Source organism: Roseovarius sp. SCSIO 43702 (assembly GCF_019599045.1).
GTDB lineage: Bacteria > Pseudomonadota > Alphaproteobacteria > Rhodobacterales > Rhodobacteraceae > Roseovarius.
On sequence record NZ_CP080623.1, the window covers coordinates 2089416 to 2145492 of the forward strand.

At 63.0% G+C, this 56077-nt stretch carries 57 protein-coding genes, 2 tRNA genes and 1 pseudogene (2 of these 60 only partly in view); 22 read left to right on the forward strand and 38 right to left on the reverse strand.

The window, feature by feature from the left end; all coding sequences use genetic code 11:
- From K1T73_RS10290 to dusB, 4 genes are all read right to left on the reverse strand, one after another.
- Nucleotides 1–1195 carry the 5' portion of a PAS domain-containing sensor histidine kinase gene (locus K1T73_RS10290; RefSeq protein ID WP_259400215.1) on the reverse strand. 1067 nt of this gene lie to the left of the window's left edge, so 1195 of the gene's 2262 nt are visible here — the first part of the coding sequence; the start codon lies at nt 1193–1195; the stop codon falls past the left edge of the window.
- Nucleotides 1196–1288: 93 nt separating this feature from the next.
- Nucleotides 1289–2611, reverse strand: coding sequence for a response regulator (locus tag K1T73_RS10295; RefSeq protein ID WP_220600627.1), 1323 nt, complete (start codon nt 2609–2611; stop codon nt 1289–1291).
- On the reverse strand, nt 2611–3693 hold the full coding sequence (locus tag K1T73_RS10300; RefSeq protein WP_259400216.1) for a nitrogen regulation protein NR(II): 1083 nt from the start codon (nt 3691–3693) through the stop codon (nt 2611–2613). The genes K1T73_RS10295 and K1T73_RS10300 overlap by 1 nt, the downstream gene beginning before the upstream one ends.
- Complete coding sequence (dusB, locus tag K1T73_RS10305; protein WP_220600628.1) at nt 3690–4685, reverse strand: tRNA dihydrouridine synthase DusB; 996 nt, start codon at nt 4683–4685, stop codon at nt 3690–3692. The genes K1T73_RS10300 and dusB overlap by 4 nt, the downstream gene beginning before the upstream one ends.
- A 158-nt stretch (nt 4686–4843) precedes the next feature.
- Between dusB and K1T73_RS10310 the strand changes: the two genes are divergently transcribed.
- From K1T73_RS10310 to K1T73_RS10320, 3 genes are read left to right on the forward strand one after another with little or no spacing between them, the layout of a single operon-like run.
- On the forward strand, nt 4844–5974 hold the full coding sequence (locus tag K1T73_RS10310) for a bifunctional 2-C-methyl-D-erythritol 4-phosphate cytidylyltransferase/2-C-methyl-D-erythritol 2,4-cyclodiphosphate synthase (protein ID WP_220603699.1): 1131 nt from the start codon (nt 4844–4846) through the stop codon (nt 5972–5974).
- On the forward strand, nt 5971–6462 hold the full coding sequence (locus K1T73_RS10315; RefSeq protein WP_220600629.1) for a phosphatidylglycerophosphatase A: 492 nt from the start codon (nt 5971–5973) through the stop codon (nt 6460–6462). Before K1T73_RS10310 ends, K1T73_RS10315 begins: the two co-directional genes overlap by 4 nt.
- On the forward strand, nt 6459–6944 hold the full coding sequence (locus K1T73_RS10320; protein WP_220600630.1) for a CinA family protein: 486 nt from the start codon (nt 6459–6461) through the stop codon (nt 6942–6944). The genes K1T73_RS10315 and K1T73_RS10320 overlap by 4 nt, the downstream gene beginning before the upstream one ends.
- On the opposite strand, the gene K1T73_RS10325 is transcribed toward K1T73_RS10320, so the two are convergent.
- Together K1T73_RS10325 and K1T73_RS10330 are read right to left on the reverse strand one after the other, a co-directional pair.
- Entirely contained in the window at nt 6922–8196 is a 1275-nt protein-coding gene (locus K1T73_RS10325) for an MmgE/PrpD family protein (protein WP_220600631.1), read from the reverse strand. The genes K1T73_RS10320 and K1T73_RS10325 overlap by 23 nt on opposite strands.
- On the reverse strand, nt 8177–8635 hold the full coding sequence (locus tag K1T73_RS10330) for a type II toxin-antitoxin system RatA family toxin (RefSeq protein ID WP_220600632.1): 459 nt from the start codon (nt 8633–8635) through the stop codon (nt 8177–8179). The genes K1T73_RS10325 and K1T73_RS10330 overlap by 20 nt, the downstream gene beginning before the upstream one ends.
- A 97-nt stretch (nt 8636–8732) precedes the next feature.
- On the opposite strand from K1T73_RS10330, the gene K1T73_RS10335 reads away from it, so the two are divergent.
- Entirely contained in the window at nt 8733–8891 is a 159-nt protein-coding gene (locus K1T73_RS10335; RefSeq protein ID WP_310794386.1) for a hypothetical protein, read from the forward strand.
- 22 nt (nt 8892–8913) lie between these two features.
- On the opposite strand, the gene K1T73_RS10340 is transcribed toward K1T73_RS10335, so the two are convergent.
- Nucleotides 8914–8990, reverse strand: a tRNA-Asp gene (locus K1T73_RS10340).
- Nucleotides 8991–9259: 269 nt separating this feature from the next.
- Nucleotides 9260–10552, reverse strand: a complete 1293-nt coding sequence (locus tag K1T73_RS10345) for an ATP-binding protein (protein WP_220600634.1) — start codon at nt 10550–10552, stop codon at nt 9260–9262.
- A 77-nt stretch (nt 10553–10629) separates the two neighbouring features.
- On the opposite strand from K1T73_RS10345, the gene K1T73_RS10350 reads away from it, so the two are divergent.
- The 3 genes from K1T73_RS10350 to K1T73_RS10360 all read left to right on the forward strand — a co-directional run bounded on the left by K1T73_RS10350 (nt 10630) and on the right by K1T73_RS10360 (nt 12146).
- Nucleotides 10630–11505, forward strand: a complete 876-nt coding sequence (locus K1T73_RS10350) for an MBL fold metallo-hydrolase (RefSeq protein ID WP_259400531.1) — start codon at nt 10630–10632, stop codon at nt 11503–11505.
- An 82-nt stretch (nt 11506–11587) separates the two neighbouring features.
- Nucleotides 11588–11662 (forward strand) — tRNA-Asn (locus tag K1T73_RS10355).
- A gap of 298 nt (nt 11663–11960) precedes the next feature.
- Entirely contained in the window at nt 11961–12146 is a 186-nt protein-coding gene (locus K1T73_RS10360; RefSeq protein ID WP_220600636.1) for a hypothetical protein, read from the forward strand.
- Here K1T73_RS10360 and K1T73_RS10365 read toward each other — a convergent pair.
- The 11 genes from K1T73_RS10365 to K1T73_RS10415 form a co-directional block, all read right to left on the reverse strand.
- Nucleotides 12134–12598: a P27 family phage terminase small subunit gene (locus K1T73_RS10365; RefSeq protein WP_220600637.1), complete on the reverse strand. Its 465-nt coding sequence runs from the start codon at nt 12596–12598 to the stop codon at nt 12134–12136. The two genes, K1T73_RS10360 and K1T73_RS10365, sit on opposite strands and share 13 nt — an antisense overlap.
- A gap of 285 nt (nt 12599–12883) precedes the next feature.
- The gene (locus K1T73_RS10370) at nt 12884–14230 is read right to left on the reverse strand and encodes a phage major capsid protein (protein WP_220600638.1); all 1347 of its coding nucleotides are present in this window, start codon (nt 14228–14230) and stop codon (nt 12884–12886) included.
- A gap of 14 nt (nt 14231–14244) precedes the next feature.
- Nucleotides 14245–14481 (reverse strand): hypothetical protein, encoded by a 237-nt coding sequence (locus K1T73_RS10375; RefSeq protein ID WP_220600639.1) that lies wholly within the window; start codon nt 14479–14481, stop codon nt 14245–14247.
- A gap of 151 nt (nt 14482–14632) precedes the next feature.
- Nucleotides 14633–16933 (reverse strand): phage/plasmid primase, P4 family, encoded by a 2301-nt coding sequence (locus K1T73_RS10380; protein ID WP_220600640.1) that lies wholly within the window; start codon nt 16931–16933, stop codon nt 14633–14635.
- Nucleotides 16934–17024: 91 nt separating this feature from the next.
- On the reverse strand, nt 17025–17267 hold the full coding sequence (locus K1T73_RS10385) for a hypothetical protein (protein ID WP_220600641.1): 243 nt from the start codon (nt 17265–17267) through the stop codon (nt 17025–17027).
- Nucleotides 17268–17378: 111 nt separating this feature from the next.
- A complete protein-coding gene (locus tag K1T73_RS10390; protein ID WP_220600642.1) occupies nt 17379–17768 on the reverse strand; it encodes a hypothetical protein in 390 nt (129 codons plus the stop codon).
- Nucleotides 17765–18013, reverse strand: a complete 249-nt coding sequence (locus tag K1T73_RS10395; protein WP_220600643.1) for a hypothetical protein — start codon at nt 18011–18013, stop codon at nt 17765–17767. The genes K1T73_RS10390 and K1T73_RS10395 overlap by 4 nt, the downstream gene beginning before the upstream one ends.
- The gene (locus K1T73_RS10400; protein WP_220600644.1) at nt 18010–18219 is read right to left on the reverse strand and encodes a hypothetical protein; all 210 of its coding nucleotides are present in this window, start codon (nt 18217–18219) and stop codon (nt 18010–18012) included. The genes K1T73_RS10395 and K1T73_RS10400 overlap by 4 nt, the downstream gene beginning before the upstream one ends.
- The gene (locus K1T73_RS10405; protein ID WP_220600645.1) at nt 18216–18470 is read right to left on the reverse strand and encodes an AlpA family transcriptional regulator; all 255 of its coding nucleotides are present in this window, start codon (nt 18468–18470) and stop codon (nt 18216–18218) included. Before K1T73_RS10405 ends, K1T73_RS10400 begins: the two co-directional genes overlap by 4 nt.
- 95 nt (nt 18471–18565) lie before the next feature.
- Nucleotides 18566–18985, reverse strand: coding sequence for a hypothetical protein (locus tag K1T73_RS10410; RefSeq protein WP_220600646.1), 420 nt, complete (start codon nt 18983–18985; stop codon nt 18566–18568).
- Nucleotides 18982–20232, reverse strand: coding sequence for a site-specific integrase (locus K1T73_RS10415; protein WP_220600647.1), 1251 nt, complete (start codon nt 20230–20232; stop codon nt 18982–18984). Before K1T73_RS10415 ends, K1T73_RS10410 begins: the two co-directional genes overlap by 4 nt.
- Before the next feature lie 410 nt (nt 20233–20642).
- On the opposite strand from K1T73_RS10415, the gene K1T73_RS10420 reads away from it, so the two are divergent.
- Nucleotides 20643–22883, forward strand: coding sequence for a DUF6538 domain-containing protein (locus K1T73_RS10420; RefSeq protein WP_220600648.1), 2241 nt, complete (start codon nt 20643–20645; stop codon nt 22881–22883).
- Between the two features lie 204 nt (nt 22884–23087).
- A complete protein-coding gene (locus K1T73_RS10425; protein ID WP_220600649.1) occupies nt 23088–24311 on the forward strand; it encodes a tyrosine-type recombinase/integrase in 1224 nt (407 codons plus the stop codon).
- Between the two features lie 452 nt (nt 24312–24763).
- Here the strand turns inward: K1T73_RS10425 and K1T73_RS10430 are convergent, their stop codons facing one another.
- The 5 genes from K1T73_RS10430 to K1T73_RS10450 form a co-directional block, all read right to left on the reverse strand.
- Nucleotides 24764–26092 (reverse strand): hypothetical protein, encoded by a 1329-nt coding sequence (locus K1T73_RS10430; RefSeq protein ID WP_220600650.1) that lies wholly within the window; start codon nt 26090–26092, stop codon nt 24764–24766.
- Nucleotides 26093–26130: 38 nt separating this feature from the next.
- Nucleotides 26131–28236: a tyrosine-type recombinase/integrase gene (locus K1T73_RS10435; RefSeq protein ID WP_220600651.1), complete on the reverse strand. Its 2106-nt coding sequence runs from the start codon at nt 28234–28236 to the stop codon at nt 26131–26133.
- Between the two features lie 390 nt (nt 28237–28626).
- Nucleotides 28627–30174 carry a DUF3987 domain-containing protein gene (locus K1T73_RS10440; protein ID WP_220600652.1) on the reverse strand — a complete coding sequence of 516 codons (1548 nt, stop codon included), beginning with the start codon at nt 30172–30174 and terminating at the stop codon, nt 28627–28629.
- Between the two features lie 344 nt (nt 30175–30518).
- Nucleotides 30519–30974, reverse strand: a complete 456-nt coding sequence (locus tag K1T73_RS10445; protein WP_220600653.1) for a hypothetical protein — start codon at nt 30972–30974, stop codon at nt 30519–30521.
- 160 nt (nt 30975–31134) lie between these two features.
- On the reverse strand, nt 31135–31485 hold the full coding sequence (locus K1T73_RS10450; RefSeq protein ID WP_220600654.1) for a hypothetical protein: 351 nt from the start codon (nt 31483–31485) through the stop codon (nt 31135–31137).
- A gap of 161 nt (nt 31486–31646) precedes the next feature.
- Here K1T73_RS10450 and K1T73_RS10455 point away from each other — a divergent pair, with 161 nt between their 5' ends.
- The gene (locus K1T73_RS10455) at nt 31647–32123 is read left to right on the forward strand and encodes a hypothetical protein (protein WP_220600655.1); all 477 of its coding nucleotides are present in this window, start codon (nt 31647–31649) and stop codon (nt 32121–32123) included.
- 1238 nt (nt 32124–33361) lie between these two features.
- Here the strand turns inward: K1T73_RS10455 and tnpC are convergent.
- The 3 genes and pseudogenes from tnpC to tnpA all read right to left on the reverse strand — a co-directional run bounded on the left by tnpC (nt 33362) and on the right by tnpA (nt 35731).
- Nucleotides 33362–34913 (reverse strand): annotated as a pseudogene (tnpC, locus tag K1T73_RS10460) (IS66 family transposase).
- A 54-nt stretch (nt 34914–34967) separates the two neighbouring features.
- Nucleotides 34968–35318 carry an IS66 family insertion sequence element accessory protein TnpB gene (gene tnpB / locus K1T73_RS10465; RefSeq protein ID WP_220600656.1) on the reverse strand — a complete coding sequence of 117 codons (351 nt, stop codon included), beginning with the start codon at nt 35316–35318 and terminating at the stop codon, nt 34968–34970.
- Nucleotides 35318–35731, reverse strand: a complete 414-nt coding sequence (tnpA, locus tag K1T73_RS18060) for an IS66-like element accessory protein TnpA (protein WP_409077701.1) — start codon at nt 35729–35731, stop codon at nt 35318–35320. The genes tnpB and tnpA overlap by 1 nt, the downstream gene beginning before the upstream one ends.
- 488 nt (nt 35732–36219) lie before the next feature.
- Here tnpA and K1T73_RS10475 point away from each other — a divergent pair, with 488 nt between their 5' ends.
- Genes K1T73_RS10475 through K1T73_RS10485 form a run of 3 tightly spaced genes read left to right on the forward strand, consistent with a single transcriptional unit; the run spans nt 36220 to nt 39209 of the window.
- Complete coding sequence (locus K1T73_RS10475) at nt 36220–37077, forward strand: phytanoyl-CoA dioxygenase family protein (RefSeq protein WP_220600657.1); 858 nt, start codon at nt 36220–36222, stop codon at nt 37075–37077.
- Between the two features lie 17 nt (nt 37078–37094).
- On the forward strand, nt 37095–38231 hold the full coding sequence (locus K1T73_RS10480; protein ID WP_220600658.1) for an FkbM family methyltransferase: 1137 nt from the start codon (nt 37095–37097) through the stop codon (nt 38229–38231).
- A 30-nt stretch (nt 38232–38261) separates the two neighbouring features.
- Complete coding sequence (locus K1T73_RS10485; protein ID WP_220600659.1) at nt 38262–39209, forward strand: glycosyltransferase; 948 nt, start codon at nt 38262–38264, stop codon at nt 39207–39209.
- A gap of 16 nt (nt 39210–39225) precedes the next feature.
- Here the strand turns inward: K1T73_RS10485 and K1T73_RS10490 are convergent, their stop codons facing one another.
- From K1T73_RS10490 to K1T73_RS10500, 3 genes are read right to left on the reverse strand one after another with little or no spacing between them, the layout of a single operon-like run.
- On the reverse strand, nt 39226–40173 hold the full coding sequence (locus tag K1T73_RS10490; protein WP_220600660.1) for a GNAT family N-acetyltransferase: 948 nt from the start codon (nt 40171–40173) through the stop codon (nt 39226–39228).
- Nucleotides 40170–41099 carry a hypothetical protein gene (locus tag K1T73_RS10495; RefSeq protein ID WP_220600661.1) on the reverse strand — a complete coding sequence of 310 codons (930 nt, stop codon included), beginning with the start codon at nt 41097–41099 and terminating at the stop codon, nt 40170–40172. The genes K1T73_RS10490 and K1T73_RS10495 overlap by 4 nt, the downstream gene beginning before the upstream one ends.
- A 1-nt stretch (nt 41100) precedes the next feature.
- Entirely contained in the window at nt 41101–41775 is a 675-nt protein-coding gene (locus tag K1T73_RS10500; protein WP_220600662.1) for an acetyltransferase, read from the reverse strand.
- Nucleotides 41776–41890: 115 nt separating this feature from the next.
- Here K1T73_RS10500 and K1T73_RS10505 point away from each other — a divergent pair, with 115 nt between their 5' ends.
- Both K1T73_RS10505 and K1T73_RS10510 read left to right on the forward strand, forming a co-directional pair.
- Nucleotides 41891–42301, forward strand: a complete 411-nt coding sequence (locus tag K1T73_RS10505) for an FdtA/QdtA family cupin domain-containing protein (protein WP_220600663.1) — start codon at nt 41891–41893, stop codon at nt 42299–42301.
- Nucleotides 42298–43392: a DegT/DnrJ/EryC1/StrS aminotransferase family protein gene (locus K1T73_RS10510; RefSeq protein ID WP_220600664.1), complete on the forward strand. Its 1095-nt coding sequence runs from the start codon at nt 42298–42300 to the stop codon at nt 43390–43392. The genes K1T73_RS10505 and K1T73_RS10510 overlap by 4 nt, the downstream gene beginning before the upstream one ends.
- A 14-nt stretch (nt 43393–43406) precedes the next feature.
- Here K1T73_RS10510 and K1T73_RS10515 read toward each other — a convergent pair whose 3' ends face one another.
- Together K1T73_RS10515 and K1T73_RS10520 are read right to left on the reverse strand one after the other, a co-directional pair.
- Entirely contained in the window at nt 43407–44246 is an 840-nt protein-coding gene (locus K1T73_RS10515; protein ID WP_220600665.1) for a glycosyltransferase family 2 protein, read from the reverse strand.
- A gap of 13 nt (nt 44247–44259) precedes the next feature.
- Complete coding sequence (locus tag K1T73_RS10520) at nt 44260–45147, reverse strand: glycosyltransferase family 25 protein (RefSeq protein WP_220600666.1); 888 nt, start codon at nt 45145–45147, stop codon at nt 44260–44262.
- 238 nt (nt 45148–45385) lie between these two features.
- Between K1T73_RS10520 and K1T73_RS10525 the strand changes: the two genes are divergently transcribed.
- Together K1T73_RS10525 and K1T73_RS18065 are read left to right on the forward strand one after the other, a co-directional pair.
- A complete protein-coding gene (locus K1T73_RS10525; protein ID WP_220600667.1) occupies nt 45386–45589 on the forward strand; it encodes a hypothetical protein in 204 nt (67 codons plus the stop codon).
- 21 nt (nt 45590–45610) lie between these two features.
- Complete coding sequence (locus K1T73_RS18065) at nt 45611–45700, forward strand: SHOCT domain-containing protein (RefSeq protein WP_220603701.1); 90 nt, start codon at nt 45611–45613, stop codon at nt 45698–45700.
- Between the two features lie 5 nt (nt 45701–45705).
- On the opposite strand, the gene K1T73_RS10535 is transcribed toward K1T73_RS18065, so the two are convergent.
- Nucleotides 45706–46134: a hypothetical protein gene (locus tag K1T73_RS10535; protein WP_220600668.1), complete on the reverse strand. Its 429-nt coding sequence runs from the start codon at nt 46132–46134 to the stop codon at nt 45706–45708.
- A 310-nt stretch (nt 46135–46444) separates the two neighbouring features.
- On the opposite strand from K1T73_RS10535, the gene K1T73_RS10540 reads away from it, so the two are divergent.
- Nucleotides 46445–46786: a hypothetical protein gene (locus tag K1T73_RS10540; protein WP_220600669.1), complete on the forward strand. Its 342-nt coding sequence runs from the start codon at nt 46445–46447 to the stop codon at nt 46784–46786.
- A gap of 443 nt (nt 46787–47229) precedes the next feature.
- On the opposite strand, the gene K1T73_RS17920 is transcribed toward K1T73_RS10540, so the two are convergent.
- From K1T73_RS17920 to K1T73_RS10560, 4 genes are all read right to left on the reverse strand, one after another.
- Nucleotides 47230–47952: a hypothetical protein gene (locus K1T73_RS17920; protein ID WP_259400217.1), complete on the reverse strand. Its 723-nt coding sequence runs from the start codon at nt 47950–47952 to the stop codon at nt 47230–47232.
- Nucleotides 47936–48439, reverse strand: coding sequence for a hypothetical protein (locus K1T73_RS10550; RefSeq protein ID WP_220600670.1), 504 nt, complete (start codon nt 48437–48439; stop codon nt 47936–47938). Before K1T73_RS10550 ends, K1T73_RS17920 begins: the two co-directional genes overlap by 17 nt.
- Before the next feature lie 328 nt (nt 48440–48767).
- Nucleotides 48768–49895, reverse strand: a complete 1128-nt coding sequence (locus K1T73_RS10555; protein WP_220600671.1) for a class II histone deacetylase — start codon at nt 49893–49895, stop codon at nt 48768–48770.
- A 39-nt stretch (nt 49896–49934) separates the two neighbouring features.
- A complete protein-coding gene (locus tag K1T73_RS10560) occupies nt 49935–51299 on the reverse strand; it encodes an aminotransferase class III-fold pyridoxal phosphate-dependent enzyme (protein ID WP_220600672.1) in 1365 nt (454 codons plus the stop codon).
- Nucleotides 51300–51446: 147 nt separating this feature from the next.
- Here K1T73_RS10560 and K1T73_RS10565 point away from each other — a divergent pair, with 147 nt between their 5' ends.
- Nucleotides 51447–52238 carry a helix-turn-helix transcriptional regulator gene (locus K1T73_RS10565; protein WP_220600673.1) on the forward strand — a complete coding sequence of 264 codons (792 nt, stop codon included), beginning with the start codon at nt 51447–51449 and terminating at the stop codon, nt 52236–52238.
- On the opposite strand, the gene K1T73_RS10570 is transcribed toward K1T73_RS10565, so the two are convergent.
- Entirely contained in the window at nt 52226–52936 is a 711-nt protein-coding gene (locus K1T73_RS10570) for a TetR/AcrR family transcriptional regulator (RefSeq protein WP_220600674.1), read from the reverse strand. The genes K1T73_RS10565 and K1T73_RS10570 overlap by 13 nt on opposite strands.
- Nucleotides 52937–52950: 14 nt before the next feature.
- On the opposite strand from K1T73_RS10570, the gene K1T73_RS10575 reads away from it, so the two are divergent.
- The 3 genes from K1T73_RS10575 to K1T73_RS10585 form a co-directional block, all read left to right on the forward strand.
- Nucleotides 52951–54297 carry an NAD(P)/FAD-dependent oxidoreductase gene (locus K1T73_RS10575; RefSeq protein WP_220600675.1) on the forward strand — a complete coding sequence of 449 codons (1347 nt, stop codon included), beginning with the start codon at nt 52951–52953 and terminating at the stop codon, nt 54295–54297.
- 106 nt (nt 54298–54403) lie between these two features.
- A complete protein-coding gene (gene secG, locus K1T73_RS10580) occupies nt 54404–54763 on the forward strand; it encodes a preprotein translocase subunit SecG (protein WP_220600676.1) in 360 nt (119 codons plus the stop codon).
- Nucleotides 54764–54922: 159 nt separating this feature from the next.
- A protein-coding gene (locus tag K1T73_RS10585) for a CTP synthase (RefSeq protein WP_220600677.1) crosses the window boundary here: on the forward strand, nt 54923–56077 show its 5' portion. The gene runs 489 nt beyond the window's last position; only the first 1155 of its 1644 coding nucleotides appear in the window; its start codon is at nt 54923–54925; the stop codon falls past the right edge of the window.

The window sequence follows — 56077 nt, forward strand, 5'->3', positions numbered from 1 at the left end:
GAACCGAATCGAAAAGCCGCCGACGCCGCTCGATCTGCTCCGAGCGGTTGAGCAGATCGTTGCGCTGACGCTTCAACTGGCGGGTCATCTGGTTGAAATACCGCCCCATCATGGCGATCTCGTCATCACCATCCTCTTCGCGTACCTGCACATCCAGATCGCCGTTGCCCACCCGCTGCGCCGCACTGGCAAGCCGCCCGACCGGGCGCGACAGTCTCTCGGCGAACCACATGCCAAGCCATATCGCCGCAAGGATGAGGATCACCGCGAAGCCCACGTAGACGAGGCCGAACTCGAAAAGCACGCGCCCCCGCTCGCTCTCGCGCTGGCGATAGAAACTGGCGGTCTCCTGCGTTTCGTCGAGCAGGTTGAGGATCTCGCCGTCCACGTTCCGACTGACGTACAGATAACGGTCAGGGATCGTGACAAGAGGCATCAGGGCCCGGAATTCATTGTTGTCCCAATCCTGGATGACGATGACGCCCTCCTCCTGCGCCGCCTCGATCTGTTCCTGGGTCGGTCGCTCGAAATCGAAGAGATAGGAATTCTCGCCCCGCGCCCGGATCGCACCGGTGCCATCGACGACGAACGCCTCGCGCAGGCCACGCTGTATTCCACGCTGACCATCGGACAGGACCTTGCGGATATCTCCGTCGTCGAGAAACACGGTCGCCCGTTTCGTCGCGTTCAGGATCGAGGCCAGCGCGCGCGCATCGGTGATGAGGTCGCGGCGGTGCTCCTCCTCGTAGGCCTGGGCCGCGGCCACCGAACTGCTCACCACCCGGCCCACGCGGTCCGAAAACCATGCCTCGAGGCCCATGTTGACGCTGAGCGTGGCGAAGACCGCCACCGTGACCGTGGGAATGAGCGCCATGATCGCGAAGACGCCCGTCAGCCGCAGGTGCAGCCGCGATCCGGCGGAATGGCGTCGCCGCGCGGCCACCATACGCGCAACCCGTTGCAGGACGAGCGCCGCCACGATGATCACGTAGATGAGGTCGGTGAGCAGCACGATCCGAAGCACGCTCGACGACGCCCCCTGGTCGAGCGGGCCCATCACCAGGTAGGTCATGAGTGCCAGCACCGGCCCGAGCGTGAAAAGCCCCACGGTTGCCAAGGTCTGCACACGCTGAATGCGGCGCAGGCGGACGATCCTGTCCCAACTGGGCTTGCGTGTCTTGACGGCCACCTGCACTCCCCCTCACCTCGCGGCTATCGCACCTGCACACACCAGATATGGTGGCGCGGCGCGCGACTGCTCCCTTTTCGCCACAGGCCTGTTGCCCTTTTACATCAATTTCCGGCGGCGTGTCACGCGAATATCAAGGTCGGTGATCTTCTTGCGCAGGGTATTGCGGTTGATGCCAAGCAACTCGGCGCATTTGGCCTGATTTCCGCCCGTTGCCTCCAGCGCGATCTCGATCAGGGGAAGCTCCACCTCCCGCAAAATTCGCGGGTAAAGTCCGGCCGGCGGGAGCAGCGCGCCATGCATCTCGAAATACCGGCCAAGATGCCGGGCAACCGAATCGGAAAGGGTCTCGCCCTCCGCCGTGGTCCCTGCCGGGGCGTCGGGTTGCACACTCAGGAACGGCTCGATATCCGCCCGCCGCAGCATTTCGCCACGCCCATCGAGCGCGGCATGACGCAACAGGTTCTCCAATTGCCGCACGTTACCGGGCCAGCCATACCGCCGCAGAAGCTCGGTCGCATCCGGCTCGAGCCGCCGCGCCGCGCAACCGGCCGTTCTGAGCACGTGTTCCGCAAGCGCGTCGATATCTTCGCTTCGGTCCCGCAGAGGCGGCATGTCGATGATCGCCCCGGCCAGCCGGAAATAGAGATCGTCACCGAGATCGGCGTGATCGCTTGCCTGCAGCGTGGCGAGGATACGCGTGCCTTCCACCGCCTCGATGAGCCGCAGCGCGCGATGCTGCGCCTCCGCATCGAACCGTTCCACTCCATCGAGAAGGATCGTGCCTCCCCTCGCCTTCGACGAAAGCACGGCGACATCGTTCAGATCGGCGGCACCCAGCATGACGAACGCCTCGCCGCGTCTTTCGGAAAGATCGTGGATCGCCCGCGCGAGAAGCGTTTTGCCCGTTCCCGTCTCGCCCCGTATCAGCACGGGAAGCTCCGTGTTCAGCACGCGGGCGACGGAATGATAAAGTTTCTGCATGACCGGCGTGCGCCCGACAAGCGGAAGGTCGTCGGGCCGTTCGGGCAGCGTGTCCTTCGACGTGCCCCGCCCCCGCGACGTGCCGAGGGCCGCTGCCGTCCGTTTCATCAGATCGGGAAGATCGAAGGGCTTGGGGAGATAGTCGAACGCCTCCGCCTCGTTCGCGCGGATCGCCGTCATGATGGTGTTCTGCGCCGAGATCACGATCACCGGAAGGCCGGGTCGCACCTGAGCGATACGCGGAATCATTTCCAGGCCGTTGCCATCCGGCATGACCACGTCCGATATGACCGCGTCGCCCCGGCCCTCCTCGACCCACCGCAGAAGCGTGGTCAGCGACGAGGTGGCATGAACCTTGCACCCTGCGCGCGTCAATGCCTGCGTGAGGACGGTGCGGATGGTCCGGTCGTCATCGGCCACGAGAACGGTTCCGTCCATCAGGCGGCCTCCACGCGATCGCGCGCGGCCGCGCGGAGTGACATGCGAAAGACGGTACGGCCCGGACGGGTTTCGACTCCAATCATCCCGCCATGCGCCGCGACGATCTTGGCCACGAGCGCAAGGCCAAGCCCGGTGCCGTTCTCGCGCCCGGAAACGAAGGGATCGAACGCATCTTCCACGATGTCGTCGGGCAGGCCCGGCCCGTCATCCTCGACCTCGATCTGGAGGGGCGCGGCGACGGGCGTGCCGTCGGCGCCCCGCACGCGCATCCCGCCGTCATAGTAACTCCGAAGCGTGATCGTGCCTCCCCCGGGACCGGCCGCTTCGGCGGCATTCTTCACGAGGTTGAGAATCACCTGGATGAGCTGGTCCGCGCTCCCGGCCGCGGCGGGAAGCGACGGATCGTAGTCGTTCACGAACCGCATCGCACCCGCAACCCCGAGCCGCGCGGATTGCTTCGCGCGTTCGAGCACGTCGTGCAGGTTGACGGCTTCGGGTATCACCATGCGCACATCGCCGAACTGCTCGACCTGCTCCAACAGCGCGGCCACGCGGCGGCTTTCCTCGACGATGAGATCGGTCAGTTCGCGATCCTCCGGCCCCAGCGACATGGCGAGCAATTGCGCCGCGCCGGTGATCCCCGCCAGGGGGTTCTTGATCTCATGCGCCAGCATCTCGGCCATTCCGATTGCCGATCTCGCATGGGACCGGATCGTGCGGACCGATCCACTCCGCCCCGCGCCCTCGTGGGGCACCACGAAGACAAGCATATGGCCCGCTCCCTCCTGGTCGTGCGGCGCGATCTGAATGGTGGCGGGAACCGTCTCCCGCTGACCCGCAGCGATCTCGGCATCGTTGAGAACGAGCGTCGCTTTCTGGACCCGAGCCCGTGCCACGGCGGCACGGGGCGGATGGTCCAGACGCAGGACATCCCAAAGCGGCCTGCCGGACAGGCTGCGCGCGGAGATGTTGAAGAACATTTCCGCGGCCGGATTCGCCGCGCACACCCGGTCATCGGCGTCAATCACCAGGACCGGCGAGGGGATCGCGGCCCAGAGCGATGCGTCCCCGGGGTTCACGCGGCGATCTCCGCGCGCAGCCCGAGCGCATCAGGCAGACGTGCCAAGACCTCGTTCGGCGAAGGGGCCGTCAGGACAAGGCGGCGCAGCCCCGCGTCGGTGTCCGCGACATCCATGTACCAACCCAGGTGCTTGCGCGCGACGCGTGTTCCGAGGGCTTTCCCGTAGAACCCGAGCATCGCTTCGTAATGGCCCGCGACCATGTCCACGAAGCGCGCGCCCACCGGCCTCATCGGCGCGGGCGCGCCGGCCAGCGCCGAGGCGATCTCGGCCAGCAGCCAGGGCCGGCCCTGCGCACCGCGCCCGATCATCACGCCGGATGCGCCGGACCGTCTCAAGGCCTCTCCCGCCGTCGCGATATCCACCACGTCACCATTCGCGACCACCGGGATGCGCACGGCCTCGCGAACCGCCCGGATCGCCGACCAGTCGGCCCGACCCTTGTAGAATTGACAACGCGTGCGCCCGTGGATCGTGATCATGCGCACCCCCGCCGCCTCGGCCCGCCGGGCCAGTTCCGGAGCATTGAGGCGGTCATGATCCCATCCAAGCCGCGTCTTGAGCGTCACCGGCACGTCAACCGCGCCCACAACCGCCTCGATCAGGCTGGCCGCGTGATCGAGGTCCTTCATCAGCGCCGAACCGCTCGCCCCCGTGCCACCTCCACTCGTCACCTTCTTTGCCGGACAGCCCATGTTGATGTCGATGATGCGTGCCCCGTTGGCCTCGACCATGCGCGCGGCCTCGGCCATCCACCGCGCCTCGCGCCCTGCAAGCTGCACGGCGGTGTTCTCGATGCCGAATCCCAACTCAGCCCGTTCGCGCACGCCGGGCTTGGCCTGGACCATTTCTTGGCTGGCGACCATCTCGCTCACCACGAGCCCCGCTCCGAAGGACGAGACCAGGTTTCGGAACGGCAAATCCGTGATTCCCGCCAGCGGCGCGAGGAAGACCGGCGGATCGAGACCGAGATCGCTGAGGGAGTTGACCAAGCGCCTATTCCTTGTGCATCGGATGCAACACTCGAGACCACCCGTCTCTTCTCAAGAAACTTCACGTTTCTCGGCGGGTCATACCGGCTTTCTGCCCAAAGTTTAAGCAGAAACGACACCAGTTGCGCAGCAAAGCGACAGCGCGCTATCACATCGGCATGACGAACGCCGCGTTGATCGTGGCCGCAGGCCGGGGAACCCGCGCCGGAGGCCCCGTGCCGAAGCAATGGCAAGCCCTTGGCGCGCGCCGCGTGGCCGACCACACGGTGGCGCGCTTCGTCGATCATCCCGACATCACCCACGTGGTCCTCGTGCTCCACCCCGACGATCTGACGCTTGCACCCGATCTACCCGATCTCATCGTCTCGACGGGCGGATCGACACGGGCCGCGTCGGTCCGGGCCGGTCTCGAGGCGCTCGAGCGAAGCGGCACTACCCGCGTGCTCATCCACGATGTCGCCCGGCCCTGCGCGAGCCCTGCGCTCATCTCGCGCGTGCTGGCCGCGCTCGACCACGCCCCCGGCGCCGCACCTGCGCAACCCGTCACCGATGCGCTCTGGCGCGCGGCAGCCGGGCGCGTGACCGGCACAGAAGATCGCAGCGGTCTCTGGCGGGCCCAGACGCCGCAGGGGTTTCACTACGACGCGATCCTCGCCGCTCATCGCGCCAACAGCGATGACGCCGCCGATGACGTGACCGTGGCACGCGCCGCCGGGCTTGACGTCGCTGTCGTCGAGGGCGAAGAGGACAATATCAAGATCACCCATCCCGGCGACATCGCGCGCGCCGCCCGCATCCTTGGAGGATCCATGCAGATCCGTGTCGGTAACGGCTTTGACGTCCATCGCTTCGGGCCGGGCGATCACGTGGTGCTCTGCGGCGTCAGCGTTCCCCACGCGCGCGCGCTCCAGGGGCATTCCGACGCCGATGTCGGGATGCACGCCCTGACCGACGCGATCTACGGCGCGTTGGCGGAGGGTGACATCGGACGGCATTTTCCACCCAGCGACCCGCAGTGGAAGGGCGCCGACAGCCGGATCTTCCTCGATCATGCGGTTGCCCTCGTCCACGAGCGAGGGTTCGAGATCGGCAATCTCGACGTCACCCTCGTCTGCGAAGAGCCCAAGATCGGACCACACGCCTCGGCCATGCGCGCCAAGCTTGCCGGGATCTGTGGCCTCTCGCTCGACCGCGTTTCGGTCAAGGCGACGACGTCCGAGCGATTGGGGTTCACCGGACGAGGCGAAGGCATTGCCGCACTCGCCACCGTGAGCCTGGTCGCGCCATGAGGGCAAGCCATCTCATCGCGACATTCGGCGGCGTGGGGCTTTTGCGCCCGGCACCGGGCACCTGGGGCTCGCTGGCGGCTCTGCCGGTGGCTTGGCTCCTGCTGGTCCTGGGCGGCCTCCCCCTCCTCTTGATCGGCATCTTTCTTGCCATCGCGTCAGGAATATGGGCCACGCAGGTAGAGACGAAGGGCAAATCCGACAAGGACCCCGGCGAGATCGTCATCGACGAGGTCGCCGGCCAGTGGATCGCGCTTCTTCCCGTGGCTGTCGGCGCGGCTCATGCGGGTGCCGCGTGGCTTGCGCTCTGGCCCGGATGGATCGCCGCGTTCGTCCTTTTTCGCCTCTTCGACATCTGGAAACCCGGCCCCGTGGGCTGGGCCGATCGGCGGGGCGGCGCGACGGGCGTCATGCTCGACGATGTGATCGCGGGGCTTTTCGCCGCCCTTTGCACCGGGGTGCTGGGTGCGCTCTGGCACGCGATCGCATGACATCGTCCGCCGCGCATATCGTCAAGATGGCCACTGCGTCGGGCGTCACGATCACGACCGCCGAAAGCTGCACCGGCGGCATGGTCGCGGCCGCGCTCACCGATGTTCCGGGTGCATCGAACATTTTCGAACGCGGCTTCATAACCTATTCGAACGCCGCGAAATCGGACCTCCTGGGTGTTTCGCCACGCACCCTCGAGGCCTTCGGCGCCGTCTCCGAGGACGTCGCGCGCGAAATGGCCGAGGGCGCGCGCCGGGTGGCGGGGGCCGATTTCGCCATCGCTGTAACCGGCATCGCGGGCCCGGGCGGTTCCGAGCACAAACCCGAGGGCCGTGTCTGCTTCGGTTTGTCGAGCGTTCACGGAATTCATACCGAGACACGTGATTTCGGCGCGCAAGGCCGGCGCGACGTGCGAAGACTGGCCCGCGATCACGCGCTCGCGCTTGTCGAGACGGCGCTCAGCAGGTCAGAAGCGCGCTGAACGCTTCGATCGGACCGTCATGCGAAATCACGTCCCACGCGGTGCCGGCCGCCGCGTCGCCGACAAGCAGCGCGGCTTTCTCGCGAACCCGCTTCTCGCGCGTGGCCGGAACGATGGGCACGCTCAGGTCGTGCTCCGCCTCTTGCATCTCGCCCTCGACGGACACCCGCACGCGCGATTGCGTCTCGCTCATCCCCTCGTCAAAGACGACCTCCACCCGCTGCATGAGTTCACGGACCGGCGCCTCGTTCACGGGGCCATCCTCGAAGGTCGCGAGCGCCGCCGTCTCGTATCCCAGAAGCCGCAACGCCATCACGGCGCGATAGCTGAACTTCGCCCCGAGGCCGGTTTCGGGCGCCTTCTGGTTGCAGACGTTCATCCACCGCGGATGCGTCGTCACCTGCACCCGCTCGACCTTGTGGGCATCGAGGGGCAAAAGTGTTGCCAAGGCCTCGAGCGCGGCGTGCAGACCGTGACAGCAAGCGTGGAACTTGTGGCTGACATCGCGCATCAGGAAGCCAGTCGTCGTGGCCGGCCGGCCATCTGCATGATGTGTCGCCAGAAACCCCGATTGACCGGTGATGGCGTCCGGGTTCGATACGAAGCCGCGCGCGGCGAGATCCGCACATTCGAGACCCGTCGTCGCCGCCAGACCGGCATTGTAGGGTTTGCCCATCGTGCCGAATTGCGCCTTGAGACCCGCCGCGCGTGTCGCCGCAAGCCCGAGCGCATGCCCCGTCTCAACCTCGTCGAGCCCCAGGACGAGGGCGGCCGCCACCGTCGCGCCGAAGGCCCCGGCTGTGGCGGTCTGATGGAACCCGGCCTGATAATGGCCGCGCCCGAACAGAATGCCGAACCGGATCGACGCCTCACAGCCGGCCAGGGCTGCCCCCAGCATCTCCTGTCTCGTCCGCCCTTCCCGTTCGGCAAGCGCCAGCGCGGCGGGGATCACGGCGACCGACGGGTGGCCGATATGGGCAAAATGCGTATCGTCGTAGTCGAGCGCATGCGACGTCGCCCCATTGACGAGCGCCGCGGCGCGCGGCGGTACCCGTCCGCCCCCGACGAGCGTCGCCTGTCCCTCGCCGCCTTCCTCGATTACCATCTCGCGCGTGATCCGCGCCACGGGTTCGCCGCGACCGGCCAACGCCACCGCCAGCCAATCGAGAAGCGAAAGCCGCATCACGGTGATGTCGGCCTCCTCGGGCCGCGCCCGGGCTGCGTCCAGGATGTCAGTGACCGTTTTGTCCATAGAGCTCATCCGCCCGCGCCTCGAAGGCCCGAACGATCCTTTGCATCGCTTCGTAAAAGAAAAGTCCCGCGGCCTTCTGAAGAATCCGGTTCCGAAACTCGAAATCCACGTGGAACGACACCTCGCAACCGTCATCGCGCGGATGAAAGGACCAGTTGGAGACGAGGTATTTGAAAGGCCCGTCCAGGTACTCGGTATCGATCTTCCTGGCCTCGGGCCAAAGCGTGACGCGACTCGTGAATCGCTCACGAAAGACCTTGAACGACACGACGAGATCCGCGGTCATGATTTTCGATCCGTCCCCCTGCGGCTCCACCGACTTCACCCGCGCCGCCGCTGTCCAGGGCAGGAATTCCGGGTAGGAGCCGACATCGGCGACGAGATCGTACATCTGATCGGCCGCGTGAGGCACCCGGCGGGTTTCGGAATGGGTGGTCATGTGTCAGTATCGGCTAGGGACATGTCCCGGTCGTTGTCCTTGATGGGCAGACGGAATTCAAGGGGCGGAGACTGTGAATCAACGCTGGCTGTTCAGGATGAAGCGATGGGCACAGAACCCGCCGAGCCCCGCGCGCGTGAAATTCGTCTTCGTCATCATCATGCTCTGCCTCGCCCTCTTCGCCTATGAGGCATTCTTCGGCTGGCCGGACGCACTGACCCCCAACCGCACCAAGGGCGGTGGCTGGCGACCATGATCGGGCAGTGAGAGGAAGAAAATGGCGCGGTTGACGGGGCTCGAACCCGCGACCCCCGGCGTGACAGGCCGGTACTCTAACCAACTGAGCTACAACCGCGCGTGAGGGGCTGATTAAATGAGGTCCGCGCCCCCGTCAATGCCGAAATGACCACCAATTCACCCCTGGGTCCGAATTTTTCCGGTGGCCGCCCGGCCACGCCCGGGCCGGTATGCGGATGGCAATGCCCCACCTTGCCACGCGCGACGTTTCGAACCGCATCGAGGCCCCGCCGACACGCAACCGGCTGGCGGGCGGCAATTGATGGCATCTTGATCTTGACGCCATCCCGGTCAGGCCAAGATCACGAGGCGAAATCATGCCACGTCTCAGCGCGCGATGACGATATCGGCCCGCAACCCGCCCAGTCGCGCGCTCTCCCCGAGGCGCAGCGCGCCCCCGTGGGACCGCGCCACGTCCATCGCGATCGACAGGCCTAGACCCACGCCGCCGCCCTTGTTCGGATCGCGCCCGGGATCGAGCCGTGCGAAAGGCTTCAACGCCTCCTCGCGGCTTTCGGGGGGGATGCCGGGGCCGTCATCCTCCACGCTGATCCGCAGGCTACGTTCCAGCACGGCAACCGACACTTCCGCGCGGCTGCCATACCGAACCGCGTTCGAGACGAGGTTCTCCACCGCGCGCCGGATCGCGCTTTCGCGGAGCGGGATCTCGACCTCCTCGTCGCCCTCGACCTCGCCCAGCGTGACGTCCATTCCCGCGCGCGCGCAGTCGTCCACGATCCGCCGGATCAGCGGGACGGGCGCAACACCCGTCGTCTCGTCCCCCGCGGCACCCCTCGCGAAATCGAGGAATTCGTTGAGAAGCCGCTCCATGTCGCGCACGTCGCGCAGCATGTCGCGCGCCTCCTCGTCCTCGATCATCTCGAGGCCGAGCTTCAGCCGCGTCAGCGGCGTGCGCAGGTCATGGCTCACCCCCGAGAGCATCAGGGTCCGCTGCTCCATCTGCCGCTCGATCCGCGCGCGCATGTCGAGAAAGGCACTACCCGCCGCGCGCACCTCGGTCGCGCCGCCCGGCCGATAGTCGACCACGCGACCGCGCCCGAACGCCTCGGCCGCCCGCGCCAGCCGCGTGATGGGCCGCAACTGGTTGCGCAGGTAGACATAGGCCACGAAGGTCATGATCGCACCGAACACGACCATGTTGACCAGAAGCTGGTGCGGGTTCGACGCCGAAACACGGCGCCTGTCGAAGCTCAGCGCGACCGGCCCGCCGGGTTGGTCGAAATACATCCGCACCCGGCTGTCGTCGGGAAGCTCGACGGCCAGGAGCTCGGGGAGCGCCCGCTCGAACTGCCGGATGACCAGGATGCCGGTCACATCGTACCACCGCCGCTGATGGGTCTCGGGTACAACGTCCGTGGCCACCCTCTCGAACTCGATATCGAGCGGATCCGCGACCTCCCCGGCCCCGCCGGTTTCGAGCACGAGCTGGATCTCGCGCGTGGCCGCCCGGGTCATCTGCGCCGTCACACCCTCGAAGAGCCGTTGCACCGACACCACCGAAACGACCAGCGTCACCGAGATCACCGGCAAGAGCAGGATCAGCAGCGCCCGGCCCGACAGGCTGCGCGGCATGTAGCGTTTGAGCCATGCGAACGACATGCGCTACATCTATCGCCAGCCCGCGCACAGCGAAAGGAAAACCGCCCGTGACCGATGACTTCGACCCGCCCCCCGGAATGGCCGAGACCCTCGTCCCGGGGCTGCGCCGGATCCTCGCGCCGAATCCCTCGCCGATGACCTTTCGCGGGACGAACACCTACCTCCTCGGCGAGACGGATCTTGCCGTGATCGACCCCGGCCCCGCCGATCCGCGGCACGTCGAGGCGATCCTGGCCGCCATCGGCCCGGATCAGCGCGTCAGCCACATTCTCGTGACCCACGCCCATCTCGACCATTCGCCCCTCGCGCGTGAGCTGGCGCAGGCCACCGGCGCGCCTGTCCTCGCCTATGGTGACGCGACGGCGGGGCGAAGCGCGGTGATGACCCGTCTTGCGGCCGCCGGGGTAACTGGCGGTGGCGAAGGTGTCGATCGCGCGTTCGTCCCCGACATCACGCTCGAGGACGAGGCGCGCATCGACGGCGCCGGCTGGTCGCTTACCGCGCTCTGGACACCGGGCCATTTCGGCAACCATCTCTGTTTCGCCTGGGGCGATCACGTCTTTTCCGGCGACCTGGTGATGGGCTGGGCCAGCTCGCTCATCTCGCCGCCCGATGGCGACCTAGGCGATTTCATGGCCTCCTGCCGACGCCTTCGCGCACGGGCGCCGCGCGTGCTTCATCCCGGTCACGGGGCACCGGTCGTCGACGCGATGGAGCGGATCGACTGGCTGATCTCCCACCGTCTCGCGCGCGAGGCACAGGTTCTCGAGGCCCTCGCCGTCGCCCCGGCCACCGCGGCGGAACTTGCCCGGCGTCTCTATGGCGACACACCGCCTGCGCTCCTGCCTGCCGCCGCGCGCAATGTGCTCGCGCATCTCGTTGATCTCACGGAGCAATCCCGCGTCACCTGCTCCGGCCCGCTCACCGAAACCGCCCGCTTCCGCCTCGCCTGACCCATCGCGTGCAGCACCTCGAAAAAAATGCCCGCCCCCTCTGGACGCCCCTCCACCCTGTTGCTATATCCGCCCCCGGTATTCCGGCGTAGCTCAGCGGTAGAGCAGTTGACTGTTAATCAATTGGTCGTAGGTTCGATCCCTACCGCCGGAGCCAAAAATCCCAAAGAAAGCAATAAGTTAGCTTAAACCGCATCAAGCGGTCTTTGGCCCAATTGGCTTCTGGGGAACGCTGGGGGAACAGGTCGGCCCGCGATGCCTCTTCCGTGGCCCGCGCCATTGTTCGCGCGGGTTCCGCCCGTTTTTGTGCAGGGTCAAACCTAAATTGTTGCGGTTTATGGCAGGTAGGCTTGGGCCGCCGGTCCCCACATGGGCCCGCCAGAGTTTCACCGGCCCCCTATCACTGTCGCCGCGCGCCTTGGGTTTCCAGCCGCATCACGTAGCTTGCGCGCCTCGTGGATTTCGTCGCGGCGCAGTCCAAGGTCGGCGGCGGTGGCGGGAACCTCGTTGCCATTCCCAACGAGGTCAGATCGCGAACCGCTTTGCCCGACCTCCCCCCGCTCCTGCGCGGCGTCGTATTCATCGGCCAGCCGCATCTCGGCGCGGGCGGCGGGCGGCAGGTGGCCGGTCAGCTGAAATAGTCCAAAGCATCGAAAGGGTTTTCTTCCGCAGGGTTGCGCGCGCTCACCTTCGCGCGCGTTGCCGGGGTCAATCCGAATTCCGACAACAGGCTTTGCGCATGGCGCATCGCCTCATTGCGCATCGCCACCTCGGGCCGGGCGCGCACCAGCTTGTCGCCGCTGGTCGCCGTGGTGCAGTAGGTGCGGCCCGCATCCTCGATAACTGCCGTGCAGATTTCGATTTCTTCCAACCGGCTCGCCAACAGCGCCAGCGCCGCCTGGTCGTCAGGCGATGCGATCCCCATGCCTAGAAGCGTAGCCGACAACTGCGCGAAGATTTCCGCCGCGCGTTCGCTCAGCCATTCGGACGGTTCCGCCGTGCCGATATTCGCGGGCGGTGCGTCCGGGTTCATCCGGTCGGGCCGGGCGGTTCCGGCGATGATTTTCAGGTGATCCGGTGTTCGTTTTGCCATTGCCCGAAAACCTCCTTCGATGTGACGGCGTAAGAAACAAGGTGTGGCCGCCGGTCCCGATATGGGCGCTGTAGACTTTTGCCGCCGGGGGTGGGGAAGGCGCGAACGCCTCCCCCTCGACGCTGGTGACGCCGCGCCCGGCCATAAAGGACACCGGGCCGCGCCTGTCGGGGTTTTGCGACACTCTCCGACTTGCCGGGTTGCTTTGCCGCGAATGCGGAAGATGCAGCGGGCGCAACCTGCCCTGTCTGGTGAAGGCCTGGGTCATGCCCCGGCCCTCTTGGATCAAGTCGCCGGATGTTCCAGCAGCTTGATCGCGTTGCTGTCCATGACATGCCCGCCGACGCGGTGATGCACATAGAACCGCACCCAGCCGGGCCGGGTGTAGGGGTCGCGCAGCGTGCGCATTCCCGTCCGGTCAACGATCAGATAACCGCGCGACCAGTTGCCGAAGGCGACGGAAACGTTGCTCGCCCCGATGCCCGGCATTTCCTCCGCCTCGGCCACCGGATAGCCCAGCAGGGTCGGCGGCGCATCTGCCGAAAGGCTCTCGATCCAAAGCGGGCGCCCGTCAGTGTCCTTCAACCGCCGGATCGCCGCTGCTGTGGTGCGGCTCATGAGCCATGCGCATTCCCCCCGGACACGGTAGGGCGTGCGCAGCGCCGTCATGAGGTTCACCAGGTCGTCAACCTCGATTGCCGCCGCTGCCTGCGCGGGAACGGTCTGCAACGTGCCGAAGGGGCGCGTGTCATCGTCCGTAGCGGCCTGCGGCGCGGTCAGGAAGCCTTCGGGCTTGTCCACTCCGTCGCCGTTCACGAAAGCCCCGGCTTCCTGCAAGGCAAACTCGCTGGCGATATTCTCATTCAACCAGGTTTCAAGGTCGAATTGCGAATCTTCCAGCACCCAGGTTGTCGCCTCCGCATAGCAGAACAGTTCCCCCATGGGCGGTTTGATTTCGCCCATTGCCGGGGTCTGGGTCACGGTGCGCGGGTCCGTTTCGGCGGCCCAGCCCGACGACGCCCCGCGAAGCCCGACGATCTTGGAAAAGTCGCCGCTGGTCGCGGTCTCGACCGATGCAAGGCGGCGAAGCGGGTTCACATCAAGCATCTGGTCGAGGATCACGCGCGAGATTTGCCCCGGCACGCTTGCCCCGCCGTCCTGGCTCGATCCGGTCTGCATGGACGCCTGCGGCTTCATGCCGTCGCTCATGGTGCCATTGCGCAGGAAGTCGGTGAATTGCGATGCTGCCGAAGGCGACAAGCCCCGCGAATGGGTCGGCCCCGCCGCGCTGATGGACATTGCCGCCAGCCGGGCGTTGGCGTCATCCGCCGCTGCGCGCAGATCGGCCATTTCGGCCTTGCTGGACGCCTTGAACGCCTGCCAGTCGGTGTTGAGGTCTTGAAGAAGGGATGCCACGTCGCCGCCTTGCGCGCGAACGGACTGAATCCCACGGAATTTTGCGTGTTTCATTTGAACACCTCGTGTCATGCCCCGAGGGGCGATTTCGATTTTGGGATATGTGCGCAGCGTCTCGCGTGCGGGTTCCGGGCGGGTCCGGGCGAAACGGAAAGCAGCGTCGCGCGTGCTTGCGTCTCGGGCGACGGGCGCAGCGTCGTGCAATGCGCCGGTCACGGTATGATGATACCTCATTGCAGCCCGCCGCACAAGGCTTCGCCGCGCTCGACTTCATCGGCCATGTCGCGCAGCCATTCCGCCGCAGCCACCGGCCCGCCTATGTGCTGCGCCAGCGTCACGCCCACCGCCAGGAAGGCGACGGTGATCTGGTGATCGGTCATCGCCCCGCCTTGGCGGATGCTCTCGGCGGTCTCGGTCAGCTTTTGAAAAAGGTGGTCGCGGATTTCATCTCGGGTTGCCGTGGTCATGTCAGGTTCCTTTTGTGGTGGTGGTTTCGTGCCATGCGGGCGGCGATATGACGGATATGACGCTTCGCCCTATATCGGACGTATGCGCGCGCGCATGTGCGCGCGTGCGCGCGTATACGGTGGATAAGGGGCGAAGCGTCATAAGCGTCATTCATCGGGTTTTAAGTCCTATGAAGCCCCGGCCATGCGGGCGGCGATGATCCTGAAAGCCGCGCGATTTCAATTCCTTGCGCAGCGTGTGGAGCGTCCAGGCGTGAAGCCCCTGCCGTTCGCACCAGAATTTGAAACGGTCGTGCAAGTCGGTCGTCGTCACGAAACCACCCGGATCGGTCACGGTCTCGTCGATCAGGAATTGCCCCAGCGTGTCTTCGTCATCCATGTATTCGGTGGATGCCGCCGCCACCTTGGCGGGCACGTCCAGGCCGCGCTCCTGCCATTGCAGCGCGCCCTCGATAGCCCAGCGCAGGATTTCCGGCCCCTCGGCCATCAGCTTGTCGGGCAGGCTCTTGTCGCGCCGCTCGGGCGGGATGGTGACAAGGAACGGCACCAGCACCACGCGGGCGCGGATCGCTTCATCAACGCCTCTGAAAGACGGCTGATTGTTCCCGGCAATCATCAGCGTCAGTTGCGGGTCGAAGTCGAAGAAGTCGCCGCGCATGAAGCGGGCGGTCATGCGGTCGCCGCCGGTCAAATCCTTGATCGTGCTTTCATCCCAGGTCTTGCCCACCGGCAATTCGCTGCCCGCCACCAACCGCGCGCCCTGCAACCCGGCAAGCCCGGTGGAATGCTTTTCAACCGCGCTGTTGAGGAAGGTTTCAGCCGCCGCGCGCCGGGCGTAATCGGCCCAGATATGGGTCAGGGTGTTCAGGAAAACCGATTTGCCGTTGCGGCCCGTGCCGTAGAGAAACAGCAACTTGTGTTCGGTGGTCAGCCCGGTCAGCGCATAGCCCGCCGCCCGCTGCATGAACGCCACCAGGTCGGCGTCGTCGTCGAATATCTCGTGCAGGAAGGTCAGCCAGCGTTCCGGCCTCGATCCGGGCGCGGCGGGCGCGCAGGCGGTCGCCTTGGTGATCATGTCGCGCCGGTCGGCGGTGCGCAGGTGCCCGGTGCGCAGATCCACCGTGCCGCCCGGCGTGCCCAGCAGCAGGCGGTTTTCGTCGAAGGCGTCGGCGCGTGCCACGCTCGCCGGGTTCGATCTGGCGAGACTTTCGACGCTGGCAACCGTGATCTTGTTGCGCAGCCACCGCGATTGATCCTTGCCCCAGGCGCGCAGCTTGTCAGCTTCCTTGTCGTCGAGCGCAGCGGCCTTGCGTTCGGCCCATCCTGTCAAATCCTCGGCCCGGTCGCGTAGATAGGTGCGGGTGCGGGTCAGGTGCTCCAGGCGGTCGTCGATCTGCCAGCGCGTGCCTTCCCAAAACAACCACTTGCCCCAGGTGGCAACGTGCCGCGCGTCCCGGTCGAAACTGCGCGCGCCCAAATCGGTCGCAAGCGCGTCGTGGCTCAGGTCGAGTTCGTCGGGCGTGTTCGGGCGGGGCTGTCCATCGGCTGTTGCCGCGCGCGCTCCGGTGGTCCGCTCTTTCGGCCCTCGCGGCGTCTGCGAGCCCGCCTGAAAGCCGCTGTCGATGGTCGCGACAATCTCCCCCGGTTCCAGCCCGATGCCCGCTCCGGCGGCGCTCAGCCGCGCCTTGACGGTATCTTCGGCCAGCCCGCCCCCTGCCACGATCTGCGCCAGATTGAAGGCGGCGCTATTCAGCGCGCCATTGCGCTTGCCCTCGGGCGCGGCCAGCAGCTTGGCGAGTTCGTCTTGCAACGCCTTGTCGGCCCATGCCGATGCGCCGCCGGTGTCGATCTGGACACGCGCGGCGGGCGCGGCGCGCTCCGACAACTTCTTGCGGCGCGGCAGAAGGTCGAGGATCCACTGCGGCGCGGTGGCCACCTCGAAAAGGCCGGGCGGGTTCTTCCAGCGATAGGGATTGTCCGAGCCGGGCTTGATCGAAGGCGCGGCCAGCACCATCCCGCCATGCCCGCGCACATCAACGCCGGGCGCAATCTCGCCTTCGCAGGTCTTCGGGTCAAAGTCCCCCGGATACCGGAAATAGACGTGCCAGCCGCCGCTCGGGCTGGTGGCCTCGATGGTATGCGGCAGGTCGCCATGCGCCTTGATCTTTTCCAGCAGCCAACCGATGCCGTCCACGTTGTTCTTGCGGTCAAGGTCCAGAACGACAAGCCCGCTTTCCTGTGTGGCGATTCCGATATTCGCGTGCGGATGCTTGGCGAAAAGCGCGGCGACAAGATCGGGGTCATTGGTCGCGCCCCAGCGGCGGCCATCGTGATCCTTTGCGCCTTCGTATGACTGCTTCTTTCCAGGCGGTGCCGGAAACACATGCCAGCCGCGCGCCGCGTATTCGAGCGCAGCGTCGGCGATGGTCGGGAAGCTGTCCTGCATGTTCATCAGCTAACCCCCCAGATCAGCGCGCAAAGCGCGGATGCCTGCGCCTCGGTCATGCCGTGAACGCGCATCAGGAAGCGGATTTGAAGCTGTCTCATACCGCGCCCCCCATCAGTTCCAGCGGGTCGTATTCGCCTGCGCCCTCGACGCGCGCCAAGGTGCGGCCCCGGTCGTCTTTCAGGACACGGTGCGGATCGCAGGTGCAAATCCGCTCGCGCGTGTAGATCGCGCAACCCGGATCGTGCTGGAATTCGACGCGAAAGAGTTTGCCGCGCTTGATGTGTTTACGCTGCGCGGCGGCCCACGCCCGGCGGGCCTGCCGTTTCGATTTTGTCATGCTCGTTACCTCGGGAATTGCCGAAAGCAACGGGCGGTGCTATAAACGGTCTGACGCCTGCCAAAGCATCATCCCCAACTAACCCCCCGCCGTCGCTTTCGGTGGGGGTTTCTATTTGTTCAACATCGCGCGCAGGCGTTGACGCGCCTCGCGCATGTTGTTCTCGCTCGCCTGCTGCGCGTTCACCGCCGCCCGGATGATCCGGTGCAGGTGGATTGCGTCGGTGCTGTCGAAGTCGGGATTTGCCAGCGCGGTGCAGGCGACTTCCAGGACGGACGCAACGAAGCCTTGGGCGTCGTCAATGTCGATCCTCTCGTCATTGCGGATCAGGCACGCATTCGCCGCTTTCGCCGCCTCCACCGGATCGCGCGGCAGATCGGCCATCTGCTCAACCTCGCGCATGTTGGTGGCGTCGATCGAAAGCAACTCGAAGTCGCGCCGCGAAAGCTGTTTCAGCGTCTCGACGGCTTCAGCGGGCAGGTCGGAAAGGCGGATGGTCATGCCGTGCCCTCCCCCTGCCGGGCGATGCTCATCACCTCGGCCCCGCCGTTGCGGCGGCGGGCTTCGGCGTCCAGTTCATCGGCGTGTTGCTGATACCACTCGCCCATGTCGCGGATCGCGTCGGCAATCGCGGTCACGGCCTCGGGGGTGTGCTCCAGGCGCTGCAACAGGAATTGCAGTTGAACGCCGGGATATTCGCCTGCGCCTTCCAGCGTGCGGCGAACGATTTGCTTTTCCCACGTCATGCCGCCACCTCGCCATTGCTAAGGCCGGTGGCGTAGATGTTGGCGACCAGCCAGTTGTCGCACGGCGCGATCCAACCGGCCTTTCCCGCCGGATTCACATGCACATAGATAATCGAGCGGTCGAAGCCGTCTTTATGGGTGGTGTAGTCCAGCGTGCCGCCGCACGGCAGGCTGCGCGGAAAGTTCGGTGCGGAATAGGTGCTCATGCCGCCACCTCGCGCGCTTCCAGCCATGCGATGATTTCGGCCTCGCGCCAGTAGCGGCGGCGTCCGATGTAGATCGGGCGCGGGAAGTCCAGGGCGGGATTGTCAAGCCAGCGCCACAAGGTCATGTCGCTGATACCGCCGCACATCTGGCGAACGGTTGCGGCCTGAATCCGGCGGTGGGGGTTGCGGTCGTGTTCGGGGTCGGTCGCCCCGGCGTGACGCGCAGTCGCGGTTGCGGTTTGGGTGTTCATGGTGCCACGTCCTTTCGTGTTAGAACCGTGGCTATCTATTGGTCACATCTTTCGGCGCTGGTCCAAAGAATAGGGGTGCGAAAAACTAATTCGTTTTATGGACCATGGCGTTTTAGCACTCCCTCAAACCATTCCAGTTCTTCCATTTGCTCTCGGTAAGCCCTAAGCGATTCAAGGCATTTGCTTCTCCCGTTGCCCTTCACGCCAAATTTGCGCTGCACCTGATAAACCGCTTCATCGACGGTTTTTTTGTCATCATCGACAATACGAACCATTTCTCTGCCAACCGCCCAATCCGGCCCCTTCGGTCGTCCGGTGCATTTGTTCCTCAACTCCATCCTGAACCTGTCAGGTTTTCCGCTTGGACGAATTGACGCCGCTAGCATTTTTAAGAACAGTTCGGACGGCGCGCCAGTTTCCAAAACATCGGCAATACGTTCGGCCCGCGCTCGCATATCGAGCGGTTCATCAACGGATTCGACCAGCAGAACCCAATCAGGCTTCTTTTCCTTCATCGCGCCGCCTCGCCAATCCGCACGACGTTATCCGCCGTGCCTTCCACCAGATCACCGACAAGGCGCGCCCATGCGTCCAGCGCATCGCGCTTTTCGTCGGCATAGTCGTGGCGCTGATAAACCGACACGATCCCGCCTGCGGTGCCGCTCACATGGTTCAGCACGGCCTCGGTGACGCGCACCGGAATGCCCAGCCGCGCCATGCCGGTTGCCGCCGTGCGGCGCAGATCGTGAAACGTCCAGTGCGGGATTTCCACCGGCTCGCCCGCCTCGTCGCTGGCAATCTCTGCCATGCGTTCGGCAATGTGATTCCGGCCCTTGTGATAGCCCTGTAGCGCGCTTCTGCCGTTCGTGGTGAAGATGTAGCCCGCATCGCTCTTGAGGCGCTCCACGGCCCCCAGAACGTCCCGCGCGGCCCCTGACAACGGCACGTCATGCGCGCGCCCGTTCTTCGTGCGGTCGGCGGTCAAGTGCCACAGATCGTCGCTCACCTCGCGGTCAGTCATGTTGACAACCTCGCCAAGCCGTTGCCCGGTCAGCAACAGCATTTTGCCAAGATGCCCCCACGGCTGGCCCTCGATTGTGCAGGCTTCCCAGAACCACCGGATTTCATCATCCGACAACACGCGGTCGCGGCTCTTTTCCTTTGCCGCCGGTTTCACGCCCATTGCGGGCGACTGGTCGATTATATCGCGCTCCACACACCAGCTTAGAAACTTGTTTAGATAGGCCCGAACCCGGTTTGCGGTCACAACCCGCCCGCTATCCGCGATCCCGTCCAGCAGGTCGATCACGTCGCGCTTGGCAATGTCGTGAATGTCCCGCTCGCCCCAAACCGCGACCACATGCCGGTTCAACTCGCGCTTGACGGTTTCGCCGGATTTCAGTGTGGACAGGTGCCGCTTGCCGAATTGCTCCACCAGGGTCTTGATCTTGTCGCGGCCCGATTGCTGAACCTCGACGCGCGCCGCCTTTTCGGCCTCTCTCTCGCCTGCCGGGTCTTTACCATCCTGCGCCGCGATCAGGGCTTCACTGGCGCGCGCTCTGGCCTCCGCAAGCGATAGCAGGGGATATTTGCCCAGCGTCATCCGCCGGTGCTTTTCCCCGAACCGATAGCGGACCTGCCAGGCCTTCCGCCCGCTCGGCTGCACGATCAGATAAAGCCCCGTCATCAGGGTATCCGGCACCTCCTGTCGCTTGTCTGTCGCCTTCCACTTTTCAACGCCGGTTGCCGTCAGCTTCGCCATGTTCGCCCCCTCAAAATCTGTTCCCCAATCGGTTCTGGGGAACATTCTGGGGAACAGAAACGGTGTTTTCTACTGTTCCCCACGCAAGCAAACATTGCCGAACATATGGCGCATACGCAAGTAAAATATGGGAAATATGGCAAGCGATAGTTTTACATATTTAGGCCACGATACCCCCTAAATATCGACTGTTAATCAATTGGTCGTAGGTTCGATCCCTACCGCCGGAGCCAAATTCCCAGCAAGCCCCTGATTTCATTGGATATGCCCCGACCGGAGTCGGAGCCACGCGTGCACGTGCACAAATTGGTGCACAAACAGGTGCACAAATGCGTGCACGCCGACCCCCGCGCCCCGATCCGCGGCCGCGATTCCAAGATGCCCTGAAACCTGTTTCGGAGGCAGTTGCCATGGCCGGAGTCGCACATACCCCCTACCTCGAAAAACGCCCCTCGGGCTTCTTTTTCCGCCGCCGGCTTCCGCGCGCGTTCCGGGAGATATCGAACCCTGGGCAGAAATCTGCCATCTGTCTCAGCCTGCGAACCGAGGTCCTCTTCGAAGCGAAGATCCTCGTCACGCGCCTGACGGCGCTCACGGACGCGGCCTTCGCGCTGACGACGGAGAGACCGATGGATCACTTGAGTGCGCAACATGTCACGCTGCTGAGCGAACTGGCCCGGTTCCAGATCGCCGCCCACGAGGCCGCGCGGGCGATGGCTGATCCCCGCTCCGAGGTGGCTGCCAATTTCGCGGCAGAGGCCGAGCGCGCGAACCAGGACATGCTGCGCCGCGCGCTGGCGCTCGGCGATCGGTCCCCGGTCACTGATCCCCTGCGTGAGATGGCCAATCGCATGGGCGTGACGCTGGACGAGAGCACCGCCGACTGGCGCGCGCTCGCGTTCGAGGCTCTGCGTGTGATGCTCGACGTGTCGCGCGAACGGGAAAAGCGCGAGGTGGGAACCTACGACGAGATGACGCCGATCTTCCGGTCGGTGATGGCGAGCCGGTCGGCCGCCCCGGCCGCCGCCCTGCCGGCAGTCGCGGCGCAGGCTGTGGCACCCGCTCTTGCCGTGCCGGCCGCCAGCGCGCCGACCGCGAGTCCCATGGCGGAGCCGGCCACGGCGACTGCCGCCGCGCCGGCCGAAATCGAGGTGGCGGCTCCTGCCCAGGCGCCCGCCGGGTCCTTCGCGGCCCCGGCCGCGAATGTGGACACACCGGCGGCAGCGCCGGAACCGCCTGCGGCGGCCTCAGCGAGCGTGCTCCGGAACACCGCGACCCGCGATGACGACACCGCGTTCCGGATTAAAATGCGCCCGCCGCTCCTCAAGAACATCGACCTGAGGGATCTCTCGCCCGGAATGCAGGAGATTCTGCACACCAAGCCACGCGGCATCACGCTTCTCGAAGGAATCAGGCTCATGAAGGAGCTCAAGACCGCCGGCTACGGCGAAGATTTCTCCCAGAAACAAACGGCCGACGCCGATGCCGGCCAGCGATGGATCAAGGACAGCACGAGCAAGGCCCGCTTCGCCGAAACCTACTGGGTCGAATTCGTCGGCGATGTCGCCTTCGAGCGCGTCGAGGAAGAGGCGATCCGGGATGCCATGAAGCTGCTGCCGCGGCTGCCGAACAAGCATTCCAAGGGAAAGGACAAGCTCCTTGCCAGGAACGGTTTCGCGGTCCTCGTGGACGATATCGATGCCGAAGAAGAGCGTGCGGAGAAGGACAACCTGAAGGCGCTCGAAGGCTGCAAAGGCATCACCGAGGCGGACCGGGAAAAGGCGGCTTTGGATGCACGCATCCCGCGTCTGCGCTCCGAAACCCGCGCAAAGCATCATCGCTTCATCAATTCGGTCGGCCGCATGCTCTTTGATCTGCAACTGATCGACAGCAACCCCTTCGCGATCTGTGCCGTCTCCAACGCCGACAAGAAACGTTGGCAGAAGATGGAGGAGAAACGCAAGCGGACCTATTGGGATGACCGGATCTACACCTTTCTGCGCTCGCCAGCCTTCCAGGGACCTTTCGCGGACCCCGGAGCGCCGCTCTACTGGATCCCGCTCATCGCGCGCCTGATGGGGTTGCGCGAAGAAGAGGCCTGCCAGCTCGGACCGGACGACTTCGGCTCCGTGCGCGGTATCCACTACCTCGACGTGAAATGCATCGACGGCAACCGGGTGAAGACCGAAGAATCCCAGCGCCGCATTCCGGTTCATCCGATCCTGATCGAGCTCGGCCTCCTGAAGCTCGCCGAACTTCGCCGGAAGCAGGGCAAACATCGCCTTTTCCCCGACCTGACGCGCGGCAAAACCAAGGGGCGCTACTCCGAGAATTTCTCCAAGAAGTTCACCTATTATCGTCAGACCAACAATTGCTACTGGCAGGGCCTTGATCTGCATGCCATGCGCACGTCGTTTAATTCGGACCTGATGAACCAGGACAAGTCCGACGCCTTCCGGTGCATCCTGATGGGCCATGAGGCGCCCGACACGGGAGCTCGCGACTATGATCAGGGCGTGCAGATGCAGAAGCTCCTGGAGCGTATCTGCGATGTCGAACTCGATGTTTCGATGATTGCCCGCCCGTTCGCTGACACGAAGCGCGCAAGACAGCGCGGCAATGTTATCGATCTCAGCAGCGTTGCCCGCTGATCGCTCATTGCATTCCCTGCGCGCAAGTGCACCGCGCTATTCCGCGAATTGCAGGGGAGCGCCTTGGCGCTCTCTCAACACGTCCTGTTCACGCACGCGTGATCAATTTGCGGACTCTTTCTTTGCAAAGGCTGATCTATGTCAACTCACGCCAAGAAATTCGGTGCATAGGGGGGCCATTCATATCTCAAAGAGACGCAGGAAATGCACGATATCTTCGCACCTCGCACCGCCTTCGCATCACTCCTGGTGGCTTCCTCGCGGCGTACGCCCCGATCCCTTCACGAAGCCGGGGATCTTTCGATCCAATCAAGAGCGGTTCTCGCCGGAGAGCGGCAGATCTGCCTCGAGGCCGCCTTCGACCTCTACATCGAGCTGAAGGCGCAGGGATATCGTCCTGGCAATCACCGGCTCGATGTGGCCCGTGGGCAGTCCTGGCGTCAACACAGTTCTGCAAGTACGGCCAGTGCCAAGCGCGTCTGGCAGCGGGTCTTGGGAAATCCGTTGTTCTTCGGCATCGAGCGGGCCGATGTCGCCCGCGCGCTGCAGGAAATTCGGAACCTGCCGAAATATCATGGAAAACACCAAGGCGGAGGTGATGCCGCCGATGAAAACGGCCGAATGGATCAAGACCCGTCTGCCCAAGCGCCCATCAGCGCCGCGACCTTTATGAGAATCGGTCGAACGGCGCGCCAGGTCGGCGATCTCCTGATTGATCTGGGTCTCGCAGTAGACAACCCCTTCGATCTCTGCAGCTGGTCGCTAACGGCGGAGGCTCACCTCCGGCGGCAGGATCAGCCAGGGAACCGGGCGCGCGATCTGCATGAGGTCGATGTCTACCTGTCCTTGCCGATCTTCCGTGGCATCATCGGGGAGGCTGGCGATCCGCTGTTCTGGGTGCCGCTCCTGATGCGGCTCGGCGGTTTGCGCCTCGGCGAAGCTGTCCATCTCGCGCCCGCCGATCTGCAGTATCGTGACGGCATACCGGTCATCTGCATTGCCTCCATTGATCGGGATGCGAAGACAGCCGGTTTTCGTCGGGAGGCTCCCGTAGCCCGGAGACTGCAGGATCTTGGCCTCATCGACCTGTTCGAACTGCGCCGGAAACAGAGGGAGGTGGTGCTGTTCCCGGAGTTATCGGAGCATCGGCCCAGGGCTGACATGGCGCGGTTCCGCAGGCATTTCGTCCGCTACTGCGCGGCGCATGGGATCAAAGCCTCGGCCCTGCATTTTAATGATTTCCGGAAGGCCTTGCATCGTCGGCTCCTTGAAATGGGCTGCCCGGTAGATGTCGCGCGGGTGGCCCTGGGTCACGTGGCGCGCGAGACGCAAGTTCCATTCCTCGACGACAACCTGCGCGCGGCGGTTTACGATGCGTTGGCCAAGGCAGGCGAGGATCTTCCTGACATTGTTGGCCCGTTTCAGTAATCAGCGGCATTGCAAAGGCCCGGAATGAAGCTCGGGCTTTTCTTGCTATACCCCTGATCGATGCTCTCGGCGGCACGTCGATGCTCCCGAACTTGCAGCATCTCGCGAAGGCCACGCGGATTGCAAAGACACTGGGTGATTTGATCGCCATGCATTATCAGAGCCCGTTGGTGAAGGCAGGCGGTCGCTTGGATTTGTCCGAGCGCGATGACGGGCTCTCGCGCCGATGAGCCGGGCATCGCGCTCGTTTGATGCTTCTTTCGATCTCGGCGCGCCTCGCCAGAATTGAAGCCTGTAGAACAATCCGAAAGTGATTGACGGAAGTTGAAGCAGCCCACGGAAAATGTTGATAGCGGGGCCATTCCATCCCGTGCGGGTGATGGTGCCCCGTGCTCAACACGCGACGGAAACAAGGGAAAACAAGGAAATCGGCGGCAGCCGGCAGAACGGGATCAGAGGATCAGCTCCGCCGAGTTCGTGCGCCGCCTCTCGATGAAGTCCTCGAATTCGCCGGCGGATCTATGTCCTTCCGCATGATCATAATGCCGGAGCGTAATGGCCTCGTCGACGTGCCGAAGAAGCGTCTTCGCAGCATAGGCACCGCCGGTCAGATGTTCCGAGGCTTCCGTGGCGACATTGTCGCGAAACCGGTGGATTGGAATGCGCACGCCGAACTCCTTCTCGGTCAGGTCGCCTGTCAACCGGCCAATCTGCTTCGCAGTGACGGCGCCGCGCTTCCCGTGGACCGATGGGAAGAGGTGGAGCCCATCGTCGAAGAGAGGTCGGAAATCCGCGCGATAAGCATGCAGGGCCTCCGCAAGCCCCGGGTTCTCGAAGATCACGGCATAGCTTTCCTGGGTTTTGCGGGCTTCCGGATATTTCAGGGCTTCGCCAGGCAGGTTCACAAGGAGATGCGTGCGGTCGATCAACGTCAGCGTCCGGTCGAATTCGAGCCATGTCAGCGCGCGGGCGCGCTCCGGGAGCGCGGCCCCCACGGCGAGGATGAGACCGTTGCGAAAAGTGGTTGCCGCCCGGATACCGCGGACGGGCCGTGAATGCGCCTCGGCCATCATGCGGAAGCCGAACCGGTAGAGTGCACTCGCCCCCACCAGCTGGCTGCCAGTCTTTGTCACGGCCCCCTGCGCCCTTGCCCGCTCCCGCCAGTCCGCAGCCACGAAGCCGCAGGCCTCCGAATGGAAATGCCCACCTGCCGCAACGGCCAGCCCGGCCAGGATCCTCTGGAGGTAGTTCCCGGCCGTGCCTGTGGTCGTCGGCTGTCGATCGGACGTCGCCTGGACGAGGTGGCAGGCATATCGGTGAAACGCCGATGCCTTGGGAAGCAGAGGCAGACCCTTTGCGGCACAGTAGGTGACCCAGCGATCGAGTGCGGATAGGACCGATTTTGTGTAATCGACACTCCAGATCGTTTTTCCGAGAACCGCCTGTCCCTTCCTGGAGACGGCGATCTGATCGGCGAGCGGCTCCTGCCATTGGGCTGGCAGAGACGCGATCATCTGTGCCGCCGTCTCCCAGGGGCATCGGTCGGGCGCCTTGACCGAGACCCGTGCCTCCCTGAGCACGCGCGCGAAATGCGCAGTCTTCTCGGTGCCCAGGGCCTCGGCCGCCACCCGTTGAAGATGGGCGAATTCCGCAAAGGCCGCGGCACCGACCTCGTCGACCCGCGCGGCCAGATGGTCGGTCAACGCCTCGCGCGATGGAGCAGCGTCCAAGGGCGATGCATCGCGAAGCTCGCGCAAGAGCGCAAGATGATCGTTCATCATGTCATGTCCAGGAATTTGAGGGATCGCTGAACGGCCGCTCACGCGGCCGTTTTCGTCTTGGTTTCGAGATAAGCCTGCCAGCCATCCATGACGAGAGTCTCATCGAGCTCGGCATAGTATTCGACCGTTGTCTGCAGGCTTTTGTGGCCGAGCAGGCGCTGGACACGCGGCAGATTGTCCATGCTTTCCTTGAGCCAAATCCATCCGATAAGATGCCGGTAGAGATGTGGATTGATCTGCACCCCGACATGCTGATGAAGCAGGCGTGTCACACGTTTCAGGATCCCGCGATAAGGCGCGTCGATCTCGAACGTGCCGCCCTCCTGACGCGGAAACAGGTGTGGATTTTCCTTGTCGTCAGGGTGGACGAGTTTTGGGCGGATCTTCTCGATATAATTCTGCATCAGCCTGCTGGCGCGTCCGCCCAGCCGAACGACGTAATCCGGGTCGCCCGCTTTCCGCCCCTTCACCTCCGGTGCCGGGATGGAAAGAACCGCCTTTCCGTCCTGGAACGCAATCCAGTCGAGCCGCGCTTCGATGACATTCGCGCTGCGCGGCGCGCGCGTGAGCAGGATGTCATGCGCCAGCACAGCCGCGATATCGCGGGCCAAGTCGAGGTCGATTGCGGCGAGGCGATCCGGCAGGCGTCCCGTCTTCTTCCTGGCCGCCTTCCGCCGCCGATCGATCTCGGCGTTGATCCCTGTCATCACGGTCCCGGACAGGTCGATCGTCGACTGGATGCGGGCTTCGGTGAATTCCCGCAGTTTCTTCTTGTTCTTCGGAGCTATGCCTCGGCGGCCAGTTTCATAGAACCGGATCAGGGCTCTGATGTCATCGACATCCTGCTCCGAGGCGGCGGCGTAGCCGACGGCGATCTTCTTCATCGCCTTGAGCACGGAAACGAGATAGCCGGTGTCCTTCCGCCCCCCGTTGGCTTCGAAGAGGGCGGCAGCCGCCGCCTCCAGGACCTGGTAATCCGTGAGAGCACGCATGTCGGGGGCGATGATGTCGTGTGATGCTGCCAAGGCCTTCGCCAACGAGACAGTGTAGCCGCGACGGGTCGCGATGGTATCCTCGGACCAGCGGTGATCCGTGGTCAGAAAACCGTATTCCCGCATCTTCGACTCTCGGCGCTCCACGCGCTCCGCATTGGTGGATTGTCCGGGCAGCTTCGATTTCTCGGCCATGCTCTTCTGAAGCTGGGCCTTCAACTCAGAAAGCGAATCCGTGTCCTGCTGCTCCTCCCGGTCCAGTGCTTCCAAGAAGGCTTCGTAGGTCACTCCGTCGCGGGAGATCTCTCCAACCGCCCAAGGGGCCACTCGGGTGTCGAACTCGGTCAGCAAAGCCTCGAAGAGGCCGGTGTCGACACCGAACTTGTCGCGACGATCCGAGAATGGCGACGCCATGGCCTTGAACCCGAAATGTGAGGTGCACGGGTGGCTTTCGAGATGACGAAGAAGCGTGACCACGTTGCCGACATGCTTGCGGCATTTTGTTTCCGTCACGACCCCGGTCTCGAGCCGATGCGCGTAGTAGTCCGCCAGTATCGCGGTCGTGATCTGGCCGGGCAAGATCCCGCGATCAAACAGATAGACGAAGAATGGCCCGGCTTTCAGTCGGCAATCCGCCGGGATATCGGACTCCTTCGCGGCCTCGTAGGCCTCGGCCCAGATGCCGCCGATATCGGTGACACCGTGCGGGCGATTGCGAACGCCATGTTGGTCGATGGCGGCGAGGATATCAGACTTGTAGGTAGAACGGCTTCCCTTCGAGAGCCCGAGACTGGCCGCGTTGTGGTGCGCGAAGAACTCGATGACGTCGTGTCGGCAGACCGGCCGATTTGTATACCAGTTCGCCTTGCGCATGATCCAGCGGACCCGGCTTGCAAGGGTTTTCTGGCCAGCCCCTTCCAATTTCTCGACCAGTGCGCCAAAGGACAAAGCTGACGAACCGACCGCAGCACGCACGAGGTCTCGACCAGTCGCCTTCGAGAGCGCGACCAGAGTCTTGTGCCGCGGCTTCAGGCCTTCGATCGAAAGAATATCGGATACGTTTTTCTGATTCAGCCCTGCCCGCAGCGAAAGGGCGCGCATGCTCTCGCCGGTTTCTTTCAAATGGGCCTGAAGTTCATCGCGAAGGGTCATGTTCATTCCTCTGGTGAAACTGCGACCATCACTCGTCATCGAGCTCGAGATCCGGCCTTCCATCGTCAGAAGGCCGGGATCGATGCTCGAAGAGAACGACGTCCTCCTCCGTCGCGAACCAGCGCCGCCCCAGCTTTCGGGCGGGTAATTTCACCCGTCCTTCTCCGGTCGGGCAGCCCTTCCTGATCCAGTCACTGATACAGCGCGGCGTGCACCTGAATCGCGCTGCAAGCTCCTCTGTCGTATATATTTTCCTTGCCATTTCCGCCTTCTCCTTGCTCGGCATGAACGGAAATAGGCAAACAGGGACGGCGAACCCAAACGCCGCAACAGAAATTTTCTGCCGCAGCGTCGAGATACTGCTGACTGGTGGGGCGTACGCCTGACGGGTCACTCCGTGCCTGTCATGGGCAGATGGAACTGGACCACGTTGCCCTCCAGACCATTGTCGGCTTCCAGATCACGGCTGGTCGCTGGCATATCGCCCTGACCACGACGCAATTCGCGTAGGCGGCGCTCATTGCGCTTGCGTTCGTTCAGCAGGAGCCGCGCCTGTATCTCGTCCCGGCGCGCCTGGATAGCCGAGGTTTTCTCCCGCGCATCGCTCGCCGCATCGAACAGCCCCGGCATTTCCTCGATCTGGTTCAGCACCGAGAGGATCTCGGCGATCTCGCCTTTATCGAACTGCGCCCGCTGCTGCTTGCTGAGAGCCCGGCTGACCTCCCGGCCTGTCACGGCCTTGCCCGCTTCCGACACGCGAGTACTGGCGTCGGAAATGATCTGGATCCGAGATGTGTTCGGCTGGTCGTATTGCTGAACGATATTGAGGGCGCTGACGAAGTGATATTCCGCGAAGCGAGTGGCGAGATCGGCTGTTTCCACGTCGATCGGCCGACGCGACTTGCCGAGCAGGAAATGCAATATCATCAGGTAACGCAACACGGCGAATCCGATCCTCCGGATGAACGATGCCGGAAGCGCGCTCTGGCCCCAAGATTTGCGCAGGCTGCCCCACCATGCCCTGAGAAAGGGTAGGACCTCGTCATTCAGGGTGTAGGGATCGCAGGCGCCGTCCTGCGCACAGAGAGCCTCCCAGGTATCAGAAAGCGCGTTTCGGCGCAGCTCCACGCGCTCTCCTTCGAAGTAGAGGAAGTGATCGAAGAGGTCGGCGTCGTCGCGTGGAACGGCCACGTAATAGCCGAACCTCTGGCAGAACCCATCGAGCATGCTCGTGATATCGATATCGGAGCGCCAGGTATCGACAACCGTCAGGCCATGAAACGTGAAATATGGCCGCTCGATGACGAGCTTGTTCCTCTCGCTCTTGAGCCGGTTAGCGATGGGCTTGTGCGAATAGACGTCAAGGCACCAGGGCTTGATGCGGCGGTAGTTTCCTTCCGTGAGAATGCTTTTGAAGGTCTTTCCGACTTCATCCTGGAACCAGAACGCGCCATTGTTGTCATGCAGTTCCACGATCCACTGGGCATCAGTGCACCCGGTCGCGAGACGGTTCAGGGACGGGGCATCGCCCCGCGAGACAATGCGGTCGATTTCCTCGGAGGCGAGCGTCTTGGAAGAACCGGAGCCTGCAAGGCCGATTGTCCACAGAGTCGGCAGAACGCGTCCGACCCCTGGAACCTCGAGGCAGGCCCCGTTCTGCGTCAGAAAGGACGCGGCGATCATGACGACATGCATGATCGGCAGGGCATACGAGATGTCCGTATCCTCAAAATGACGCACGATGCGCTCCAGAAAACTGCCTTTAGGAATCAGGCTCCGGATATCGAATTCCTCCGGTGCCGCCTTGATGGCCAGCATCTGGATGAGCGCCTCGCGTTCGGACCTGGTGAGGCGGCGGGTTCCCTTCCTGGTCTTGACGGTCAGTTCGCTGAGGAGGACGTGGTCCGCAGAGGTCGGGTTCTTTCCTGTGGTGTTCATGGTCACTTCTGCCTTTCGTTGTAGACAAGACGTGCATCCATCGATTTCCCCGCGGAAATGATCACCGACATATTTTTAATAAGCCTTTGTTATATCATTATTTTATTTGAAGATTGGAGCCGACATCGAGCCGACAGGTCTTGGCCCATCAAGCATTCGCCCAAGGACTCCTGCACTGCGGACATCCAGTCCTCGGCGATGACCGGGCGAGTTTGCCGTTGGTGGCTACGCCGCAAGGAGCGCCTGGAACCCGCGTTACACAGTGCACCGAATGGAAGACCCATGCGCATGCCGGTCGGTAAGCGGGGGACCAGGGAAATTCCTTACAACTGATCAACCTTGATTTAGAGGTCGTCCATATGGTCGGTGAAATAGTGTTCTGGAATTTCCAGCAAGAGAGCATCGAGTTCGTCGGCCACGAAACAGACCTCGCGCCTAATTCGCCAGCTGGGAGGAAAAAACTTTGCCAGCGCTGCCTCAGCGCTCCTCGAGTCAGGAAGGTCGTCGAGGAACACCAACTCAAGCAAGCGCTCAAGTTCCCTGACATGCAGACGCGTGAGGCATCTGGCCGTCCGCACGGCATCGATGAGGCAAAACACCGAACGGCTGGCCGAGCCACCTCCGAGTATGTAGGCGAAGTCGGCCAATGCCGAACCGTGAACCTCCAGGAATTCCCGAACAGAGTCGAGATCTGCGGCTGCGTGCTGAGGGTGAGAAGAAATGAGTGTCGCGTCGACTTGCACCATCTCCATCTCCTTTCTTTTCTTGCTGGAACGCGGGAACGCGTCAGCTTCAAGCACCCGATTCCTCCTTTTTCTCGGGTTTTTCGGGGGCGGTACGCGGCTGTAGCAGCAGCATGTTCCTTACGAACCGCGGGTTGGAATTCTGGGCGCCGCATCATGCGCGCGATGCGTGCTTGGATAGCCGCGCCCGGCACACGGGCGCAGCCTGTAAGCGCTGTCAGCCTGCCCTTGTAAATCCGACAAGGAGTTCACTCATGCGGGCGCCATGCCAGCGGGTCGCATCGGAAGCATAGAAATTCCGCTCGCGGCCAATGCGGTCGAGCGACGAAGGTGTCTGCCCGGCCAGAACCCGCTCGATATCGCGCAGTGCGGCTTCGATGACGGTGGGTTGCGGAACGGGCTTTTCGAACTCGTTGTGCAGATCGCAGAGCGCATCGATCGCAAGAGGATCGTCGATCTCCTCGAGCAGATGGCACAGGCTGCGCCCATGTTCGCGCAAATGCTGCCCTGCGGCCGCAATGCCGCATTGGGGGGCGAGGTTGAGGGCGAGGTGGTCGGGGTTGAGCATGGTTTACTCCTCTGCATGCCGGTGGGTGGGTGGATTTGCCTGATCTGTCGGCGTCAAGTTTTCAGCATGCGTTGGGAAAATCGTGTGGGTGATGGCCTCTCCTGGTTTGCTGTTGAAAATGACATTGGCCAGATTTCGGCACGGCGAAGAAAAAATTTGGCATGGTCCAGAAATTCTCACGCCGCATGGTTTTCGCACCGCCGCTGAATGCTGGCGGCAGTGCGAGTTGCGTCTTATACAGCCCAATGCGGCTCTGTTCGGACCACACCGGCCTTGCGCAGGGCGTCCTCCAGGCCATCGGCGAGAAGGCATATTTCGGGAACAGCGGGGTCCTCGGGTTCGAGAAGCGCGAAGCATCCGGCATCTTCCCAAGATTCATCGAGCACATGCTCGAGAAAGAGCACATCGCGCAGCTGGAGAAGCAGGGATCGCATGCGGCGCGTCAGCCGGCCCGGCTGGCCAAGCCCGTCGAGGATCCCGCTGATGAGCCACGCGCCGCGGCGACCAGCGAGGAGAGCCGCGGCATGGCCGAGCGCCTCCGAATTCGTGGCGAGGAATTTCCGCAGCTCGAATTCGCCGCTCGACAGTACAGGAACACTGCCGTTGAAGAGATTTTCGTGATACATGATACCTCCTGATTGATGCGAATTTCCGGGGTTCGTCCCGGGGTCAGGAAAGTCGGAGGTCGGTGGTTGGCAGGCCGCTGGATCGTGCGCCTCACATTGAGGGCGCGCGAGGCGGCGGTCGGCATTACTATTGTTTCTCCTCTGGCCGGAAAAATCCGGCGGTTACGTTCGCTGGAAGTGAGATTGGCCGAGCTTCGGCAATACGAAACGATTTTTTGCATTTCGGGTTTTGCTTGACTGATCTCCAGCAATGGCATCTTTAGTCGTCGGGTTTTCCCGAACACACGCGGCTGCTCCAATGAGCGCAAGTAAGGCGCAGTGGAGCGGCAGGCCCGGCGAGCTCTTACAAAAGGGTTGTCAAGGCAGGCATCTGGAAGGCCTTGTCGCAACCGGGCTTCCTGAAGTGGGTAAGTGCCTTCATGCTCTCGGCGGTGAGTCCACCCAAGAGGAGATGATGTGGCGCATTTAATCAATTCCGCCATCCGCGCGGGCAGGAAGTGCACCAATCGATTTCAACACAGGAATGATCGCCGACATCTTTTACGTAAATCATTATCTTTTCACAACTTATCGTGATTTGGTGAGCCGACATCGAGCCGACAGGATGCGCCTTGTGGACAGATCAAATGAGGCGCTGCAGAACCGGCAAATGCGGTTCAGCGGAAACGGCGGACTATAACTGCCAGTGCCCGAGTCGCCTTGTGAATTTGGCACATGTGCCTGGCCCAGAGTACTTTTTCCCTGCGTCAGCACGTGCGCGCGATGCCAGGCCAAAGGGCCGGCATGATCGGCGGCCAAAATCAGCGTCGGCGCCGACGCAAGACCGAGCTCCGGCGCGCCTGCGTCCGCCAACCGGGGCGCGGCAATCGGCGGCCCGTCGGCATCAAAGCTGACCAAGAAGGGGTCCCGGTGAGCGGCCAACAGCAGGCCGTTGAAGACGACGAGACGTAGGGCGTCGCTCTTGCACTCGGCTCAGGACACGATGTGGATGGCGCGCAGCAGGACGCGGTCGGTGATGCCGGTCGGACTCGCCATGTCGCTCAGCGTCATCAGTGATTAACCTATCGATCCCTTGCAACAAATCTTTTTCACACCCAGAAACACGCGGAGGAATCTCGTCACCTGGCGGAATTCTTGCGTCATTTCGCGGAGGAATCTCGTCATTCGGCGGAATTTCTGCGTCAAATGGCGGAGAAATTGCGTCAGGGACCTCCCAAAATCTGTAAGCGGCGGCTGCGGCCCACGCGGGTTCAGCTTGACGGCGAGAAGTTCCATGGCAGGAGTTTGTCGATCCTGCTTTGCGGATGACCGGCGGCGATGGCTTCGAAGGTGGCCTTGAGATAGGCGAAGGGCTCGACGCCGTTGATCTTTGCGGTCTCGATGAGCGACGCAATGCGGCCCCAGGCACGTCCACCTTCGTCATGTCCGGCGAACAATGCGTTCTTTCTGTTCAGAGCAATGGGCCGGATCAGGTTCTCGACGCCGTTGGAGTCGATCTCGACCCGCCCATCCTGCAGGAAGGTCTGCAAACCCTCCCAGTGACGGTGGATGTAGGCGAGCTTCTCTCCCAAACGCGACTTGGCGGAGATGCGCAGGCGCTGGTGTTGCAGCCACTCACCGAACTCGGCCACGAGGGGTGCGGTGCGCACTTGGCGGGCCGAGAGGCGCTGTCCCGGAGCCGCGCCGCGGATGTCCGCCTCGACCTTGTAGAACTCGGCAATCCGGCGCAGCCCCTCGGCGGCGATCTGGGAGCCGTCGCGGTCGAACACCTCCTTCAGCTTGCGCCGCACGTGCGCCCAGCAATGCGCCACGCGGACCGGATCGCCACCCTTGCGGGCGCGGCGCGTCAGGCGGTTGTAACCTTGGTAGCCATCGAGTTGCAGGATGCCGTCAAAGCCCCGCAGGAACTTCTCCGCATTCTCTCCCGCGCGGCCCGGCGCATAGAAGAAGACCACGCCCGGAGGATCATCCCCGCCCCAGGCTCGATCATCGCGGGCCAGCGCCCACAGATAGCCGGTCTTGGTCCTGCCGCGTCCCGGGTCCAGCACCGGGGCGGTGGTCTCGTCCATGAACAGCTTGGTTGATGTCTTCAGATGTTCGCCCAGTCGGTCGACCACGGGGCCGAGATGGAAGGCGGCGGTGCCGACCCAGTCGGCCAACGTGCTGCGGTGGATGTCGATCCCGGACCGGGCGAGGATCCGGCTCTGTCGATACAATGGCAGATGATCGGCGTATTTGCTCACCAGCACATGCGCGATGGCGCCCTCGGTCGGCAGGCCGCCCTCGATGAGATGCGCCGGGGCCGGCGCCTGGATCACACCGTCGGTGCAGGCGCGACAGGCGTATTTGGGGCGAACGGTGACGATCACCCGCAGATGCGCGGGCACGATATCCAGCCGCTCGATGCGATCTTCGCCGATCTTGTGCATCTCACCGCAGCCACAGGGGGCATTGCATATTGTCCGGCGTGATCACGCGCTCGATGCGTGGCAGATCCTTGGGCAGGTTGCCCCGGTTGCGCCGGGCCGCACGCCGGGGCCGGCGCTCAGAAGGCGCCTGCGCCTCCTGCTTCTCCTCGGTCTCGGCGATCGCGACCTCAAGGTCCTCAAAGGTCAGCTGCCGGCCATCTTCGCCGAGCTTCTCCGACCGCTTGCCGTGAACCGCGTGGTTGAGCTCGGCGACCAGATGCTCGAGGCGCTTGTTGGCCTCCTTCAGCACATCCCGCTCGCGCAGCACCGCAGCGACAGCTTCGCGCTGCGCCTCGGGGATGGCGGATAGGTCGATGATCGATGCGGCGGGCATGGCGCAAGGATAGCCCGAACCGGTGTCGGATGCGCGTCCTTTCATGCGCCTGATTCATTCTGCCGCAGCCGGACGGCGGGTCTCCAGCGCCTTCACCTTGCGCCAGCCCAACCCGGCAAACAGCGCCTCGAACTGCGCCCGGTTCAGCATCATCACGCCACTCCGGATCGGCGGCCAGGTGAAGGTGGTCTCCTCGAGCCGTTTGTAGGCCATCACCAATCCGCTCCCATCCCAGAACAGGATCTTCAGCCTGTCGGCGCTCTTCGCCCGGAACAAAAACACGGTGCCGGTGAACGGGCCCTCCTCCAGGACCGATTGCACCAGCGCGGCGAGCCCGTCGTGACCCTTCCTGAAGTCCACCGGCTCGGTCGCCACCAGGATACGGACGGTATGGGACGGCATCATCACGATGACACCCCGAGCGAACGCACGATTTCGGCAATCCGCACCGCCGAGGTATCGGCGGCGAGTTCGATCGCCACGTCACCGAAGATCAGCCGCAGCTTGTCATCTGGTTGCCGGGAGGGCTCCGGCGCTTGCGGCGGTTCCGGGTCGCACAAAACCAGCGGCGCGAAGGTCGTCGGTGCAGTCGCCGTCTCCGCGGCGGGCAGGACCAGCTTGCCCTGCTTGGCCAGGCATCGCCACGCAGAAAGCTGGTTCGGCTTCACTCCGTAACGCCCGGCTACGGCGTTCACCGTTGCCCCCGGTTCCAGCGTCTCCGCGACGGCCTGTGCCTTCACGGCCTCCGGCCATCGCCGGTGCCCGCTCTCGAAAATCTCAACCCCGAGCGATCTGAGAAACGCAGTCTGAGCATCCATTGCGAAACGCACTCCCATCATAAGATGGGTATCACCTCGCAGTCCGCGCCGGGGCGAGCAACGTGTGGCTCAGCCACCGCTTACTTCCGAAAGAAAAGTGATGCGAGATATCGTGGCAATGGCCCTTCGGAGCATGCACGGCGCGGCCATCCCGGACAAGAGGGTCACCGCCTCGGGCGCAGGTGGCGTGATCTTTTGAAGCCGTTGGGACCAAAGGCCGAATTCAAGCTATTCCCGACTTCGCACAGATGCGACCACCGACATCGTCCCATGTAACCAATTCGATGCTGACTTCGGAAAATGAGTAGATCTCGAAATATCAGCGAACCACATTCGACACGATCATCAATGTCGATTTTGCGGGCCGGACTTTAGACTTGCGATTGCCAAGTGTGGTTGTGATATTGTCCAAGCCGTCTCAAAGCTTGTTCGCTACATTACACCAGTTATTATTTCCTTGAAACATGGCAAAACAAGGGGGCAACAGTATGTATCCGACTGGTCTTGACACCAATGTGCTTACGCACGGTGTGGCGGAGAAGAATACGACTTCCGGCGATATTGAAAGATGTATCGAAGAGTTGCGGATCAACGGATATGCGCTTGCGCAGAGCGGACTTGGCGACAGTGAACTTGCCCAGGCCCGGGACGTACTGGATCAGGTCTATTACCAACAGGCTGAAGAGGTCGGTGGCGAGGATAATTTGCGTCTCATGAAGGATGCAAACATCGCGCGCGCGGTCTGCGCCTATGATCCGCTTATGCTGAAAATTGCCACATTGCCTGTCATCATGGACGTCGCTGCCGCGTTCCTGAGGCAGTATTACGTTTTGATGTCTCACAATGGCATTCTGAACCAGCCAGGGCGCGACCACTACCAATTCACTTGGCATCGTGACCTGAACTACCAGCACTACACGTCTTCGCGGCCGCTGGCCCTGAGCGCTTTGCTGGCAGTTGATCCGTTCGATGAAGTGACCGGTGGAACCTATGTGCTGCCAGTGACGCATCTCTTTGAGACGTTTCCGTCGGACGAATTTGTGCGTAACCACCAGAAGGTCGTTGAATGTCCGCCTGGGACGATCATTTTTTTCGACGCCATGCTGTACCATCGCACGGGCAAGAACAGCTCGAACGGGGTTCGGCGCGCAGTGAATCACATCATCACGCCGCCAATGCTTCGCCAGCAGTACAATTTCAAGGAGATATTCGAGCAGCGAGGAGTCGAAGTCGAGGATCCGAAGGTGCGAGACTACCTTGGGTTCGAATACGAAATCCCAAAGAGCGTCAAGGAATGGCGTGAAGGCAAGATCGAAGCAGCCCGGGCGGCCGAGGGACGCCAATAGTGACCTTGTCGCGAGCGATGGAGACCGATCTGAAGGCCATCCTGTCCGAAACACCGGACGAGGCCCGGGAGCGACGCGCTCGCAGGCTTGACGCGGCGCTGCCAGACATGGACAAAATCGCCCTCTTCGGGGCGGGCAACACCGGGCGCGAGGTCTTGAAACGCCTGCGTCGCGCCGGTGTCGAGCCGGTTGCGTTCATCGACGACACGCCCGCCAAGCAGGGCACCACAATTGACGGGCTGCGGATCCTTGGCCGGCAGCAGGCCGCGGAAGCGCTCGAACCCGACGTGACCGTGCTGGTGACGGTTCTCAATCCCAAGCTGACTTTCGTGCAGGCACAGGCCCTTCTGGCAGAGACCGGGCTGGAGGCCGAGAGTTTCATGCTGTTGAGCTGGCTCTTTCCCGAGGAATTTTCGGGTCTGTGCAATGTAATGGCACCCGAGAATGTCCTGCACGAAAAAGACAGTATTCTGGAATGCGATGCGCTCTGGGCCGACGATATCTCGCGCGATACGTTTGCCATGCAGGTCGCTTGGCGCATGTCCCTCGACTTCACCCGGCTTCCCACTCCAAGACTGGACGATATATACTTCCCGAAGGACCTTGATATCAGTCTGGACCCGGATGTGGTTTTTATCGACGCAGGCGCGTATGACGGCGACACGTTGAAACACTTTCTGGACCATACCGGAGGTCTTTTCGGTCATGCGGTCTGTATCGAGCCGGACCCGCAGAACCTTGCGCGGTTGGAACAGAGCATCAAGGATCAGAGTCTCGGCCACCGCGTAACTGCGCTTAATTGTGGGCTTGGCGCGAGGGCGGATATTTTGTCCTTCAATGCCACAGCTGACATGAGCGCGTCCTTCGAAACAGGCGGCGCTACCTCGATGCCGGTAAAGAGGCTGGCCGACGTGATGCCTGCAGGGCAGCCAATCTATGCAAAATTCGATATCGAAGGTGCCGAGTGGGACGCGCTCAACGGGTCGGCGGCGCATGTGACGGACAATAACCCCAAGCTGGCCGTCAGCGTTTACCACGCCCCCGAAGAATTGTGGCGACTGCCCCTGCTGATGGCACGACTGTTGCCGAACCGGCGCATCTACCTGCGGGCCCATGGCGTTGATGGGACGGACGTCATCTGCTACGCGCTCTGAGCAAAAGCCCCAATTAAGGCAGGCCGCCCGATGCTAAGCCCCCCGAAGGCCACGTGCCTTCTTCTTACCTATCAGCAGCAAGATCATGTTGCCGAAACGGTGCAAAGCGCGCTGCAACAGGACTCCGCACCGATGCAGATCGTTCTGTCGGACGACGCCTCGCGCGATGATACGTTCTTGCGCATGAAAGAGGTGGTCGATCAGTATGACGGGCCGCACGAGGTCGTTCTGAACCGCAACGAGACCAACCTTGGCGTCAACGAACATCTCAAGAAAGCCCTCGGGATGTGCCGGGAGGATATCATCATCGCCGCCGCCGGTGACGACCTATATTACCCGCACCGCAACCGGCGGATCCTCGAGGCATTCGCGGCGCACGACCCGCTATTGGTGTTCTCGCACGCGGATGTGACCACGCTGGACGGGGCCCCTGCCCCGGCGCTGTATCGCAAGGCGACGTTCTATTCGACCACGGACCCGTTGGCCGCCGCGAAATCGCTGTCGCTGTACCTCGGCGCGACTTGCGCGTGGCATCGGTCGCTTTACCGCAAGTACGGGGCGATGATGTTCGAGAATACCTATGAAGACCTGATCCTCGGGTTTCGGGCCGCCCTCGAGGGACGCGCGCATCTTATCGACGAAGCGTTGCTGACATACCGGACGGGATCGGGGCTGACCAACACGAAACCCCGGAAATTCACGCCGGACAGCTACCGGGCGCAGCGCCTGCGCGAGATCGAAAGCAACACCTGCGTCTATCGTCAACGCGCGGCCGACGCAAAGAACTTCGGGCTTGGCCCTGGCCACGAGATTTCCAAACTTCTGGCCGACCGCGTGGCCGATGGAGAGGTGCGCGCCGCCTTTGTCGAGAAAGGCTGGGCGGGCCTGGTACCGTATTTTGGCCGTCACCCGCTGCAGGCCATTTCGCGCGGCGTTTCCGAGACCCGTCGGCGCAAGAAGCGCATTGCCGCGACCTGACGCCTGATCTCTCGCCTCAGCCGAGGTCCCACCGATATTGAGGAATAGCGAGGCTACGCGCGCCGAACATCTCCTTCTGACGGGACAGCCCGACATTGAGTTCGCGGCCTTCGGCCGTGGTCGAGATGCCGAAGCTGAACCAGTCGCGGTCCGCGAAGGTGTCGTTGACAAGGGACTGCACCACGAGATCCAGCGCGCCGAGGTCGCGCCCATCTCCGGATGAGGCCATGTACTGGGAATGCACGGTGCGCCCGAAATCGAAGAGGACGACACCGGCCAGCATGCGCGCGTCCTCGAAGGCCGCAAAAAGGCGGATCCGCTGGGAAAACGCGGCGTTGAGGCGCGTGATCTCGTCCAGCGAATGGGTTGGCCGTGCGTCGTGGCGCTGATCAAGCACCTCGCCGAGGATATCCCAGAAGGCGGCGAAATCGGTGGCCTCGGAGGTTGTCAGCCCCGCCTTGGCGGCCTTCTTGGCCCCGTATTTGCGGCCGCTGCTGAACGACAGCTTGCGGCGCAGGGGAATGGCCGCGCTCAGGTCGGTGCGGACCTGCCGGGCGCCGGCGTTGCACAGCGCATAGATATCGGCCTCGGCCGGTTGCGCGTGGAATATATGCGGCACCGGCTTGTAGTGCAGCGTCCCGATCCCCTGCCTGAGAAGTTCGTCGCGCAAGCTGGCGAAGATCTGAACCACCTGTGCGGCCGAGGTCGCGGGCTTGACCAGCAGACCGCCGAAGGTCAGGCCACCATGGGATTGCAGCGTGTCGTTCACCCGGTTCGCGGGCAGGCACGCGATAATCTTGCCGTCGCTTTCGAAGATCAGCGAGTGATCGTCGAACCGGTCGGAATGGTAGTCCATGAAGCGGCGGTCATGCAGGAACATGCCGTTTGTCGAGGCGGCGACGAAGTCGTTCCACGAAGTCGAAAGAGCGGGCGTGTAGCGCTTGATTTCGATGTCGCCGCTCATGCCGCCTGCCACTTCGCGAGGCCGACACCTGTCCGCCCCATGTCGTTGCCGTTGTAGAACAGATACCTGCCACCATCCGGCGCCACGAAATGCGCGGGATAACAGGTCATGTCACTGTCCCAGCTTTCAGGCGCGCCCAGCGGCAGTTCGACATCATCCGTACGGGTGAACTCCACACCGTCCGGAGAGCTAAAGCGGAAGGCCGCATATTGCTTGGCGCGGGTGTCGGAGGTTGCGCGCAATTCCCACGTGCCGTCCTCCAGCTGCGTCGCCCGGGGGCGGCCGATGCGGTATTCGTCGCCCGAGGGCGTGATGATGCGCTGCGCGGCTGCGTTGTCGAAGGTGACACCGTCGTTGCTGGTCAGCGTCCAGCAATCGTAGCGGGGATAAAGCCGTTCGCCGATCTCCTCCCATCCGTCGCCACGGGAAATCCACGCGCGGAAGCTGCCATCCGGCAGTCGAGCGATTGAGTGCAGCGCGCCGATGAAGGGCCCGTCGGGGCAGCGGTCGAGCACAGGGGTCGTACCAATCCTCTGAAAGCTGTCGCCGCGATCCCGGCTGATGGCGAGGCCGGTGAAGGCCAGAAATTTCGCCTTCTCCACCAGCTGGAACCCCACGTAGTAAAGCCGCAGTTCGTCGGGCTCGACCTCGACCACATCGCCCAGGATAAGGCCGTTGTCGTCGAACATGCCCGGTGCGCCGAGATCCAGCACCGGGGCCGTGGAGCTGGCCTTGACCCGGGTCGGGTCGTCAGCGGCGACATCGACCCAGCCGATGCGGCTGATGCCGTGTGCGTCGCGCATCCCGCCGAAGGTCCGTATCGTGTCTTCGTCGCGCAACCACGGGCACGGCGTCATGAAGGAATGCTGCGCCCAGTCGAGGCTTCCGTCCGGGCTGAAGATGTGCCCCTGTTTCACCCATGCCATATCAGGGCTTGATCCGGTAATAGCGGTAGGAGGACACCTTGGCAGCCTCAGCCGGGTTGCCATTCAGGATCAGACCGGGGGTGTCGAAGCTCTTGGTGACGGCCGCCGCCATGCCGACGACACAATCCTCGGCCAGGTGCACATTATCGGCCAGGGCGGCGTTCACGCCCAAAAAGCTGCGTGCGCCAATATCGCAATAACCCGACACCACGATATGCGAGGACAAGAAGCTGTTTTCTCGGATACGGGTCTGATGGCCGATATGGTTGCCGGACCACAGCACGCATCCATCGTCTATCTGTACGCCATGCTGCACCACGTTGTTCTCGAAGATAAAGACATTCTCGCCCAGTTCAGCGGTCCGCCAGACCATCGCGCGGGGGCTGACGAAATTGGCAAGGTGGTATCCGTGCTCCTTGGTCAGCGCGATCAGACGCGCGCGGATCCGGTTGAGCTTGGTCGAAGTCACTGCGACATGCGCGTCAGTCTTGCCCGGATCGAAATGCGACGGGGCGTCTTCGAGCGGGACCACGGGCAGGTCGAACTTGACTGTTTCGTCCAGGTAGTCCCGTTCGACCGCGAACCCGACAACCGTGTAATCGCTGTCGACGGTGAAATACTCGTAGGCGATATCCGCGAACTCGCCGGCTCCCACGATCAGGATATCTTTTGACATTCCAAACCTTTCTGTGCCCGGGGGGCCGGGCCGTCTATCTTCGATGCCCGGCTATTTCAAATCGTCATTGCGCGGTTTATAAACACGGACCAATGCAGAAGCGAGTCGTAATCCCTTGCCGCTAAGTGACTGTCGCCTAATAGATTTACCCAAGATCTCGGACGCGCGGGGCAATCTTACCTTCGTCGAGGGAAACAACCACATCCCCTTCGAGGTCAAGCGGGTCTACTACCTTTACGACGTTCCCGGCGGCGCCGACCGGGGCGAGCACGCGCACAAGGACCTGCACCAGTTCGTGATATCGATGTCTGGAAGTTTCGATCTGCTGCTTGACGATGGCTTTGATAAAAAGCGGTTTCAGCTCAACCGGCCCTATTATGGCGTCTACGTCTGCCCGATGATGTGGCGCTACCTGGACAATTTCTCGTCCGGGTCGGTCTGCATGGTTCTGGCGTCGGGCCCCTATGACGAGACGGATTACATCCGCGACCGCGACGAGTTCCTCAAAGCCGTGGGTGCGGCGTGAACGTCCCCTTCCTGGATCTTGCGACAGCACGGGCGGGCATACAGGCCGAGCTGGACCACGAGCTTCTGCGTGTCGCGCATTCCGGCAGCTATGTCATGGGACCCGAACTGGAGCGTTTCGAAGCCGCCTTTGCGGCCTATGTCGAAGCCGGCGCCTGCATCGGAACGGCAAACGGGCTGGATGCGCTTCACTTGGGACTTCGCGCGCTGGGCATCGGCCCGGGCGACGAGGTTATCGTACCGTCGAACACCTATATCGCGACCTGGCTTGCCGTCAGCCAATGCGGCGCGGTGCCGGTGCCGGTCGAACCCCTTGAGGACACGCACAACATCGACCCCGAGGGCACCGCCGCGGCGATCACCAGGCGCACCAAGGCCATTCTGCCGGTGCACCTCTACGGCCAGCCGGCCGACATGGACGCGCTGAATGCGGTGGCCGAATCGAACGGGCTGAAGGTGCTGCAGGACGCCGCCCAGGCGCATGGCGCACGCTACAAGTCGCGCCGTGTGGGCAGCGATGGCACCGCCGCGTGGAGCTTTTATCCTACGAAGAATCTGGGTGCGCTCGGGGATGCCGGGGCGTTGACCACATCGGACAACGATGTCGCGCAAACTGTCAGGTTGCTGCGAAATTACGGTTCCGAAAGGAAATACGAGAACGATATTCAGGGCTTCAACAGCCGTCTCGATCCCCTTCAGGCCGCCTTGCTGGCGGTCAAGCTGCGGGTTCTGAACGACTGGACAGAGCGTCGCCGCGCCATCGCGCGCGACTACACCGGTGCCTTTTCCCGCGCCGGGCTGCAAGTTCCTTACGTGCCCGACTGGGCCGAGCCGGTTTGGCACCTTTACGTGCTGCGCCACCCCGACCGGGACCGCTTTCAGACGCGCCTGTCCACGGTCGGCATCGGGACCGTGATCCACTATCCCATCCCGCCCCACCTGCAGAAAGCCTACGCCGACCTTGGCCATGGGCAGGGCGCTTTTCCGCTGGCAGAGCGGCTGGCGAACGAGGTCATCAGCTTGCCCATGTGCCCCGGACAGACGACAGCGCAGACCGAGTACGTGATCGAAAAGGTATTGGAACTCGCCTGAGGACCTGCGCCGTTTCAGCTATCTTCCTGGCGCAGGGCCGCTATCATCCCCGAGAAACGCGCAAAATACTTTTGTCGGCGCCGGGACGAAAAGACCGTTGCAGGTGACAGGGCGCGCATCCCGGTCTTGAGGATTGCAGCATAGCAGTTGCGGTGCATGCCGTGCTTGCGCGTGGTGTAGATCTGGGAATGGCCCCAATGCCAGTTCTTGATGCGCTCGCTTTTCAACGACCCGCCTGATGACGCACCTCCGGCGTGGTGGACCACGGCATCTGCCACGTAAACCAGGTGGCCCTGAGATCGGGACAGGCGAAGGCTGAGATCGTCATCCTCGAAAAACAAAAAGATCTCGGGATCGAATCCGCCCACCGCCTCAAAGGCGCGCCGACGAACGAAGAGCGCGGCCCCGGAGAGGACCGGAACGACCGTATACTTTGTCAGTTCCTGTTTTGGCAACCACATCGAGCGATCGACGAGGTCACTCCGGCGCTTCACGACCGCCGTGCCTGTCTCGTCCAGAATTCGTGGGTTGAAGGCTGACGCTTCCGAATGCCGTTCGGCTGCATCGATCAACTTTTGCAACGCGTCAGAGCCAAGCGCCGTATCCGGATTGAGGAACAGAAGGAATTCCGTGTTCGCCTGTTCCGCACCTTTGTTGCACCCGGCACCGAAACCAAGGTTGCGCTCATTGTCGACCAGGCGTGTCGTGTTCTGCCGCGCGGCGACGATCCGTTGCAGCCGGGCGCGATCGTCCGAGGCGTTGTCGACGATCACCACGGGTGTCCTTTGCGGCACGGAGGCCAGCATGTCGGGCAACACACTCGTGCTGTTGTACGCGACCGTGATGATCGTCACGCGGTCTTCGGCGCTACTTCGAGGCATTCAGATGCTGCCTCGCGAGAGCCCGGATCTTGCGCCGATACAGTGGCCGCAGGATTTCGCGGCGCAACTTTGCCACAAGCCCACCTTTACGCCCAATCATGCTGCCACCCAATTCAGCAGAAACCTCTCGTACTCCGGACGGCCAAACCGTCAGCACGCGGACATTGTGCACCCACTGCATCTGCAGAAAAGTATCCACGGGTCTGTCAAAGCGTTCGGACGCCGCGAGCAAAGCGCGGGCCGCGTCGCGCGTGACCAACTGAGCGACCATACCAAGAGCAATCCGGTCATAAAGATGAACCCCGATTTCATCCGATGTGTCGACTTCCTGCGTCCTTTCTTCGCGCAACTTGATGGGGAAGCGTACAAAATCGCCCTGTTGTATGTTGGAGAGAGCAAGACTCAGGGCGCGGGGAAAGACATCCTCCTGAAGGTGCAGGTCATCTTCCAGGATAAGAGCCGCGTCCAGATCGTCATCAAGGATTTTCTGCCAACACGCGCGGTGGCTGTGGAAGGCGGCAATTTCGGACGACCGCATCGTGAAAGGATAGGTCGGCCGCATCAGTTTGCGGCGATAGGCGTTGGCGTGGGCCTCGCTCATCTGCTGCCCGTCCACGGCTCTGACAACATGAGATTCGAGCGGCACGGCCTTTCTCGTGGCTTCAACTTGTGGCAAACGGGCCTCTGCGCGCTCAAGGTGGATAATCATACACTCCGTCTCCAAAACATCGGCCTTTCTACAAACTGAAATCAACACCTTACAACTATAGGTTTTCGAAACGAGATGCCACTGTAGGTCATATTTCAATCCAGAAAACGTCCTGGGGTACGGCAAAAAATTTTGGTGTCCCGTTCGGTTTTTGAATTTGTGCATTGAACCCAATCTATCGCTCTTCCTTCGGTGAAATAGGTTCGCGACCTTCGCGGACCCGAGCGCAGAACACGGCCGACAAAGAGTGCCCGCACTGCTCACCAATTCCTTTCAAAATACTTCACCCAATACCGAATACTTCTATTTCTTTTTCATGCGCTCAACTTAAACCCAAGTCCTCCTCGCCGGCCCGAATGGGGACCGGAAGGTAGGAGCGGGTAGTCCAGGAAAGGACAATGACATGAAACTTCACAGCTTTATCGCCTCCTCGGGATTTCTCTTATTCGCCGCGACGCCGGGCGCGGCCGACACCTACGACGGTTTCGGCCACATGATGTGGGGCGGCGGCCACGGGATGTTCGGTCGCCTGATGATGCTGATCTTCTGGGCGCTCATCATAGGATTGATTGTGCTTGCGGTTCGTGGTTTTTCCAACCGCCCGTGAACTGGACAGAGTGCGGTCGATATTCTTCGTGAACGTTATGCGCGCGGCGAAATCAACGAGGATGAATTCGAGCGTCGGCTGGCCAACCTGGAGTCCGGCAAACAAGAATGAGCCTGCTAACGGCAATGTGATGGCCGGGGCCTGCTGCCGCGCTTGACCTTCCAAGTCGGGAGGGCCGCAAGGCCGCGATAACCGTCGGGCTTAACGAGGGATCGACATGATACCTGAAATCGGACAATTTGCACTGTCATTGGCGCTGGCGATTGCATTGGTGCAGAGCGTCCTTCCCATTCTCGGCGCGTCGCGCGGCACACTTGGTGCGCAACATCGCCTTCGATCTGCGGCCGAAGAGTATCCGCGTCAACGCGCTCGGCGAGCGCGATCACGCCCTCGGCCGCGGCCACCGGATCTGAGCGACCGACTGCCCGAATCTCACTATTGGCCGATTTCAGCCTCTCAATGGCCTTGGCCGAGCCGCGCCAACCGAAAGCGCCCGCGCGCAGGCCGGGTTTGAATTTCCATTTATGGATCGGCTTGTGCGCCATGGCCCCTCCTCTGTTGCGGAGGTAGAATGACATGATGCGCGGCGCGGATGGAGAGCCTTGACCCGATTAACGCCGAAATACCCCTGGCCAGTTGGTTTGGCTTCCCACATCGTGGCGTTGAAACCAGAAATGCGATGCTGCGTCTTGCGCGAACGACATGGCGAGATTCGCCACCAAGAAGCGGCATACAGGCTTGTTGAAGACCCGGTTAATCGCGGGCGCCGGATAACAGAATTGCCAATCTGACTTTTTTCTTCGCTACAAGCCAATTCGGCCAACCTCTATCTGAGAAAATCTGAAGAATCACTGCATGTATGAAGTCGACAACCGCCCCAAGCACGTCGGCTGGATCGAAACCGCGCTGAAGGCCGGCTATGCCGATCTACCGAGCCTGCGAATTTATGCTCAATCACATTTCGGCCCACCTGACCGGATTGCATTCGTTGTGGTTCTGGGAGTCGATGAAGACCGGGATCGGCGTAGAGCGATCCGCTCCGACGCGGTCGATCTGCTGCGCTATCTGGGTTATCTTGTCGAGTTCGAACCGGGGCGCGATGTCTACGAGGTGCTGCCGCATCCGCCGGAGTCCGCACATGAAAAGATGCAGATGCACCAGTTCCTGTGTGCTGCCCGCCGCATTCTCGGTGAGTAATGTCACTACCCAGCGCGATACGTCCAGCCTGACACCCATTTCCGCACCGACCGAGCAGACCGAATGTTGCAGGCCACACGGGTGCCCATTCTGAGAATGGCTGCGGTGTGGCGCATGACGGACCATTGAAAGACTGGAAATAGACGTCGCCGTGGTCCGTCAAGGCAGCCCCATCGCCCTACCAAAATCTGGTGCTTGATCTGGTGCCCGAAGTACGCCACGACTCCGGGCACATCTTGGAGTCCGTCCGGAGCCGGTGCACCGCCGCGTCGGAAATTCCTTTGGAATCAAAGGGACTTGGTTGCGCGGAGGGGCCCCTACCGCCGGAGCCACAAATCACACTAAGTATTTGGTTTTATTATTTTTTTGGGTTTTCCAGTTGAAATCCTCTCAGCGGGGCCATGATTCCCGCAACATATCCCGCAACGTGGGACCATGTTGCACTAAGCGAACCGTTCAAAAACGTTCTGTAGCAGCGTCTCGATGTGCGCTGCCGACTTGTTTGCGCCAACCTTGAGACTATTAGGATGACCGCAGCCATTGCGGAGCCCGAGCGCCTTCTGCAACTCTTCTTTCGAATTCTTGCCGACAACAGAGATCGCGGCGATCCGGTCCAGAAAATCGGCCTCACCCATTCTGCCAAGGTCATCGGGTGTTTTTGCGGCTTTCCACTTTCCGTTAACCCGTTTCGCTTCGATATTGAAAGCAGACAAGTGATGAGCATGAACATGCTTGTGCAGGACGTCCATTGCACCCAGCCAAGCCATTACGATGGCGGAGCGATACAACTCCGCCTCGTGACATTTGATTGCCTCTTCTACAAAATCTCGGGTTTCGTTGTCGGTGATCTTGTCGAGATGTGAACGAAGGTCCACTGCCACCTGCATGGCGGCAGGGCTAATCGTGGCAATTCCCAAATCGCGCAGGTGTATTTTACCCGCGTCCGTCAACTCCCACCCTGTCGTACGGATGGCCTTGCCCTTGGACGCGCCTAAGGTCGCTGAGACATTCCACTTCCGCATTGCACGAAAGCCCGCCGTGTCAGCTAGTTCGTTGATCTTTGACACGGCAATCGGCTCATCCTGAGTTGCAAGCACAAGCAAGATTTTGTCAAGTTTGCCGAGGTCTTTGTGCAGCCACTGCTTGAGTTCATCCGATGTCAGCAATCTTGGCCTCAAGCTGTTTTCTCTCTGAAGCACTCAGAGCATAGGTGTCTTTTGCGATCTGATTGATGCGCTTAGCTTTCGTGAGACTGCCAAGATTCTTGGACATATTGCTGCTCATATTCCCATTGTAGTACGTAGTCGCACCCTTCATCTCGGCGAGGATCTCGCTGCGAGTAGATGAAGACTTGCTCTGCACAAGCTCAAGCTGAGCCAGTGCGCAAATCACAAGCTCAGGCCCGCTATTGGCGTTGAGGTGCGCTGCAATCGTATTGGTTGAGAAATTGAAACCGTTCTTAGGCGCAGGCGGTGCATCGGCCTCCATGTTGACGGTAGCAGAGTTTGTATGCGCGGGTTCTTCGGGCAAACGAGTGGCCAGATCGCCCATCGTGACCAGCAGGGTTTCAATCCCACCATCCAAGAATGCAGGATCGCCCTCGTACTCGATTTCCATCGATCCGACTTTAACCCGAATTTTGGCACCTTCCATCACTACCTCCGATCATCAAGCGCGACTGCTCAACTCTACTACTAGATGTAGTGGCAGGCAACATTCCGCTGTATGCTAGCATACTGTCGGAGCGAAACTCGCGTAGCCCGCAACAAATCCCGCAACACTTTTCTCACCGAATCTATATAAGCGATTGATTTCTAATACTATATGGAATGTACAAACACCTACCGCCGGAGCCAAACCTCCCCACACGTTCCGCGACCTTCGGCGATGAAAAGTCGGCCTGACAACGCGTGACAGGTCATGGCGCCGGCCAGCGGAGTCTCAGAACTCTCCACCCCCACCGCCCCGGCGCCGAGCAGCGTCAACTCCCGAACGCGACCCGTCTCACCTCCTCGACAAGCATCCGCTGATCGTGGCTCAGCTCCTGACCCCCGTAGGCACCGATGAAATCATCGAACGGATCGGTGAAGGTCTGGCTCGTCCCCGCCAGCACCTCGAGCACCGCGAGCCCGCAATAGGGCACGTATTGCGGTGAATACCCGCCCTCGTGAGTGACGATGATGCGGCCCTCCGCGTGTTTGTCGGCCACCTTCATCAGGCGCCGCGTCATCTCGGCATAGTCGCTCGACTTCAGCATCTGCATCCCCAGCGGATCCATCGCGCAGCTGTCGAAGCCGCTCGGGATGATGAGAAGTTCCGGACCGAACGCCTCGAGCGCCGGGATCACCAGTTCGTCGAAGGCGTGCAGGTAGCCGCCCGTGCCCGTGCCCGGCGGCAGCGGGATGTTGAGGTTGTACCCCTCGCCCGCGCCCGCGCCGCGCGCCTCCATCGGTCCGCTGTCGAGCGGGAAGAGGTTGTCCTGGTGGAGCGAGATCGTGAGGACGCGCGGATCGTCGTAGAAGATCGCCTCGGTGCCGTTGCCGTGATGCACGTCCCAGTCGATCGTGGCCACGCGGCTCAGACCGTGCTTGTCGATCGCGTGCTTCGCGCCCAGTGCGGCATTGGCGAAGAGGCAGAAGCCCATCGCCACGTCAGGCAGCGCGTGGTGGCCCGGCGGACGGCACAGCACGTAGGCATTGTACCAGTCGCCGTCCATCACCTTGTCCACCGCGGCGATGACGCCACCCACGGCCAGCCGCGCGATATCGAGGCTCGCCGGCCCCACCGGCGTCAGCTTGCCCGCATCGCCCCCGCCCGAGGCGCAGACCCTGGCGATGTGATCGATGTGGCTCTGCGGATGGATCGTGCGGATGACCTCGTCCGGCGCGGGACGCGGGCGATGCGCGTGCAGCTTGGGCGCGAGATCCGTCGCCTCGACCAGGTTCTGCAACCGCCGCTTCGTTTCGGGATTCTCGAAATGCACGCCCGGCTGCAAGTCGAGGCTCGGCTCCATGAACCCGCACCAGTTCAGCGTATCGTGCCAGTAGTAGAGCTCGGATGTCACCCACCCGGTCTTGCGGGAGCAGGTCGTCTCGGCGTGAAAATGCATCTTGTTTCTCCTCTCCTTGTATCGCCGCGCCCACCCGGCCTACCCGCGCAATTCGGCCATCACCGCCTCGATACTGTCGCGAAGGATGGCGCCGGTCCGCTCGATCATCTCGGACGACATGACGAGGGTGGGCGACAGGATCAGGCTGTTGCCGAGGGGTCGCGCGATGAGCCCCCGCTCCTGCGCGGCCATCGCCACCCGGTTGCCGATCTCTACCGCTTCGTCGAAGGGCTCTTTCGTCTCCTTGTCCCGGACCAGCTCGATCCCCATCATGAAATGGCTGCCCCGCACCTCTCCCACGATGTCGATGTCGCCCAGGCCGCGCAACGTCTCCTCGAACTGCTTGCCGGTTCTGCGCACCTGCTCGGGCAGTTTCTCGCGCTCCATTATGCCGATATTGGCAAGCGCGGCGGCCGCGGCCGCCGGGTGGCCGGAATAGGTGAAGCCATGCAGGAACTTCTCGCCCGGCGCCGAGATCACGTCATAGATCTCGTCCGAGATGATCGTCGCCGACAGGGGTTGATAGCCCGAGGTGAGACCCTTGGCCGAGGTGATGATGTCGGGTTCGATCCCGAATACGTCCTGCGAGGCGAAGAAATGGCCCAGCCGGCCGAAGGCCGTGACGACCTCGTCCGAGATATACTTGATGTCGTGCGCGTGACAGATCTCGAGCGCGCGGGCGTGGTAGCCTCGGGGCGCCACGATCACGCCGCCCGCACCCATGATCGGCTCTGCGATGAAGGCCGCGATGTTGTCCGCGCCGATCCGCGCGATCGACTGCTCCAGGTCCTCCATCAGCGCGTCGAGAAACTCCGCCTCGCTCAGGCCCTCCCCCTCGCGCCAGTGATGCGGCGAGCGCAGGTGATGCACGATCTCGTCGGCGCTCGTCCAGCCGTCGGAATAGGCGGGCGTCGTCATCGCCATGGCAAGGTAGGTCGACCCGTGATAGCCGCCGATCCGGCTCAGCACATGGCGCTTTCCGGGCTTGCCCCGGCGCTGCCAGTAGTGGTGCAGGATGCGAATGGCCGAGTCGTTGGCGGCCGAGCCGGAATTTGCGAAATAGACGTTGTTGAGACTGCCGGGCGCAAGCGCGGCGAGCTTCCGGGCAAGCGTTGCCGCCGACGGGTGGGTGAAATTGTAGAAGGTCGAATAATAATCCAGGGTGTTCAACTGCTCGGTCACCGCCTGGATGATCTCGGGCCGGCCGTGGCCCACGTTCACGCACCACAGCCCCGCGATCCCGTCGATCAGTTCGCGCCCGTCGCTGTCATAGACATAGGCGCCCTTGGCGCGGTTGATGACGGTGCGTCCGCTGTTCTGCTTGAGCGCATCGAGATCGCAGAAGGACTGGATCAGGTGATTGTCGGCCGACAGGATATCGTCGGTGCTCGCATCGAAACTCATGGTCTCTCCTCCCTATCGGTGACTTCTCGTCGAAACCCGGGCGGGCGCGTCACCCATCATACCCCCCTTTCGGTCACGCAAGTTTACTCGGCCTCGGTTGAGGGGGTATAACCCCAAAGGGGTATATGTGCCGCGGAGGATGGCGCGATGAAGCGATTGGCGGCCGCGATCTCGGCGCTCGAAAGCGACAGTTTCGAGACGCGGCTCTTCGACTGGATCGACGGCGCCGTCGACAGCGACAACAAGACGATCCTGCTCTATCCCGGCGATCGTCCGCCGCGCCCGCTCAGGCTCCAGGCGGAGCGCCCCGAGGTCCATGAGAACATCGAGACCCAGTATCTCGCCGGCGCCTACCTGCTCGACCCGTTCCATGCGCTTCACGCGGACGAGGCGGCGCCCGGCCTCTACACGCTCGGCGACGTGGCACCGGACCAGTTTCATCGCACGCGCTACCACGCCGAATACTACGCACGCACCACGCTGGTGGACGAGATCGTTTTCGCAACCCGTCCCGCGCCCGGCCTCTCGGTCCATGTCTGCCTGGGGCGCGACGCCACCTCCGGGCGCCGCTTCTCGCGACGCGAGGTGGCGGCCGCCCGCGACATCGCCCCGGTCCTCTGCGCGCTCGCCCACCGGCACTGGCAGGGCCAGCAGCCCGGCGAGCTGGATCGCGCGACCCTTCTCCACGAGGCCCTGCGCGACCAGGTCGAGACGACGACAGGCGTGGCTCTAAGCCCGCGACAGGCCGAGGTCGCCCTCCTCATCCTCAAGGGGCACTCGTCGCTCTCCATCGGCCTCCGGCTCGGGATCAGCGAACAGACCGTCAAGGTCTTCCGCAAGCAGCTCTACCGCAAATGCCGCATCTCCTCGCAGGCAGAGCTCTTCACGCTGATGATGCCGCTTCTCTCGGGCGCGATGGATCTCGCCTACCCGGCCTGATCGCGCAACCCTCCCTCGAGCCCCCTGATGATGATGCCGAGGCCGAAGGCGAAATCCGCGTCGGGGTCGATCCGTGTCATCTGCGGCAGAAGGCGTCGTGTGACCGGATGCTCGTCATCCCCGAGGCTCCGGCGCAGGGCCGCCCCCTCCTTCTCGCTCATCGGAGCGAGCCAGCCCGACACCTCGTCCACCGCGAAAGCCTCGGTATAGGTGATGAGAAGCCGCGCGGCCCGCACCGTCTCGTCCTCCCCGAACCCGGCGCGCATGAGCACCGCGTGAAACGCCTCCGCGATCCGGTGTTCCGCCCTCACCCAATCCTCGTAGAGCTCATAGAGGCGAAACACCCCCGGATGCGCCCGCGCCAGCGCCCGGATCGCCGCGCAAAGCGCCCGCAGGTCGTCACGCCAATCCGCTCCCGGCTCGGGAAGGTCGCAGGCCGCAAGAAACCGCTCCAGCACATCATGCAGAAGCGCGCGCCGGCTCTTGTGATAGTGATAGATCGCCATCGGATCGACGCCAAGCCGCGCCGCCAGCTTGCGCATGCTGAACGCGCTCTCCCCGCCTTCGTCGATCATGTCCATCGCCGCCTCGACGATGCGCTCGCGCGATAGTCCGCCCTTGTTCGCCACCTTGATCCGGTATCCCTTGCCAGCCGTAACTCTACAGTGTAGAAAAAGCTCTACGCTGTAGAGCATCATAAGCGAGTGTCACCATGACGTCACGCCACCCCGCGCCCGTTCTTCATCGCCGCGCCTTCGTCTCCCTCTGCGGCGCGGGCGTGGTCCTTCCCTCGGCCCTCGGCGCGCAGAGCGCCCGGCCCTCGGCCCCGGACGTCGTGATCGTGGGCGCCGGCGCGGCAGGCATCGCCGCCGCTCACGTCTTGCGCGATGCCGGACTGAGCCACGTCCATCTCGAGGCGTCCGGGCGCGTGGGCGGCCGCGCCTTCACGGAATCGACGACCTTCGGCATCCCATACGATCACGGTGCGCACTGGGTTCAGAACGAAACGGCCAATCCCTATTTCAACCGCGCCCGGACCGGCGATTACCGCTTCTACGAGGCGCCCGAGACCTACGGCATCTACACCGACGACCGGCCCGCGACCGAGGCGGAGGTCGCGCGAATGTGGGACGCTTGGGACGAGGTGACTGGCGCCATGGCCCAGGCCGGGCGCGCGGGCCGCGACGTGTCTCCCGCCTCCGTCGCGCCCTCCGACGACCCCTGGCACAAAACCGCATGGTTCGGCATCGGCCCCTGGGAAATGGGCAAGGACATGGAGGATTTTTCCTGTCTCGACTGGTGGAACTCCGCCGACAGCACCGACTGGTATTGCGCCGAAGGCTACGGGCGTCTCGTGGCCGATCACGCACGCGGCCTCCCGGTCGAGCTTCGAACACCCGCGACCCGCATCCTCTGGGGCGGCAACGGGGTCGAGGTCGAAACCCCGAACGGCACGATCCGCGCGCGCGCCGTCATCGTCACCGTCTCGACGGGTGTGCTGGCACGCGGCGGGATCGCCTTCGACCCGCCCCTGCCTCCAGAGAAGGAAGAGGCTTTCGACGGCATATCGATGGGCGACTACAACCACATCGCCCTCCGCTTCTCCGAGGACGTCTTCGGCCTTGGCGAAGACGGCTATCTCCTGCACCGGGTCCCGGATGGGCGCGAAGGTTTCGGCGCGCTTACCAACGCCAGCGGCACGGGTCTCGCCTATTGCGACGTGGGCGGCTCCTTCGCGCGCGAACTGGAGAAGGCGGGCCAAGCGGCGGCACTGGATTTCGTCCGCACCAGGCTGCGCGACATGATCGGCGCCGACGCGGACCGCCACCTCGTCGGCGCCGCCGTCACGGCCTGGTCCTCCGATCCGCATTACCGTGGCGCCTACGCATCGGCACGTCCCGGCGCCATCCTCCTGCGCGAGGTTCTGCGCGCCCCCGTCGCCGACCGCGTCTTCTTCGCGGGCGAGGCCTGCCACCCGAGCCTCTGGGCCACGGTCGGCGGCGCCGATCTCTCGGGGCGCGAAACGGCCCGTGCAGTGATCGCGCAACTGGCCGGCTGACTCGGCGACGGTGCGCGTCCGGCCGGCCGCCGCCCAATTTCGGGGTTCACCTCGCCCCCGAAACCCAGTAGACACCGCGCCAACCGCCAACGCGAGGCCCCGTGCTATGGAAAACGTCGTTCTCACCATCCACCTCCTGCTCACCATCGCGCTCATCGGCGTGGTGCTGCTTCAGCGCTCCGAAGGCGGCGGCCTCGGCATGGGCGGCGGCGGTGGCGCGGTCGCGGGCCGCTCGGCAGGCACCGCCATGGGCAAGCTTACGTGGATCCTCGGCATCGGGCTTTTCGTGACCTCCATGGCGCTCACCATCATCGCCGCCGAGAAATCGGCCGGCAGCTCGGTGCTCGACCGGCTCGGTGCGGCCCCCCGTGCGGAAGAACCCGCCGAAACGGGGCTCGACGGGCTCGAAACACTCACGCCACCCGCCGAGGGCGACGACGCGCCGCTCGCACCCACCGCCGAATGATCCATCACCAACCGCGGCCCGTGCAGACCGCCTGACGGCATGTCGCGGTCGGGTTGCACGGATGCCCGCCCTTCTATAAGAGTCGAGTCCCGTGGTGCCGCGGTTCTCAAGAGACGAATCGTGCCGGAACCGGCTTGAAATCACGGGGGAATGCCTGCCATGGCGCGATACATCTTCATCACCGGCGGCGTCGTTTCCTCCCTCGGCAAGGGGCTTGCCTCCGCAGCCCTCGGCGCCCTGCTCCAAGCACGGGGTTTCTCGGTCCGCCTGCGCAAGCTCGACCCCTATCTCAATGTCGATCCCGGCACCATGTCGCCCTTCGAACACGGCGAGGTCTTCGTCACCGATGACGGGGCCGAGACCGACCTCGACCTCGGCCATTACGAGCGCTTCACCGGCGTGCCCGCCCGGATGACCGACTCGGTCAGCTCGGGCCGCATCTACTCCAACGTGCTCGAGAAGGAGCGCCGCGGCGACTACCTCGGCAAGACGATCCAGGTCGTTCCCCACGTCACGAACGAGATCAAGGAGTTCCTCCGCATCGGCGAGGACGAGGTCGATTTCATGCTCTGCGAGATCGGCGGCACCGTGGGCGACATCGAGGGACTGCCCTTCTTCGAGGCGATCCGCCAGTTCAGCCACGACCTGCCGCGCGGCCAGTGCATCTTCATGCACCTCACCCTCCTGCCCTATCTCGCGGCCTCGGGCGAGCTCAAGACCAAGCCCACCCAGCACTCGGTGAAGGAGCTGCAATCCATCGGCATCGCGCCCGACATCCTCGTCTGCCGGTCCGAACAGCCGATCCCGGAAAAGGAACGCGAGAAGATCGCGCTTTTCTGCAACGTCCGCAAGGAAGCCGTCGTCGCGGCCTACGACCTCAACTCGATCTACGAAGCTCCCCTCGCCTATCACCGCGAAGGACTCGACCAGGCGGTTCTCGACGCGTTCAGCATCTCGCCCGCGCCGCGGCCCGACCTGTCCGTCTGGACCGACGTGTCCGACCGCATCCACAACACCGACGGCCAGGTCAACATCGCCATCGTGGGCAAGTACACGCAGCTCGAGGACGCCTACAAGTCGATCAAGGAGGCGCTCACCCATGGCGGCATGGCCAACCGCGTGAAGGTCAATGTCGACTGGGTGGATTCCGAGATCTTCGACACCGAGGATCCCGCGCCCCATCTCGAGGGCTTCCACGCGATCCTCGTGCCCGGCGGCTTCGGCGAACGCGGCACCGAGGGCAAGATCAAGGCGGCGCAGTTCGCCCGCACCCGCAAGATCCCCTATCTCGGGATCTGCCTCGGCATGCAGCTC

Coding starts and splice junctions, on each gene's coding strand:
- K1T73_RS10570 (WP_220600674.1), bottom strand. CDS start 52,936: ATGATGCTCTACAGCGTAGAGCTTTTTCTACACTGTAGAGTTACGGCT.
- K1T73_RS10400 (WP_220600644.1), bottom strand. CDS start 18,219: ATGAGCACCTATTCCGCACCGAACTTTCCGCGCAGCCTGCCGTGCGGC.
- K1T73_RS10325 (WP_220600631.1), bottom strand. CDS start 8,196: ATGGACAAAACGGTCACTGACATCCTGGACGCAGCCCGGGCGCGGCCC.
- K1T73_RS10395 (WP_220600643.1), bottom strand. CDS start 18,013: ATGACGTGGGAAAAGCAAATCGTTCGCCGCACGCTGGAAGGCGCAGGC.
- K1T73_RS10405 (WP_220600645.1), bottom strand. CDS start 18,470: ATGAACACCCAAACCGCAACCGCGACTGCGCGTCACGCCGGGGCGACC.
- K1T73_RS10495 (WP_220600661.1), bottom strand. CDS start 41,099: ATGGCATGGGTGAAACAGGGGCACATCTTCAGCCCGGACGGAAGCCTC.
- K1T73_RS10525 (WP_220600667.1), top strand. CDS start 45,386: ATGAAACTTCACAGCTTTATCGCCTCCTCGGGATTTCTCTTATTCGCC.
- K1T73_RS10435 (WP_220600651.1), bottom strand. CDS start 28,236: ATGACCCTTCGCGATGAACTTCAGGCCCATTTGAAAGAAACCGGCGAG.
- K1T73_RS10440 (WP_220600652.1), bottom strand. CDS start 30,174: ATGAACACCACAGGAAAGAACCCGACCTCTGCGGACCACGTCCTCCTC.
- K1T73_RS10415 (WP_220600647.1), bottom strand. CDS start 20,232: ATGGCGAAGCTGACGGCAACCGGCGTTGAAAAGTGGAAGGCGACAGAC.
- K1T73_RS10425 (WP_220600649.1), top strand. CDS start 23,088: ATGCACGATATCTTCGCACCTCGCACCGCCTTCGCATCACTCCTGGTG.
- K1T73_RS10480 (WP_220600658.1), top strand. CDS start 37,095: ATGGAGACCGATCTGAAGGCCATCCTGTCCGAAACACCGGACGAGGCC.
- K1T73_RS10475 (WP_220600657.1), top strand. CDS start 36,220: ATGTATCCGACTGGTCTTGACACCAATGTGCTTACGCACGGTGTGGCG.
- K1T73_RS10350 (WP_259400531.1), top strand. CDS start 10,630: ATGGCCGAGACCCTCGTCCCGGGGCTGCGCCGGATCCTCGCGCCGAAT.
- K1T73_RS10555 (WP_220600671.1), bottom strand. CDS start 49,895: ATGCATTTTCACGCCGAGACGACCTGCTCCCGCAAGACCGGGTGGGTG.
- K1T73_RS10500 (WP_220600662.1), bottom strand. CDS start 41,775: ATGTCAAAAGATATCCTGATCGTGGGAGCCGGCGAGTTCGCGGATATC.
- K1T73_RS10420 (WP_220600648.1), top strand. CDS start 20,643: ATGGCCGGAGTCGCACATACCCCCTACCTCGAAAAACGCCCCTCGGGC.
- K1T73_RS10490 (WP_220600660.1), bottom strand. CDS start 40,173: ATGAGCGGCGACATCGAAATCAAGCGCTACACGCCCGCTCTTTCGACT.
- tnpB (WP_220600656.1), bottom strand. CDS start 35,318: ATGATGCCGTCCCATACCGTCCGTATCCTGGTGGCGACCGAGCCGGTG.
- tnpA (WP_409077701.1), bottom strand. CDS start 35,731: ATGGATGCTCAGACTGCGTTTCTCAGATCGCTCGGGGTTGAGATTTTC.
- K1T73_RS10550 (WP_220600670.1), bottom strand. CDS start 48,439: ATGGAAGGTGCCAAAATTCGGGTTAAAGTCGGATCGATGGAAATCGAG.
- K1T73_RS10320 (WP_220600630.1), top strand. CDS start 6,459: ATGACATCGTCCGCCGCGCATATCGTCAAGATGGCCACTGCGTCGGGC.
- K1T73_RS10345 (WP_220600634.1), bottom strand. CDS start 10,552: ATGTCGTTCGCATGGCTCAAACGCTACATGCCGCGCAGCCTGTCGGGC.
- K1T73_RS10385 (WP_220600641.1), bottom strand. CDS start 17,267: ATGACAAAATCGAAACGGCAGGCCCGCCGGGCGTGGGCCGCCGCGCAG.
- K1T73_RS10310 (WP_220603699.1), top strand. CDS start 4,844: ATGACGAACGCCGCGTTGATCGTGGCCGCAGGCCGGGGAACCCGCGCC.
- K1T73_RS10295 (WP_220600627.1), bottom strand. CDS start 2,611: ATGGACGGAACCGTTCTCGTGGCCGATGACGACCGGACCATCCGCACC.
- K1T73_RS10430 (WP_220600650.1), bottom strand. CDS start 26,092: ATGATGAACGATCATCTTGCGCTCTTGCGCGAGCTTCGCGATGCATCG.
- K1T73_RS10410 (WP_220600646.1), bottom strand. CDS start 18,985: ATGAAGGAAAAGAAGCCTGATTGGGTTCTGCTGGTCGAATCCGTTGAT.
- K1T73_RS10375 (WP_220600639.1), bottom strand. CDS start 14,481: ATGACCACGGCAACCCGAGATGAAATCCGCGACCACCTTTTTCAAAAG.
- K1T73_RS10330 (WP_220600632.1), bottom strand. CDS start 8,635: ATGACCACCCATTCCGAAACCCGCCGGGTGCCTCACGCGGCCGATCAG.
- K1T73_RS10535 (WP_220600668.1), bottom strand. CDS start 46,134: ATGGCGCACAAGCCGATCCATAAATGGAAATTCAAACCCGGCCTGCGC.
- K1T73_RS10455 (WP_220600655.1), top strand. CDS start 31,647: ATGGTCCAGAAATTCTCACGCCGCATGGTTTTCGCACCGCCGCTGAAT.
- K1T73_RS10315 (WP_220600629.1), top strand. CDS start 5,971: ATGAGGGCAAGCCATCTCATCGCGACATTCGGCGGCGTGGGGCTTTTG.
- K1T73_RS10575 (WP_220600675.1), top strand. CDS start 52,951: ATGACGTCACGCCACCCCGCGCCCGTTCTTCATCGCCGCGCCTTCGTC.
- K1T73_RS10520 (WP_220600666.1), bottom strand. CDS start 45,147: ATGCACAAATTCAAAAACCGAACGGGACACCAAAATTTTTTGCCGTAC.
- K1T73_RS10390 (WP_220600642.1), bottom strand. CDS start 17,768: ATGACCATCCGCCTTTCCGACCTGCCCGCTGAAGCCGTCGAGACGCTG.
- secG (WP_220600676.1), top strand. CDS start 54,404: ATGGAAAACGTCGTTCTCACCATCCACCTCCTGCTCACCATCGCGCTC.
- K1T73_RS10560 (WP_220600672.1), bottom strand. CDS start 51,299: ATGAGTTTCGATGCGAGCACCGACGATATCCTGTCGGCCGACAATCAC.
- K1T73_RS10365 (WP_220600637.1), bottom strand. CDS start 12,598: ATGGCAAAACGAACACCGGATCACCTGAAAATCATCGCCGGAACCGCC.
- K1T73_RS10540 (WP_220600669.1), top strand. CDS start 46,445: ATGTATGAAGTCGACAACCGCCCCAAGCACGTCGGCTGGATCGAAACC.
- K1T73_RS10485 (WP_220600659.1), top strand. CDS start 38,262: ATGCTAAGCCCCCCGAAGGCCACGTGCCTTCTTCTTACCTATCAGCAG.
- K1T73_RS10565 (WP_220600673.1), top strand. CDS start 51,447: ATGAAGCGATTGGCGGCCGCGATCTCGGCGCTCGAAAGCGACAGTTTC.
- K1T73_RS10450 (WP_220600654.1), bottom strand. CDS start 31,485: ATGCTCAACCCCGACCACCTCGCCCTCAACCTCGCCCCCCAATGCGGC.
- K1T73_RS10380 (WP_220600640.1), bottom strand. CDS start 16,933: ATGAACATGCAGGACAGCTTCCCGACCATCGCCGACGCTGCGCTCGAA.
- K1T73_RS10335 (WP_310794386.1), top strand. CDS start 8,733: ATGAAGCGATGGGCACAGAACCCGCCGAGCCCCGCGCGCGTGAAATTC.